The sequence below is a fragment of the Pararhizobium sp. PWRC1-1 genome (assembly GCF_049897905.1).
Classification (GTDB): domain Bacteria; phylum Pseudomonadota; class Alphaproteobacteria; order Rhizobiales; family Rhizobiaceae; genus Pararhizobium.
In genome coordinates this window covers 173,014-228,710 of the sequence record NZ_JAFCXE010000011.1, presented here as the reverse complement: position 1 = coordinate 228,710, position 55,697 = coordinate 173,014, and the positions used below count along the sequence as shown (strand labels likewise).

At 59.9% G+C, this 55,697-nt stretch carries 48 protein-coding genes and 3 pseudogenes (1 of these 51 running past the window's edge); 18 read left to right on the top strand and 33 right to left on the bottom strand.

Features of this window, described 5'->3' with window-relative positions:
- The 4 genes and pseudogenes from ACP7E0_RS18495 to ACP7E0_RS18480 all read right to left on the bottom strand — a co-directional run.
- A pseudogene (locus ACP7E0_RS18495) lies at window positions 1–292 on the bottom strand (carbohydrate ABC transporter permease); the annotation flags it as partial.
- A 13-nt stretch (window positions 293–305) separates the two neighbouring features.
- Window positions 306–1,178, bottom strand: coding sequence for a carbohydrate ABC transporter permease (locus ACP7E0_RS18490; protein WP_426126668.1), 873 nt, complete (start codon window positions 1,176–1,178; stop codon window positions 306–308).
- Between the two features lie 190 nt (window positions 1,179–1,368).
- Window positions 1,369–2,679: an ABC transporter substrate-binding protein gene (locus ACP7E0_RS18485; RefSeq protein ID WP_426126666.1), complete on the bottom strand. Its 1,311-nt coding sequence runs from the start codon at window positions 2,677–2,679 to the stop codon at window positions 1,369–1,371.
- Window positions 2,680–2,832: 153 nt separating this feature from the next.
- Complete coding sequence (locus ACP7E0_RS18480) at window positions 2,833–3,786, bottom strand: sugar-binding transcriptional regulator (RefSeq protein ID WP_426126664.1); 954 nt, start codon at window positions 3,784–3,786, stop codon at window positions 2,833–2,835.
- Between the two features lie 203 nt (window positions 3,787–3,989).
- Here ACP7E0_RS18480 and ACP7E0_RS18475 point away from each other — a divergent pair, with 203 nt between their 5' ends.
- The 4 genes from ACP7E0_RS18475 to ACP7E0_RS18460 all read left to right on the top strand — a co-directional run bounded on the left by ACP7E0_RS18475 (window position 3,990) and on the right by ACP7E0_RS18460 (window position 10,249).
- A complete protein-coding gene (locus ACP7E0_RS18475; protein ID WP_426126662.1) occupies window positions 3,990–5,351 on the top strand; it encodes an NAD(P)-dependent oxidoreductase in 1,362 nt (453 codons plus the stop codon).
- A 15-nt stretch (window positions 5,352–5,366) separates the two neighbouring features.
- Entirely contained in the window at window positions 5,367–6,680 is a 1,314-nt protein-coding gene (gene preA, locus ACP7E0_RS18470; RefSeq protein ID WP_426126660.1) for an NAD-dependent dihydropyrimidine dehydrogenase subunit PreA, read from the top strand.
- A gap of 291 nt (window positions 6,681–6,971) precedes the next feature.
- The gene (locus tag ACP7E0_RS18465; protein WP_426126658.1) at window positions 6,972–8,642 is read left to right on the top strand and encodes an adenylate/guanylate cyclase domain-containing protein; all 1,671 of its coding nucleotides are present in this window, start codon (window positions 6,972–6,974) and stop codon (window positions 8,640–8,642) included.
- Window positions 8,643–8,818: 176 nt separating this feature from the next.
- Complete coding sequence (locus tag ACP7E0_RS18460; RefSeq protein ID WP_426126656.1) at window positions 8,819–10,249, top strand: diguanylate cyclase; 1,431 nt, start codon at window positions 8,819–8,821, stop codon at window positions 10,247–10,249.
- Here ACP7E0_RS18460 and ACP7E0_RS18455 read toward each other — a convergent pair.
- A complete protein-coding gene (locus ACP7E0_RS18455) occupies window positions 10,246–10,908 on the bottom strand; it encodes a TetR family transcriptional regulator C-terminal domain-containing protein (RefSeq protein ID WP_426126654.1) in 663 nt (220 codons plus the stop codon). The genes ACP7E0_RS18460 and ACP7E0_RS18455 overlap by 4 nt on opposite strands.
- A gap of 291 nt (window positions 10,909–11,199) precedes the next feature.
- On the opposite strand from ACP7E0_RS18455, the gene ACP7E0_RS18450 reads away from it, so the two are divergent.
- The 4 genes from ACP7E0_RS18450 (at window position 11,200) to ACP7E0_RS18435 (ending at window position 14,933) form a co-directional block, all read left to right on the top strand.
- On the top strand, window positions 11,200–12,453 hold the full coding sequence (locus ACP7E0_RS18450; protein ID WP_426126652.1) for a Zn-dependent hydrolase: 1,254 nt from the start codon (window positions 11,200–11,202) through the stop codon (window positions 12,451–12,453).
- A 202-nt stretch (window positions 12,454–12,655) separates the two neighbouring features.
- The gene (locus ACP7E0_RS18445; RefSeq protein WP_426126651.1) at window positions 12,656–13,102 is read left to right on the top strand and encodes an endonuclease domain-containing protein; all 447 of its coding nucleotides are present in this window, start codon (window positions 12,656–12,658) and stop codon (window positions 13,100–13,102) included.
- Window positions 13,099–14,553 carry a dihydropyrimidinase gene (gene hydA, locus ACP7E0_RS18440; RefSeq protein WP_426126649.1) on the top strand — a complete coding sequence of 485 codons (1,455 nt, stop codon included), beginning with the start codon at window positions 13,099–13,101 and terminating at the stop codon, window positions 14,551–14,553. Before ACP7E0_RS18445 ends, hydA begins: the two co-directional genes overlap by 4 nt.
- On the top strand, window positions 14,553–14,933 hold the full coding sequence (locus tag ACP7E0_RS18435) for a hypothetical protein (protein ID WP_426126647.1): 381 nt from the start codon (window positions 14,553–14,555) through the stop codon (window positions 14,931–14,933). The genes hydA and ACP7E0_RS18435 overlap by 1 nt, the downstream gene beginning before the upstream one ends.
- Before the next feature lie 83 nt (window positions 14,934–15,016).
- Here the strand turns inward: ACP7E0_RS18435 and ACP7E0_RS18430 are convergent, their stop codons facing one another.
- Window positions 15,017–15,154, bottom strand: a complete 138-nt coding sequence (locus tag ACP7E0_RS18430; protein ID WP_426126645.1) for a hypothetical protein — start codon at window positions 15,152–15,154, stop codon at window positions 15,017–15,019.
- 98 nt (window positions 15,155–15,252) lie between these two features.
- Here ACP7E0_RS18430 and ACP7E0_RS18425 point away from each other — a divergent pair, with 98 nt between their 5' ends.
- The 8 genes from ACP7E0_RS18425 to ACP7E0_RS18390 all read left to right on the top strand — a co-directional run bounded on the left by ACP7E0_RS18425 (window position 15,253) and on the right by ACP7E0_RS18390 (window position 24,536).
- Entirely contained in the window at window positions 15,253–16,044 is a 792-nt protein-coding gene (locus ACP7E0_RS18425; RefSeq protein ID WP_426126643.1) for an ABC transporter ATP-binding protein, read from the top strand.
- The gene (locus ACP7E0_RS18420; protein WP_426126641.1) at window positions 16,034–16,504 is read left to right on the top strand and encodes a GNAT family N-acetyltransferase; all 471 of its coding nucleotides are present in this window, start codon (window positions 16,034–16,036) and stop codon (window positions 16,502–16,504) included. Before ACP7E0_RS18425 ends, ACP7E0_RS18420 begins: the two co-directional genes overlap by 11 nt.
- Window positions 16,501–16,836: a hypothetical protein gene (locus tag ACP7E0_RS18415; protein ID WP_113312674.1), complete on the top strand. Its 336-nt coding sequence runs from the start codon at window positions 16,501–16,503 to the stop codon at window positions 16,834–16,836. The genes ACP7E0_RS18420 and ACP7E0_RS18415 overlap by 4 nt, the downstream gene beginning before the upstream one ends.
- 35 nt (window positions 16,837–16,871) lie before the next feature.
- Window positions 16,872–17,723, top strand: a complete 852-nt coding sequence (locus ACP7E0_RS18410) for an ABC transporter permease (RefSeq protein ID WP_426126697.1) — start codon at window positions 16,872–16,874, stop codon at window positions 17,721–17,723.
- Window positions 17,720–18,592: an ABC transporter permease gene (locus tag ACP7E0_RS18405; protein ID WP_426126639.1), complete on the top strand. Its 873-nt coding sequence runs from the start codon at window positions 17,720–17,722 to the stop codon at window positions 18,590–18,592. The genes ACP7E0_RS18410 and ACP7E0_RS18405 overlap by 4 nt, the downstream gene beginning before the upstream one ends.
- Before the next feature lie 81 nt (window positions 18,593–18,673).
- On the top strand, window positions 18,674–19,666 hold the full coding sequence (locus tag ACP7E0_RS18400) for an ABC transporter substrate-binding protein (protein ID WP_426126637.1): 993 nt from the start codon (window positions 18,674–18,676) through the stop codon (window positions 19,664–19,666).
- A gap of 363 nt (window positions 19,667–20,029) precedes the next feature.
- Complete coding sequence (locus ACP7E0_RS18395) at window positions 20,030–21,220, top strand: efflux RND transporter periplasmic adaptor subunit (protein ID WP_426126635.1); 1,191 nt, start codon at window positions 20,030–20,032, stop codon at window positions 21,218–21,220.
- 13 nt (window positions 21,221–21,233) lie between these two features.
- Complete coding sequence (locus tag ACP7E0_RS18390) at window positions 21,234–24,536, top strand: efflux RND transporter permease subunit (RefSeq protein ID WP_426126633.1); 3,303 nt, start codon at window positions 21,234–21,236, stop codon at window positions 24,534–24,536.
- A gap of 78 nt (window positions 24,537–24,614) precedes the next feature.
- On the opposite strand, the gene ureG is transcribed toward ACP7E0_RS18390, so the two are convergent.
- From ureG to urtA, 16 genes are all read right to left on the bottom strand, one after another.
- Window positions 24,615–25,226: an urease accessory protein UreG gene (gene ureG, locus ACP7E0_RS18385; RefSeq protein ID WP_426126631.1), complete on the bottom strand. Its 612-nt coding sequence runs from the start codon at window positions 25,224–25,226 to the stop codon at window positions 24,615–24,617.
- A gap of 35 nt (window positions 25,227–25,261) precedes the next feature.
- Window positions 25,262–25,933 (bottom strand): urease accessory protein UreF, encoded by a 672-nt coding sequence (locus tag ACP7E0_RS18380; RefSeq protein WP_426126695.1) that lies wholly within the window; start codon window positions 25,931–25,933, stop codon window positions 25,262–25,264.
- The gene (gene ureE, locus ACP7E0_RS18375; RefSeq protein WP_426126629.1) at window positions 25,926–26,408 is read right to left on the bottom strand and encodes an urease accessory protein UreE; all 483 of its coding nucleotides are present in this window, start codon (window positions 26,406–26,408) and stop codon (window positions 25,926–25,928) included. Before ureE ends, ACP7E0_RS18380 begins: the two co-directional genes overlap by 8 nt.
- 105 nt (window positions 26,409–26,513) lie before the next feature.
- Window positions 26,514–27,053, bottom strand: coding sequence for a peroxiredoxin (locus ACP7E0_RS18370; RefSeq protein WP_426126693.1), 540 nt, complete (start codon window positions 27,051–27,053; stop codon window positions 26,514–26,516).
- A gap of 188 nt (window positions 27,054–27,241) precedes the next feature.
- A complete protein-coding gene (locus ACP7E0_RS18365) occupies window positions 27,242–27,916 on the bottom strand; it encodes a TIGR02117 family protein (protein WP_426126691.1) in 675 nt (224 codons plus the stop codon).
- A 34-nt stretch (window positions 27,917–27,950) separates the two neighbouring features.
- Entirely contained in the window at window positions 27,951–29,660 is a 1,710-nt protein-coding gene (gene ureC / locus ACP7E0_RS18360; RefSeq protein WP_426126627.1) for an urease subunit alpha, read from the bottom strand.
- A gap of 38 nt (window positions 29,661–29,698) precedes the next feature.
- Window positions 29,699–30,316 carry a Urease operon accessory protein gene (locus ACP7E0_RS18355; protein WP_426126625.1) on the bottom strand — a complete coding sequence of 206 codons (618 nt, stop codon included), beginning with the start codon at window positions 30,314–30,316 and terminating at the stop codon, window positions 29,699–29,701.
- Between the two features lie 40 nt (window positions 30,317–30,356).
- A complete protein-coding gene (locus ACP7E0_RS18350; RefSeq protein ID WP_426126623.1) occupies window positions 30,357–30,662 on the bottom strand; it encodes an urease subunit beta in 306 nt (101 codons plus the stop codon).
- Window positions 30,663–30,679: 17 nt separating this feature from the next.
- Entirely contained in the window at window positions 30,680–30,934 is a 255-nt protein-coding gene (locus tag ACP7E0_RS18345) for a DUF1272 domain-containing protein (RefSeq protein WP_426126621.1), read from the bottom strand.
- 11 nt (window positions 30,935–30,945) lie between these two features.
- Entirely contained in the window at window positions 30,946–31,248 is a 303-nt protein-coding gene (locus ACP7E0_RS18340) for an urease subunit gamma (protein WP_037099076.1), read from the bottom strand.
- A gap of 26 nt (window positions 31,249–31,274) precedes the next feature.
- The gene (locus ACP7E0_RS18335) at window positions 31,275–32,105 is read right to left on the bottom strand and encodes an urease accessory protein UreD (RefSeq protein WP_426126619.1); all 831 of its coding nucleotides are present in this window, start codon (window positions 32,103–32,105) and stop codon (window positions 31,275–31,277) included.
- A 12-nt stretch (window positions 32,106–32,117) separates the two neighbouring features.
- Window positions 32,118–32,813, bottom strand: coding sequence for an urea ABC transporter ATP-binding subunit UrtE (gene urtE, locus ACP7E0_RS18330; RefSeq protein WP_060639723.1), 696 nt, complete (start codon window positions 32,811–32,813; stop codon window positions 32,118–32,120).
- Window positions 32,814–32,999: 186 nt separating this feature from the next.
- Window positions 33,000–33,752 (bottom strand): urea ABC transporter ATP-binding protein UrtD, encoded by a 753-nt coding sequence (urtD, locus tag ACP7E0_RS18325; RefSeq protein ID WP_426126617.1) that lies wholly within the window; start codon window positions 33,750–33,752, stop codon window positions 33,000–33,002.
- 5 nt (window positions 33,753–33,757) lie between these two features.
- Window positions 33,758–34,939 carry an urea ABC transporter permease subunit UrtC gene (urtC, locus tag ACP7E0_RS18320; protein ID WP_426126689.1) on the bottom strand — a complete coding sequence of 394 codons (1,182 nt, stop codon included), beginning with the start codon at window positions 34,937–34,939 and terminating at the stop codon, window positions 33,758–33,760.
- Window positions 34,940–34,947: 8 nt separating this feature from the next.
- Window positions 34,948–36,555, bottom strand: a complete 1,608-nt coding sequence (urtB, locus tag ACP7E0_RS18315; RefSeq protein ID WP_426126615.1) for an urea ABC transporter permease subunit UrtB — start codon at window positions 36,553–36,555, stop codon at window positions 34,948–34,950.
- A 321-nt stretch (window positions 36,556–36,876) separates the two neighbouring features.
- Window positions 36,877–38,166 carry an urea ABC transporter substrate-binding protein gene (gene urtA, locus ACP7E0_RS18310; protein ID WP_426126614.1) on the bottom strand — a complete coding sequence of 430 codons (1,290 nt, stop codon included), beginning with the start codon at window positions 38,164–38,166 and terminating at the stop codon, window positions 36,877–36,879.
- Window positions 38,167–38,480: 314 nt separating this feature from the next.
- On the opposite strand from urtA, the gene ACP7E0_RS18305 reads away from it, so the two are divergent.
- Both ACP7E0_RS18305 and ACP7E0_RS18300 read left to right on the top strand, forming a co-directional pair.
- A complete protein-coding gene (locus tag ACP7E0_RS18305; protein WP_426126612.1) occupies window positions 38,481–41,870 on the top strand; it encodes a hybrid sensor histidine kinase/response regulator in 3,390 nt (1,129 codons plus the stop codon).
- A complete protein-coding gene (locus ACP7E0_RS18300) occupies window positions 41,818–42,786 on the top strand; it encodes a response regulator (RefSeq protein WP_426126611.1) in 969 nt (322 codons plus the stop codon). Before ACP7E0_RS18305 ends, ACP7E0_RS18300 begins: the two co-directional genes overlap by 53 nt.
- Here ACP7E0_RS18300 and ACP7E0_RS18295 read toward each other — a convergent pair whose 3' ends face one another.
- The 11 genes and pseudogenes from ACP7E0_RS18295 to ACP7E0_RS18245 form a co-directional block, all read right to left on the bottom strand.
- On the bottom strand, window positions 42,787–43,761 hold the full coding sequence (locus ACP7E0_RS18295; protein WP_426126610.1) for a 2-hydroxyacid dehydrogenase: 975 nt from the start codon (window positions 43,759–43,761) through the stop codon (window positions 42,787–42,789).
- Window positions 43,762–43,954: 193 nt separating this feature from the next.
- The gene (locus ACP7E0_RS18290; RefSeq protein ID WP_113312654.1) at window positions 43,955–45,076 is read right to left on the bottom strand and encodes a branched-chain amino acid ABC transporter substrate-binding protein; all 1,122 of its coding nucleotides are present in this window, start codon (window positions 45,074–45,076) and stop codon (window positions 43,955–43,957) included.
- Between the two features lie 123 nt (window positions 45,077–45,199).
- Window positions 45,200–45,544 carry a DUF6867 family protein gene (locus ACP7E0_RS18285; protein ID WP_426126608.1) on the bottom strand — a complete coding sequence of 115 codons (345 nt, stop codon included), beginning with the start codon at window positions 45,542–45,544 and terminating at the stop codon, window positions 45,200–45,202.
- A 118-nt stretch (window positions 45,545–45,662) separates the two neighbouring features.
- The gene (locus ACP7E0_RS18280) at window positions 45,663–46,388 is read right to left on the bottom strand and encodes an ABC transporter ATP-binding protein (RefSeq protein ID WP_426126606.1); all 726 of its coding nucleotides are present in this window, start codon (window positions 46,386–46,388) and stop codon (window positions 45,663–45,665) included.
- Window positions 46,385–47,275, bottom strand: coding sequence for an ABC transporter ATP-binding protein (locus ACP7E0_RS18275; RefSeq protein WP_426126604.1), 891 nt, complete (start codon window positions 47,273–47,275; stop codon window positions 46,385–46,387). The genes ACP7E0_RS18280 and ACP7E0_RS18275 overlap by 4 nt, the downstream gene beginning before the upstream one ends.
- Window positions 47,275–48,354, bottom strand: a pseudogene (gene livM, locus ACP7E0_RS18270) (high-affinity branched-chain amino acid ABC transporter permease LivM); the annotation flags it as partial. The pseudogene livM and the gene ACP7E0_RS18275, both read right to left, overlap by 1 nt.
- Window positions 48,355–48,534: 180 nt before the next feature.
- Window positions 48,535–48,843: pseudogene (locus tag ACP7E0_RS18265) on the bottom strand (DUF3382 domain-containing protein); the annotation flags it as partial.
- Window positions 48,844–48,847: 4 nt separating this feature from the next.
- Entirely contained in the window at window positions 48,848–49,750 is a 903-nt protein-coding gene (locus ACP7E0_RS18260; protein ID WP_426126603.1) for a branched-chain amino acid ABC transporter permease, read from the bottom strand.
- Window positions 49,751–50,058: 308 nt separating this feature from the next.
- The gene (locus tag ACP7E0_RS18255) at window positions 50,059–52,485 is read right to left on the bottom strand and encodes a GcvT family protein (RefSeq protein WP_426126601.1); all 2,427 of its coding nucleotides are present in this window, start codon (window positions 52,483–52,485) and stop codon (window positions 50,059–50,061) included.
- Window positions 52,486–52,666: 181 nt separating this feature from the next.
- Entirely contained in the window at window positions 52,667–53,227 is a 561-nt protein-coding gene (locus ACP7E0_RS18250; protein WP_426126599.1) for a sarcosine oxidase subunit gamma, read from the bottom strand.
- A 13-nt stretch (window positions 53,228–53,240) separates the two neighbouring features.
- On the bottom strand, window positions 53,241–55,697 hold the 3' portion of the coding sequence (locus tag ACP7E0_RS18245) for a sarcosine oxidase subunit alpha family protein (protein WP_426126597.1). The gene runs 501 nt beyond the window's last position; only the last 2,457 of its 2,958 coding nucleotides appear in the window; the start codon falls outside the window, past its right edge; the stop codon is at window positions 53,241–53,243.

The following is a 55,697-nucleotide window of genomic DNA, read 5'->3' as shown; positions in this document are numbered from 1 at the left end:
AAAACGCCATCGACCATGCGGCAGGCACCGAAATCAGCAAGGCAAGCAGCGTCGAGCCAAGCGACAGGATGACCGAGTTCAGGAAGAACTTGAAATAATTGCTCTGCGCCTGCACGGCATCGTAGCTTTCTACCGTGCCCGAGGGAATGAGGTTGAACCCCTGGATTGCCTCGGTTTCTGACTTGAACGAGGTGATGATCGTATAAAGGATCGGGAAGAAGATCACGAGTGCGATGATCCAGGCGACGATAGTGAAGAAGACGGTTCTTCTGGTCGAAACTGCACGGGCCATGGTCTTGCCTCCCTTATTTGTCGAGGTTCTTGCCAACGGCGCGCATCAGGAAGAACGCGACGATATTGGCGAGGATGACTGCGATGATGCCGCCGGCCGAAGCGCCGCCGACGTCGTAACCGAGCAGAGCGGTGCGGTAGATCAGGAACGGCAGGTTGGTCGATGCGTAGCCTGGGCCGCCATTGGTGGTGACGAGGATTTCGGCATAGACGCCCAGAAGGAAGATCGTCTGGATCAAGATGACGACCGTGATCGAGCGGGCCAGATGCGGCACCGTCAGGTAGATGAAGCGGTTGACGAAGCCGGCGCCATCCATTTCGGCTGCTTCCTTCTGCTCGCCATCAAGCGATTGCAGGGCAGTCAAAAGGATCAGCGTTGCAAACGGCAGCCATTGCCAGGCGACGATGATGATGATCGAAAACAGCGGATACTGTCCAAACCAGTCGACCGGCTGCAGCCCGAAGAAACGGGCAATGTCGGCAAACACGCCATATTGCGGATGCATGATCATGTTCTTCCAGACCAGTGCCGCAACCGGCGGCATGACGAAGAACGGCGAGATCACCAGGATGCGGACGAGCCCCTGCCCCCACATAGGCTGGTCGAGCATCAGCGCAATGGCGACGCCGCCGATGACCGTGATAAAAAGCACGCCGCACACGATGAGCAGCGTGTTCCAGATGGACTGGAAAAAGGCAGGATCCGTATAGAAATATTGATAATTGAACAGGCCAGCGAAACTGACATTGCCGGGGTTGAGCAGGTTGTAGTTCTGGAAGGAGAACCACAGCGTCATCGCCAGTGGCACGATCATCCAGATCAGGAGAAGCCCGACAGACGGGGCCATCATCCAGCGCGCAAGCGCCCGCGTATTCTGCGTAGCCATTTCAACACCCTCCCTCTGATGCCGGTACGGACACCCGCCCCGCCGGGAGGGCAGCAAGCCGGCCGCCTTGGTATTCTTTTTTAAAAAGCCTGACGTCAGACACGGTGACAATAGACTTCACGGCGGGTGACGTCAGGTTGAAGTTGGCAACCCGGATGGTAGTCCGGGCTGCCTGTCCTTGGGAAGGAACCTACTTGATGTAGCCGCCGCGGGTCATTTCGCGGGTGGTTACCTGCTGTGCCTGCGCCAGCGCATCATCAACCGTCATCTGACCGGCGAGAGCCGCCGAGAACAGCTGACCGACCGTCGTGCCGAGACCCTGGAATTCCGGGATAGCGACGAACTGGACACCGACGTAAGGAACCGGCTTGACGGAAGGGTTCTTCGGGTCGGCGGCATTGATGCTGTCGAGCGTCATCTTGGCGAACGGAGCCGCCTTCAGATACTCGGCATTCTGGTAGAGCGAGGTGCGCGTGCCTGGAGGAACGTTGGCCCAGCCTTCCTTGGCAGCGACGATGTCGAGATAGTGCTTGCTGGTTGCCCAGGACACGAACTTCTCGGCAGCTTCCGCCTTCTGAGTACCTGCCGGGATGGCAAGGTTCCAGGCCCACAGCCAGTTGCCGCGCTTGCCAAGACCCGCGTCGGGAGCCAGAGCGAAACCGACCTTGTCGGCAACGGTGGAGTCCTTCGGGTTGGTCACGAACGAAGCAGCCACCGTGGCGTCGATCCACATGCCGCACTTGCCCTGCTGGAACAGCGCCAGGTTTTCATTGAAGCCGTTGGACGAGGCGCCCTGCGGGCCGGCATCGTTCATCAGCTTGACATACATGTCGAGCGTCGCCTTCCACTCCGGCTGATCGAACTGGGGCTTCCAGTTCTCGTCAAACCAGCGTGCACCGAAGGCATTGGACGTGGCGGTCAGGAACGCCATATTCTCGCCCCAGCCGGCCTTGCCGCGAAGGCAGATACCATTGATCCCGGCCGCACGGTCGGTCATCTTGCGGGCTGCGTCACCGATGAACTCCCAGGTCGGGGCATCGGGCATTTTCAGGCCGGCCTTTTCGATCAGGTCCTTGCGGTACATGACCATCGAGCTTTCGCCGTAGAACGGTGCTGCATAGAGCTTGTCGTCCATGGTCAGGCCCGAGCGGATGGCCGGAAGCAGGTCATCGACGTCGTAGTCTGCGCCGAGCTTGTCGAGCGGCAGCAGCCAGCCCTGCTTGGCCCAGATCGGAACTTCATAGGTACCGATCGTCAGGACGTCGTACTGACCGCCCTTGGTTGCGATATCCGTGGTGACGCGTTCGCGCAGCACGTTTTCTTCGAGGGTGACCCATTCGAGTTGAATGTCAGGATTGGCCTTGGTGAAATCGTCCGTCAGCGTCTGCATGCGGACCATGTCGCCATTGTTCACCGTGGCAATGGTGAGGGTTTCTGCCTGTGCGAAGCCCGCGATGACGATTGCCAAGCATGTGCCCAGCAGGAAAGTTTTCAAGTTCATATATCTTCCTCCCAGAAGAGTTATGAGCATTTGCCTTGCTCGTGGGCAATTACTCACACACCCGCAAAAAATGTCAATCGGCATTCGTTGCTGCAGTGCAGAAACGTTTGCTGGTTCATTTGATTTTGCTCGGAAAAATTTCTGGTTATTCGCTCAGTTGGCGAGCAAAAACTCAGCAGTCGACTCGTCCGTGATCAAACCATTGATCACCCGCCCCTTGAGGGCGGCCCTCAGCGCGAAGTATTTTCGCTGGCCTTTGGCAATGCCGATCACGGTCGCCGAATCGCGCGACGGCAAGGGCACGCTGGCGACACGCTTGTTGATGCTGCCGGACAGCATCTGTCCGTCACGGTCAAACATCCAGCCGCAGATCTCACCCGCAGCCCCCTCGTCCATCAGCCGCATCATCTCGTCGCGGGCCAGAAAGCCGTCCTCGCACAAGGGAGCGTCCTGGCCGAGTTCACCGACACCCACGAAGGCCACATTGGCTTCCGAGCCCAGCTGCAATGCCGATTTGACCAGCGCCTGATTGTGCAGCAGTGCCCGCTCCTCCGGTGACGACACCAGAACCGGCAGCGGCATCGGAAAATGCCGCGCCTTGACAGCATCCGCCATCGAGAAGATGACGTTGTAATAGGCCGCCGATCCATCAAGACCTATATTGCCGGTCAACGAGACGATGCGATGCTGCGGACATTCCATTGCCGGCAGCTGGTCGATCGCCGCCTTCAACGTTCGCCCCGTGCCGATCGCAAGGATGATCGGCTCAGCCGATTTCAGCCAGCGCTCGATCTCGGCCGCCCCCGCCTCGGCGATGCCGACGGTCGTTGACGATGAACCGGGGTCGCTCGGCACGATATCCACTTGCCGTAGATCGAATTTTTCCTTGAGGCGAAGCCCGAGTTCGAGACACGCGGCGATCGGGTGGTCGAGGCGGACCTTGATCAGACGTTCGGCCATGGCCAGCGAAACCAGTCGCTGCGCCGACTGGCGCGAGATACCCATGCTGGAGGCGATTTCGTCCTGCGTGCGCCCGGCGACATAATAGAGCCAGCCCGCACGTGCGGCGTCATCGAGCCTGTTATTGCCGTCCGGTCTGCGCGCCATTGTCCATACTCCCTGAACGATGTGCTGACACTTTTTCCCGGCTTCTGTCAAACAAAGACCATAACGCCTTCCTTTCCAGAGCCTTTGAAAGCCCTACGGTACTGGGATTCCTGCGATTTTCATTTTAAAATTTTACCGTTTGATAAAAAAATAAAGCGTGTTACCGTTTCAACATCCTGAGGCACGACATTTGGGAGCAAAAAATGGGAACGACTGAAACTGGAATACTGAGCGGGCGCCTGTCTCCCGTCGAATACGAGAAGAATTTTTCCGATCTGCACCCGCCGCTGGACGAGCATGAAGCACTGGTTGCCTCCGACCGCTGTTACTTCTGCTACGACGCGCCCTGCATGACGGCCTGTCCCACCTCCATCGATATCCCGCTGTTCATCCGGCAGATATCGACCGGAAACCCGATCGGGTCGGCAAACACCATCTTCGACCAGAACATCCTCGGCGGCATGTGCGCACGGGTCTGTCCCACCGAAACGCTCTGCGAGCAGGCCTGCGTGCGCAACGAAGCCGAGCACCGGCCCGTCGAGATCGGACGCCTTCAGCGCTATGCAACGGATATCGCCATGCGCGAAAACCGGCAGTTCTATCAGCGCGCCGAACCGACGGGTAAATCCATCGCCGTGATCGGTGCCGGCCCGGCCGGTCTCGCCTGTGCCCACCGCCTGGCCGTAAAGGGCCATGACGTCGTCATCTACGATGCCCGTGAAAAGGCTGGCGGCCTCAACGAATACGGCATCGCCACCTACAAGGCGGTTGATGATTTCGCTCAGGCCGAAGTCGATTACGTGCTGGCCATCGGCGGCATCGAAATCCGCAACCGCATGATGCTCGGGCGCGATTTCTCGCTGAGCGACATGCTGGCCAAGTACGATGCCGTCTTCCTCGGTCTTGGCCTTGCCGGCGTCAATGCGCTGAGGGCCGAAGGCGAAACCGCAGAGGGCGTCGAAGATGCCGTCGATTTCATCGCAGCACTGCGGCAATCGGCAACCAGGGCCGATATCGCCATCGGCCGCCGTGTCGTGGTGCTCGGCGGTGGCATGACGGCGGTGGACGCAGCCGTTCAGGCCAAGCTGCTCGGCGCCGAGGAAGTGACCATCTGTTATCGCCGCGGCAAGGAGAACATGAACGCCTCCGAGTTCGAACAGGATCTCGCCGCCGCCAAGGGCGTCACCATCCGCCACTGGCTGCAGCCCAAACGCATCATCGCCCGCGACGGCAAGGTCGCCGGCATCGAACTCGACTATACGACCATTACCGATGGCCGCCTGACCACCACAGGCGAAACCGGCGTAATCACCGCCGATCATGTGCTGAAAGCCATCGGCCAGACGTTCGAAGCCGATGGTCTCGGCATCATCACCCTGCAGTCCGGCCGCATCGTCGTCGACGGCGAAGGCCGCACCTCGCTCGACCGTGTCTGGGCGGGCGGCGACTGTGTGCTTGGCGGTGAAGACCTGACGGTGTCCGCCGTGGCACAAGGCCGCGACGCCGCCGAATCGATCAACCACGTGCTCGCCGCTGCATCGCAGCCGGCCGTTGCCGTCGCTTGAAGGGGAGAATGAACAATGGCTGATCTGCGCAACAACTTCGTCGGCATCAAGTCTCCGAACCCCTTCTGGCTGGCTTCGGCACCGCCAACCGACAAGGCCTACAATGTCGAGCGCGCCTTCAAGGCAGGCTGGGGCGGCGTTGTCTGGAAGACTTTGGGCGAGGAAGGCCCGCCAGTCGTCAACGTCAATGGCCCGCGCTATGGTGCAATCTGGGGCGCCGACCGCCGTCTGCTGGGCTTGAACAATATCGAACTGATCACCGACCGAGACCTCTACACCAACCTGCGCGAAATGAAGCAGGTGAAGATGAACTGGCCGGACCGCGCCCTGATCGCCTCGATCATGGTGCCCTGCGAGGAAAGCGCCTGGAAATCGATCCTGCCGCTGGTCGAGGAAACCGGTGCTGACGGCATCGAACTCAATTTCGGCTGTCCGCACGGCATGTCGGAACGCGGCATGGGCGCTGCGGTCGGACAGGTGCCGGAATATATCGAAATGGTGGTGCGCTGGTGCAAGCAGTACACCCGCATGCCCGTCATCACCAAGCTGACGCCGAACATTGCCGACATCCGCAAGCCCGCGCGCGCCGCCAAATCCGGCGGCACCGACGCCGTCTCGCTGATCAACACGATCAATTCGATCACGTCGGTCAATCTCGATACCTTCTCGCCGGAGCCTTCGATCAACGGCAAGGGCAGCCATGGCGGCTATTGCGGCCCGGCGGTCAAGCCGATCGCGCTTAACATGGTGGCCGAGATCGCCCGCGATCCGGAAACCTACGGCCTGCCGATCTCCGGCATCGGCGGCATCACCACCTGGCGGGACGCGGCAGAATTCCTCGTCCTTGGCGCCGGCAACGTTCAGGTCTGCACCGCGGCGATGACCTACGGCTTCAAGATCGTCCAGGAGATGGTCACGGGGTTGTCCGACTGGATGGACGCAAAAGGGCATCGCAGCCTCGACGACATCTGCGGCCGCGCCGTGCCCAACGTCTCAGACTGGCAATATCTCAACCTCAACTACATCGCCAAGGCAAAGATCGACCAGGATTCCTGCATCAAGTGCGGCCGCTGCCACATCGCCTGCGAGGATACCTCGCATCAGGCGATCACCCAGTTTGTCGACGGTGTCAGGCACTTCGAGGTGATGGAAGACGAATGCGTCGGCTGCAATCTCTGCGTCAACGTCTGTCCCGTGCAGGATTGCATCACCATGGTGGGTCTGGAGCCCGGTACGCTGGACGAGCGCACCGGCAAGGTGGTCGATGCAAACTACGCCAACTGGACGACCCACCCGAATAACCCGATGGCCCGCCAGGCCGCCGAGTAACCTGGGCATTCGATCATTGTCAGCCGCCTTGCCGAAAAACGCGAGGCGGTTGATCATCATTAAACACCTTAAACGACCCCACAAATCCGTTAAGTGCCAGCTGGCTGAAATCCAGACGTCTGCGGCCTGCTCCGGAAAACTGCGGCGCTTCCGACCAATGAAGCCTGCGATAATCTATTGGACACGAAATCGCGACAAAGCGTCTCCAAAACGTGCGTTGCCCCTTACTGCGAACTCGCCGATAAGAGAGGATAGCAATACGCGGCTTTGCCGCCAACACCGGATGTATGCTTGAAGATCGCCTCCTCACGAACCCGCAAAAGGCTGCATCTCCTGACGGGCGCTTGCCTCGGCCTGTTCCTGCTCACGCATTTTTCCAACCACGCACTTGGTCTCATCTCGGTCGAGACCATGGAGGCCGCGCGCCGGATTTTCAACTTGCTCTGGCGAAGCTGGCCCGGCACGGTGCTGCTCTACGGATCGCTGCTCGTACACTTCGTGCTCGCCCTTGAAAGCCTCTATCGCCGCCAGACCCTGCGCATGCCGGTCCGCGAGGCGCTGAAAATCATCTTCGGCCTAACCTTCCCCTTCCTCATTGTCGGGCATGTGGTCAGCACCCGGGTCGAGTGGATGCTGACCGGCCAAGGTGACGGGTATTACCGGGTGCTGCCGCTGCTCTGGTCGGACTCCATCACCGCCACACGGCAATCACTCGCACTGATCATCGCCTGGGCACACGGCTGCCTCGGTGCATGGTTCTGGATGCGCGGCCGCAATTGGTATCCGCGTTTTTTCCTGTTTTTCTATTCCTTCGCCGTCCTCGTTCCGCTGCTGGCTCTGCTTGGCTTTGCAGCGGGCGCGCGGTCGCTGGAGGTCGGACTGCCATCGACAGCCTGGTTCATGCCAGTGCGCACCCCGCCCGAAAACATGGGGCAAATCACCACGTCCATCGTTGTCGGCCTGCTGGCCATGATCGGCGGAACCTTGATCCTGCGCGCCATTCCCGTGCGGGGAAAGATCCGCATCACATATCCCGACCGGGCCATCTCGGTTGCAAAAGGTTTTAGCGTGCTCGAGGCAAGCCGCGCCGCCGGCATCCCACACCTGTCGATCTGCGGCGGTCGCGGACGCTGTTCGACCTGCCGGGTTCGAGTGACGGAAGGTCTGGAACGGCAGCCACCGCCCAGCGATGCAGAGCGGGCGACGCTGACGCGTATCCGTGCGCCCGACAATGTGCGCCTTGCCTGCCAGCTGCGGCCGAACCACAATCTGTCGATCTCTCCCATCCTCGGCGCCGACAATGTCGGCCTCACGGCAAATCCGACAGAGCAGCAGGCAGCCGGCCGCGAACGCCATATCGCCGTTTTGTTTTGCGATCTGCGCGATTTCACGCTGCTGGCCCAGAAACAGCTGCCGTTCGATACCGTCTTCCTGCTCAACCGTTATTTCGAGACCATCGGCGAGGCGGTGGAAACCTCTGGCGGCGTGATCGACAAGTTCATCGGAGACGGTGCGCTGGCTATCTTCGGCCTCAACAACAGCATCGAGGATGCCTGCGCCCAAGCGCTGACGGCAACAATCCGTATTGCAAGAGGGATCGACGTTCTCAACCGCAATTTCATGAGCGAGCTGGATACCCCCTTGCGCATCGCCATGGGCATGCATGCCGGCCCGGCGATCATCGGCCAGATCGGCTATGGCAAGGCGTCGTCGCTGACGGCCGTTGGCGACACCATCAACGCGGCAAGCCGTCTGGAAGGCTTTGCCAAGGAATATGACGCGCAGCTTGCTGTTTCCGCCGATCTCATCCGGTATGCCGGCCTCAAGGTCGATGACCGGGAAAGCTACAACATCTCCATTCGCGGCCGCGCAGGCACGCTCGAAACATTGATCGTCGAGAACGCAGAGGAGGTGACGGTCATGATGAAGGCCGGCGGAGGCCAGAATACGCCCCCGGCCTAACCGGTTGGTGTAGCCTTGGAGCATGCACCATGTGCATGCCAGCAATCCAAACACGGGAGACGACGTGGATGAAAATTGCGCCTACTTATCAGTAATACTTTTCACATGAACTGACTGTATGCACACCCAATGCGTGCAAAGGATGCTGCAATCATGTCAACGTGCATACCCCTGCCATGCGCCCACTGATCAACCACACTGTAAAGCCCTCGAATGCTGCGCTGGGTATGACATTCTTGTGTGCGGCCATTCTCGCCGGTGTCGTTTTCCTGGCGTCGCTGTTCGGCATCTTCACGCGCCCCAGCGGTCTGCTTGCCCTGTTCTGGCCGGCAAACGCTATCCTGCTCGGCCTGATGGTCCGGCATCCGCGGTTTGCAACGCCCGTTGGCTGGGCCGCTGCCTTCGCTGCTTATGTCACGGCAGACCTGATAATGCACGGCCCCCTGGTCAAGACCTTATGGCTTACCGGCGCCAACATCGCCGGCGTCTTTATCGGCAGCCTTCTCTACAGATTCGTCGGAGCAGATCACCGTCGCCTTCGCGAGCCTCAATCCGTTATCATCATGTTTGTCATCTGTACGGCTGCAGCGCTCGCAAGCGCACTCGTCGGCGGTATCGCAGCCGGGGTGGCCCTGAACGAGGCGTATTTTTCCGGGTTTGAATTCTGGCTCGTAACAGAGCTGGTGAATTTCATCGTCGTTTTACCGGTCGTGCTGATCGCGCCGCCGCTCAGCGAATGGAATGAATTGCTGACACTCGGTAATCGCGAGACGATATCCTGGGAACGCAATGCCCTTCCCGTGGCTGCACTCATCCTGTCGATGTTCATCAGCAGCCTGATCGGTGGACCAGGGGCCTTCGCCTTTCCGGTTCCGGCTCTTCTCTGGTGTGCCACCAGTTTTTCGCTCTTCCCGACGGCGCTGCTGACATTGGTCTTCAGCATCTGGGGAATGATGGTGTTCAGCAGCGCGGGCACAGTGCCGAACACAGATCCACTCTGTTGGGTACAGTCCATTCGGCTCGGCCTTGGCATGATCGCGATGGCGCCGCTTTCCGTCGCGAGCGTGACGACGACGCGCAATTTCCTGCTTCAGCGCCTTCAGGACTCGGTTGACCATGATTTTCTGACGCGCACGCTCGCTCGCGGCACTTTGATGGCAAGGGGAGAGAACATCGTATCGCAAGATAGCAACCCGGATGGATCAGCGGTTCTCGTGCTCGATATCGATCACTTCAAAGCCGTGAACGATCGGTTCGGACATGCGGCCGGTGACAGGGCGCTCGTCGCTTTCGCCAACGTTGTCGCTTCGACGCTGCGAAAGGACGACCTGTTTGGACGCACCGGCGGCGAAGAGTTCTGCGTGGTGCTGCCAAAAACCTCCGCATTATCAGCCCAGGCCGTGGCGGAGCGCATCCGGCGGGCTGTGGAACGCCTGGAGATTGACATCGGCGGCAGAGAGCCCCTCAAGATCACGGTGAGTGGTGGCCTGGCTGTCCGCCATGGTGTTTCAAGATTGTCGTTTGACGATATGCTGACACGCGCCGACATGGCGCTTTACCGGGCAAAGGCCGAAGGCCGCAACCGTATTGTCAGCGAGGCATCCTAGTCACCGGTCAAGGCCCCGCCCTCCCGGATTTCCAGGCCGCTGACAAACAGTTGCTCAAGAAAGCGCGCCGCGTCTTCAAAGCGTCCCTCGCCCGAACGTTCCTCGCCGAGCACCCCGCGCACCTGAACATCGAAATCCGCATAATGCTGCGTCGTCGACCAGATGGCGAAGATCAGGTGATACGGATCGCATTTGGCAATCTTGCCGGCTTTCGCCCAACTGCGGATCACCTCCGCCTTTTCATCGACCAGCGATTTCAAAGGCCCTTTCAGCTCATCCTCGATATGGGGAGCGCCCTGCAGGATCTCGTTGGCGAACAACCGGCTTTCGCGCGGGAAATCGCGCGCCATCTCCAGTTTGCGGCGGATGTAGCTGCGGATTTCCGAAACCGGATTTCCCTCCGCGTCGAACTCGCGCAGCGGGTCAAGCCAGCTGTCGAGCACCCGGTCGATCAGCGCCCGGTGCATCGCATCCTTGGTGCGGAAATAATAGAGCAGGTTGGGCTTCGACATGCCCGCCACATCTGCGATCTGATCGATGGTGCTGCCGCGAAAACCGTGGGTGGCGAACACGTCCAGCGCCGCCTCCAGAATCAGTTCTTCCTTCTCCTCCTGGATGCGGGTTCGCCGTTGCGTTCGGGCTGCCCTCGGAAGTACCATCTTTCCCCCAGTCTTCTCACAAATCGCCGCCGGCGCGCGGCCTGAAAACCTCCAAAAACCGCATGATCCAAAAATTCGGACGGCACTGACGTTTTTTCTGTTTTTCGTCTTGAGTGCGGCAACGGAAGTTGTAATGTTTTACCAACCGGTCAAATTATCAGTCAGTTCAAACGCAAACGCAACGGCTGATCGCAGGGCAATCGAAAAAACCAGATTGCCCCGATTTGACCACGGGAACGACGGGATGCTCAGCCCAATGCGCCTCCCTTAAAAAGAATGAGGAGAACCGTCATGGCTCATGCACCGGGCGAAAACATGCGCGTCAACGCCGACCGTCTGTGGGATTCACTGATGGATATGGCCAAGATCGGCCCCGGCATTGCCGGCGGCAACAATCGCCAGACATTGACCGACGAAGACGGCGAAGGCCGCCACCTGTTTCAGAAGTGGTGCGAAGACGCTGGCATGAGCATGGGCGTCGACAAGATGGGCACGATGTTTGCCACACGCCCCGGCACCGATCCGGACGCCCTGCCCGTCTATGTCGGCAGCCATCTCGACACTCAGCCGACCGGCGGCAAATATGATGGCGTGCTCGGCGTACTCGGTGCGCTCGAAGTCGTGCGCACCATGAACGACCTCGGCATCAAGACAAAACACCCGATCGTCGTCACCAATTGGGCAAACGAGGAAGGTGCACGTTTCGCACCCGCGATGCTGGCCTCCGGCGTCTTTGCCGGTATCCATGAGCTGGACTACGCTTACGGCCGCAAGGACCCCGAAGGCAAGACCTATGGCGACGAGCTGAAACGGATCGGCTGGCAGGGCGACGAAGAGGTCGGCGCGCGAAAAATGCACGCCTATTTCGAGTATCACATCGAACAGGGTCCGATCCTCGAGGCAGAGGAAAAGGCCATCGGCGTGGTGACGCACTGTCAGGGCCTCTGGTGGCTGGAATTTACGCTCACCGGCCGCGAAGCCCATACCGGCTCGACCCCGATGAACCTGCGCGTCAATGCCGGCCTTGCCATGGCGCGGATCGTCGAGATGGTCCAGGGTGTTGCAATGGAAAACCAACCGGGCGCCGTCGGCGGCGTCGGCCAGGTGTTCTTCTCGCCGAACTCCCGCAACGTGCTGCCGGGCAAGGTGGTCTTCACCGTCGATATCCGCTCGCCGGACAAGGCCAAGCTCGACCGCATGCGCGCCAAGATCGAGGCCGAAGCCCCGAAGATCACCGAAGCGCTCGGCGTCGGCTGTTCCATCGAAGCCATCGGCCATTTTGAACCCGTTACCTTCGATCCAACACTGGTCACCGCCGTTCGCACCGCCGCCGAAAAGCTCGGCTACAGCCACATGAACCTCATCTCCGGCGCCGGCCACGACGCCTGCTGGGCCTCCAAGGTCGCCCCCGCCACCATGGTCATGTGCCCGTGCGTCGGTGGTTTGAGCCACAACGAGGCCGAAGAGATATCAAAGGAATGGGCGTCCGCCGGGTGTGATGTGCTGTTCCATGCGGTGGTGGAGACGGCGGGGATCGTGGGGTGAAGACTGTGGCAGTGGCCCCCTCATCCGGCCTTTCAGGCCACCTTCTCCCCGCTGGGGAGAAGAGGGTATCTGCCGCTGGCTCAGAACCGATCATTGTCCCCTCAATCTCGAAACCGCCAGTAAAGCACAAGGCCGCCGAGATCTCCCTCTTCTCCCCAGCGGGGAGAAGGTGGCCCGAAGGGTCGGATGAGGGGGGCTTCCGGTGAACGCTCAGAAAAACAACGGCATCACCAAGCGCCGCAATGGCGCAACTACCAAAGCGCGTCACTTGCGGCAGGACGAGACAGAAGCCGAATACAAGCTCTGGAATGAACTGCGCAATCGCCTGCTGAACGGATACAAGTTCTCAAGACAAGTCCCGCTCGGCCCCTATGTCGCCGACTTCGTCTGTCGCGAAGAAAACCTCGTGATAGAACTTGATGGCGCGCAGCATTCAGGCTCGCTGTCCGACATTGTTCGAACACGTTGGCTGAATGAAAACGGCTATTCCGTCTTGCGGTTCTGGAACGACGAAATTTTGCGGGAACGGCGTGCGGTTCTCGACACTATACTCGCAGTCCTGTCCGGTGAGATTTTCTCTCGCTGCGATGCGATCCGCTTTTCGCCCGCCGGCTCCTTTGCGAACACCAAAGAGGGAATACGATCATGACCACAGTCATCAAAAACGGAACCATCGTCACTGCCGACCTCACCTACAAGGCGGACGTCAAGGTCGATGGCGGCAAGATCGTCGAGATCGGTCCGAACCTCTCGGGCGATGAGACGTTGGACGCGACCGGCTGTTACGTCATGCCCGGTGGCATTGACCCGCATACCCATCTCGAAATGCCGTTCATGGGCACCTACTCCTCCGACGATTTCGAAAGCGGCACGCGCGCGGCCCTGTCCGGCGGCACGACCATGGTCGTCGACTTCGCCCTGCCCGCCCCCGGCCAGTCGCTGCTCGAAGCGCTCACCATGTGGGACAACAAGACGTCGCGGGCCAATTGCGATTTCTCCTTCCACATGGCGATCACCTGGTGGAGTGAGCAGGTCTTCAACGAAATGCAGACCATTGTTCAGGACAAGGGCATCAACACTTTCAAGCATTTCATGGCCTATAAGGGCGCGCTGATGGTGGATGACGACGAGATGTTCCACTCCTTCCAGCGCTGCGCCGAGCTCGGTGCGCTGCCGCTGGTCCATGCCGAAAACGGCGATATCGTTGCCCAGATGCAGGCAAAGCTGCTCGCCGACGGCAATAATGGCCCAGAGGCACACGCCTATTCGCGGCCTGCCGCCGTCGAGGGCGAAGCCACCAACCGCGCCATCATCATCGCCGACATGGCAGGCAGCCCGCTCTACGTGGTGCACACGTCCTGCGAACAGGCACATGAAGCCATCCGCCGCGCCCGTCAAAACGGCATGCGCGTCTATGGCGAACCGCTGATCCAGCACCTGACGCTGGACGAAAGCGAATACGCCAATCCTGACTGGGACCACGCGGCCCGCCGCGTCATGTCGCCGCCGTTCCGCAACAAGCAGCATCAGGACTCGCTTTGGGCCGGTCTGTCTGCCGGTTCCCTGCAGGTGGTTGCGACTGATCACTGTGCCTTCACCACGGCGCAAAAGCGCTTCGGCATCGACGATTTCACCAAGATCCCCAACGGCACCGGCGGGCTTGAAGACCGCATGCCGATGCTCTGGACCAACGGTGTCGCCACCGGCCGGATCACCATGAACGAGTTTGTCGCCGTCACCTCGACCAATATCGCCAAGATCCTCAACATGTACCCAAAGAAGGGCGCGATCCTGGTCGGAGCCGATGCCGATCTCGTTGTCTGGGATCCGAAACGCTCGAAAACCATCTCGGCCGCAAGCCAGCAATCGGCGATCGACTACAACGTCTTCGAAGGCAAGCAGGTCACCGGCCTGCCGCGCTATACGCTGACAGGCGGCGTGGTTGCCATTGAGGAATCGACCGTCAAGACCCGCGAAGGCCAGGGCAAGTTCATCAGTCGCGAACCCTTTACGGCCGTCAACAAGGCTCTGTCGACCTGGAAGGACATCACCGCGCCGCGCAAGGTCCAGCGCACCGGCATCCCGGCAAGCGGGGTGTGATGGTGAGAGCGGCAAACCGCATCGCTTTGTTGCTTGTGACCAGCCTCGCAATGGCCGCACCGGCGGTTGCGAGCCAGGCGTTCCTCGACGGCGACTATGGCAACACGGATGGCTGCGCCTATTCCAAGACCGGCGAATCCACCGGTTCGGACAATTTCTTCCTGTTGACCAATGAAGGCATCACCACGGCAGCGTCCTATTGCAGCTTCAAGGAACCGGTGACGAAGAACGGCACATCCTTTGCCGCGACAGTCTCCTGCAGCGCGGAAGGCGAAAGCGGAGAGGCGGACGACAGTGTCGATATTCTGCGCACCGGCAACGACTACACTATCGCTTTCAATGACGGGACACGCTGGGGGCCTCTGAAGAGATGCAAATGAGCCGCCCTCCATCCAGCACATCACTCTGTCGCCGGCCGGCGGGCAAGAGGCGGCACCACGGGCCAACTTACGCAACACTGAGATTAAACCTTCAGTTCAGGCAACAGGATGACGCTTTCCTGTTTGTTCGGATCGTTGCGGGCGATGACCGCCGAACAGGGCTGGTTTGGCAGCCATTTCCCCATCTCCTCGGCAACGATATCGCCAGCAGCATACCCCATTTAAAAAATATGAAGTACGACTGTCGGAGGCTGGGAGCCGGATGACGTCACACCAATCTTCCAGGCAATGGCATTCAGAGCGGAGCGCATCGGATACAATGATAACAATACCAGCATCCGTCGTTTCGGCGCGCGATCTCGGCCTCACGTTCGAGACCAATGACGGCCCCGTCAACGCCCTGACGGGCGTCAATCTCGACGTCAACAAGGGCGATTTCGTCTCGTTCATCGGCCCCTCCGGCTGTGGTAAGACCACCTTCCTGCGCGTCATCGCCGATTTGGAAAAACCGACCTCCGGATCGATCACCGTAAACGGCACAACGCCGGAGGACGCCCGCAAGAACCGCTCCTACGGTTACGTCTTCCAGGCCGCCGCCCTCTACCCTTGGCGCACCATCGAAAAGAACATCGCCCTGCCACTGGAGATCATGGGCTATAGCACTGCTGACCAGAAGGCCCGGATCGACCGCACGCTGGAGTTGGTCAACCTGACAGGCTTTGGCAAGAAATTTCCCTGGCAACTTTCAGGCGGCATGCAGCAGCGCGCCTCGATCGCCCGGGCTCTCGCCTTCGATGCCGATCTTCTCTTGATGGACGAACCTTTTGGCGCGCTCGATGAAATTGTCCGCGATCACCTGAACGAGCAATTGCTGAAACTCTGGGACCGCACCAACAAGACGATCTGCTTCGTCACCCACTCGATCCCCGAAGCCGTCTATCTCTCCACCAAGATCGTCGTCATGAGCCCCCGCCCCGGCCGCGTCACCGATATCATCGAATCGACCTTGCCCAAGGAACGCCCGCTCGGCATCCGCGAAAGCCCTGAATTTCTCGAAATCGCCAGCCGGGTGCGCGAAGGCCTAAGAGCGGGGCATAGCTATGATGAGTAGGACAACCGTCATCAGGGATGCCGAAAAAACCGACATGTCGGCATGTTCTGCGATCCTCAACGGCTGGATCGACGAAACCGGCTGGATGGCACGCGTCCACGATCACGAGGATGTCGAACGATATTACAGCGACGTCGTCTTTCATGAACGCCAGGTCAAGGTCGCCGACGTCGATGGCAAGGTCTGTGCCTTTATGGCACTGTCCGATGATGCCTACGTCACGGCCCTTTATGTTCGTCCTGATTACCGTCGGGAGAGACTTGGCAAAAGCCTCATCGACCATGCAAAGACACTTTTTCCGGATCAACTGAACCTCTGGACATTCGACGAAAACAAGGGCGCCCAGCGCTTCTATCGTCGTGAAAACTTCATAGAGGTGAAAAGGACCGACGGAGATAATGAGGAGAACTTGCCGGACACTCTGTTCCAATGGGGTTCGTTAGTGGGGATACCGTCATGAACCTCTCCTTCATCCTCTGGCTGTCCGCCTCCATGGCCATCTTCCTCAGTGCCGCAACGGCATCGCGCTATTATGTTTCCAGCAACAATATCCTGATCCTGCTCTTTTCGCTCGGGCTCTATTGCCTGGGCAACCTGATGATGGTGCGGTTGATGCGCGAGGGTGGGCTTGGGCTTGCCATTTCCGCCTCGGCCATCGCCCAGCTGCTTCTGGTCAATTTCATCGCGTTTGCCGTCTTCGGCGAGCGCATGACCGTGCCGCAACTGGCCGGTGTCGCCCTTGGCGTGGTGTCGATGGGGCTGATGCTGATGCCCGCCGGCGGGAAGGCTTGAGCATGGAAAAGCCGAACCTTTTCAAAGACAGGATCATGCCGGTGGGCGGCATCCTTATCTGTGTCCTCGCCATCTGGTATGTGGCGGTGGTCTTCCTCAATGCGCCGTTCGAGCGCGATACGGCCGGCCGCGCCGGAACAGAAATCACCTTCGCCGAGATCCTGCCGAAAACCATGTTCCAGCAGCGGCCGGTTCTGCCAGCCCCGCATCAGGTGATCGCCGAAATCTGGAATACGACATTCCTGATGCCGATCACCTCCAAGCGCAGCCTCGTCTACCATGCCTGGATCACGCTCTCGGCGACGCTGCTGGGCTTTGGCATCGGCACCGTGCTGGGCATCCTGCTCGCCGTCGGCATCGTCCATAACCGCGCCATGGACCGGTCGCTGATGCCCTGGGTCATCGCCAGCCAGACCATCCCCATCCTTGCCATCGCTCCGATGATCATCGTCGTGCTCAATGCCATCGGCATATCCGGATTGCTGCCAAAGGCGCTGATCTCCACCTATCTCAGCTTCTTTCCGATCGTCGTCGGCATGGTGAAGGGACTGCGCAGCCCGGAGCAGATCCAGCTTGACCTGATGCACACCTATTATGCCAGCCCGGCGCAGACCTTCTGGAAGCTGCGCTGGCCGTCGTCCATGCCCTATCTCTTCGCCTCGCTGAAGGTCGCCATCGCCATTTCGCTGGTCGGCGCCATTGTCGGCGAACTGCCGACCGGGGCTGTGTCCGGTCTCGGCGCCCGCCTGCTCGCCGGCTCCTATTATGGCCAGACCGTACAGATATGGTCCGCGCTCTTCATGGCGGCAGCCCTTGCCGCAACCCTGGTGATCATCGTCGGCTTTGCCCATACCGCCGTCCTCAAACGCATGGGGATGAAGCCATGAATTACGGTCTGCTCTTCGGTGCCATCGCCTTTTGGCTCGCGGCCTGGGCAACCAATGAATGGCTGGTGCGCCAGAAACTCAGAAACCTGGCCGCCAACAGAGCCGTTCGCTTGGCGGTACCGTTGCTGTTCGGCGTCAGTATTCTGGTTCTGTGGGAAGGGCTCGTGCGCGGGTTCCATGTTCCCTCGGTCCTCCTGCCGCCACCGTCCATGATCTGGACGCGGCTGATCAACTCCGTGCCGATACTCTGGGCCGATTTCCAGCAGACCTTCCTGAAGGCCGTGATCATCGGCTACACATTGGGCTGCAGTCTCGGCTTTCTCATCGCCATCGCCATCGATCGCTCGCCTTTCCTGCAGAAGGGGCTTTTACCGCTCGGCAATTTCGTCTCCGCCCTGCCCGTCATTGGCGTCGCGCCGATCATGGTCATGTGGTTCGGCTTCGACTGGCAGTCGAAGGTCGCAGTCGTGGTCATCATGACCTTCTTCCCGATGCTGGTGAACACGGTGTCGGGACTTGCTGCGGCAAGTTCGATGGAACGCGACCTCATGCATACCTATGCCGCCAGCTGGTTTCAGACGCTGGTCAAATTGCGTCTGCCGGCAGCATGGCCTTTCATCTTCAATGCGCTCAAGATCAACTCCACGTTGGCGCTAATCGGTGCCATCGTCGCTGAATTCTTTGGCACCCCGATCGTCGGCATGGGGTTTAGGATTTCCACCGAAGTGGGACGTATGAATGTCGATATGGTTTGGGCCGAAATCGCCGTCGCGGCGGTGGCTGGCTCCGTTTTTTACGGGATAGTGGCGCTCATCGAGCGGGCTGTCACGTTCTGGCATCCGTCCGTGCGAAATTCACGGACGGCCTAAGAAAGGCCCGTCCGTGGTGGGCGGGCACAACAAAAAAGCCGCCGGCTCGCGTCGGGCCGGCATAACAAAAAGGGAACTGACATGAAGACGAGACTTGCATCATTGCTGCTGGCAAGCGCTTTTTCGCTGTCCGCATTCCATGCTATGGCTGCCGACAAGGTGGTACTGCAGCTGAAATGGGTCACGCAGGCCCAGTTCGCCGGCTATTACGTCGCCAAGGACAAGGGCTTTTATGAAGCCGAAGGCCTCGATGTCGAGATCAAGCCGGGCGGCCCTGACATTGCTCCTCCGCAGGTCATCGCCGGTGGTGGCGCCGACGTGGTCGTCGACTGGATGCCTTCTGCCCTTGCGACCCGCGAAAAGGGCGTAGCGCTCGTCAACATCGCTCAACCCTTCAAAACATCCGGCATGATGCTGACTTGCCTGAAGGAATCCGGCGTCGCTTCACCTGCCGATTTCAAGGGCAAGACGCTGGGCGTCTGGTTCTTCGGTAACGAATATCCGTTCCTGTCCTGGATGAGCCAGCTGGGCCTCAAGACCGACGGCGGCCCGGATGGCGTTACGGTGCTGAAGCAGGGCTTCAACGTCGACCCGCTGATCCAGAAGCAGGCGGCCTGCATCTCCACCATGACCTATAACGAATACTGGCAGGTTATCGATGCCGGTATTAAGCAGGAGGACCTCGTCGTCTTCAAGTATCAGGACCAGGGCGTTGCAACTCTGGAAGACGGCCTCTACGTCCTAGAAGACAAGCTCAAGGATCCGGCATTCAAGGAAAAGATGGTCAAGTTCATCCGCGCTTCGATGAAGGGCTGGAAATATGCCGAGGAGCATACGGACGAAGCAGCCAGCATCGTTCTTGAAAACGACGCTACCGGTGCTCAGACCGAAGAACACCAGAAGCGCATGATGAGCGAAGTCGCCAAGTTGACGGCGGGCTCGAACGGCGCGCTTGATGACGCCGACTATAAACGCACCGTTGCTTCGCTGCTGAAGGGTGGCTCCGATCCCGTCATCAGCAAGGAGCCGGTCGGCGCCTTCACGCACGAGATTACTGACGCCGCTCTCAAGTAGGCGTTTTTATAATACTTTGAATGAAGAAACGCGCGGGCTGGTCCCGCGCGTTTCTCATTTGCAACACTCGATAATACGTTTGCGCAACAAAAAGACATAAAACAGAAGTTGCATTGATGGCACCCAACAAATAAAATAATGAGGCACCATTCTTTATTTCTATCATCTTGCATAGCCGAAAGGGCCTAACTAAATAAAGCCCGACGGCATTCTGAGGAGGATGCGGGGGAAAATCTACGCGTAACGTAATTGCAATCGACGCGCTGTTTCCTTCCCTTCCAGCACATGACGGCGACAAGCCTTTCCTGCAAGGTTTTAGGCGTCACCGAACTGATTTATCTGGAATTCGAAGAAAGTGAGCCGATGGCCCGTAACAAGACGTTTGCGTTTGGAATTTCCACTGCCCTGCTGCTGACATTGCTGTCTGGTACCGCATTCGCGCAGGAGGCCGCGGCGCCGAAAGCCACGCAGACATTGCCGTCCATCGTCGTGACCCAGGTGGAGAACAAACCGGTCATCGACCGTGTCGTCGCAACCGGCGCCATCAAGGCCGTGGAAGAGACCTATGTCTCGCCGCAGGTTGATGGATTGTCGATCCGCACGCTGAACGCTGATGTTGGCGACCGGGTGGAAGCCGACAGCACGCTGGTCGTTCTCAACGAAGACATGCTGATCCTGCAAAAGAGCCAGTACGCGGCAAGCCTTGCCAAAGCCAACGCCTCGCTCGCGCAATATCAGGCACAACTCGCCGAAGCGCAGGCCAATGCCGAGGAAGCCGTACGGGTCAGCGAGCGGTCGCGCAAGCTGTCCGAAGCGGGATCCATCTCCACCGCCCAGCGCGATCAGGAAAAGGCCGCAGCAACCGCTGCCCTTGCCCGTGTCAATTCGGCCGAACAGTTCATCGCGGTCGCCAAGGCCGATATCAAGGTTGTTGAAGCCCAGATGTCGGATCTGGACCTGCGCCTCGCCCGCACCGAGGTCAAATCACCGGTCAGCGGCATCGTTTCGGCAAAGACCGCCAAGGTCGGTGCCATAGCCAATGGCACCGGCGAACCGCTATTCACGATCATTCGCGACGGCGCGCTGGAAATGCGGGCTGACATCAACGAGGGCGACCTCATCAAGCTTGCGATCGGCCAGAAAGCCGTGGTGACGCTCGCCGACGGCAAGACCAAGATTGACGGCAAGATCCGGTTGATTTCACCGATGGTCGATGCCCAGACCCGCTTGGGCGCCGTCTACATTTCGCTGAATGAGCCCGAAAAAGCCCGGGTCGGCATGTATGCCGATGCCCAGATCATCGTCGAGGAAAAACAGGCCATCGTCTTGCCGCTGACAGCCGTTACCGTTGGAAGCAAAGAGACGATCGTGCGCAGGGTCGAAGATGGCGTTGTTCACCTGACGAAAGTGACGACAGGCATTCAGGATGGTGAATTCATCGAGATCACCACGGGTTTGAAGCCCGGTGACAAGGTGGTTGCCAAGGCCGGCGCCTATGTGCGCGACGGCGACAAGATCAATCCGGTGACATCCGCCGCCACGGCGACCAATTGACGGGAAGAGCGGCATGAATTTTTCAGCTTGGGCAATTCGCAATCCGATTGCGCCGATCCTCGCCTTCGTATTGTTGATGTATCTTGGATATTCATCCTTCAACACGCTGCCGATCACGCGCTTCCCCAACATCGACGTCCCGATCGTCTCGATCAGCGTCGCCCAGAGCGGTGCGGCACCGGCAGAGCTTGAATCGCAGGTTACCAAGGAAATCGAGGATGCCGTTGCCGGTATTTCCGGCGTCGATCACGTCACCTCGACCATCAGCGACGGGGTTTCCAACACCGCCGTGATGTTCATGATGGACGTGCCGACCAATCAGGCCGTTCAGGACACCAAGGACGCGATCGACCGCATTCGCGGTGATCTGCCCGCCTCGGTAGAAGAGCCGATCGTCTCCAAGGTCGATGTCGAAGGCCAGGCGATCCAGACTTTTGCCGTCTCGTCTCCCGGCATGACGCTTGAGGAAATCTCCTGGTTCGTCGATGATACCGTCAAGCGCGCGCTTCACGGCAAGTCCGGCATCGGCCGGATCGACCGTTACGGCGGGGCGGACCGCGAAGTTCGCGTCGAACTCAACGATGCCCGCCTGAACTCCTACGGCATCACCGCCTCGGACGTGAACAATCAGCTGCGCAAGATGAACACCGACCTCGGCTCCGGCCGTGGACAGGTGGGCGGCAGCGAGCAGGCGATCCGCACGCTCGGCGATGCACGCTCGGTCGAAGGTCTGGCCAACACCATGATCGCCATGCCGAATGGCAGGTTCGTCCGGCTTTCCGAACTCGGCAAGGTGACAGACACCTACGAGGAACCGAAGTCGTTTTCGCGCTTCAACAGCACGCCGGTCGTGACCTTCGCCGTTTTCCGCTCCAAGGGAGCAAGCGAGGTTTCCGTCGCCGAAACCGTCGGCAAGACGCTGACGGAACTGCGGGCGAAAAATCCCGACGTATCGATCGAACTGGTCGATGATTCCGTCTACTACACCTACGGCAATTACGAAGCCGCGATCCATACGTTGCTCGAAGGCGCGCTGCTTGCCGTTGCCGTGGTCATGCTGTTCCTGCGCAACTGGCGCGCAACGCTGATCTCAGCCATGGCCCTGCCGCTGTCGGCCATTCCGACCTTCTGGGTCATGGACATGCTCGGCTTCTCGCTGAACCTGGTCAGCTTCCTCGCATTGACGCTGGCGACCGGCATTCTCGTCGATGACGCCATCGTCGAAATCGAGAATATTGCCCGGCATATCAAGATGGGCAAAACGCCCTACAGGGCGGCGATCGAGGCAGCCGACGAAATCGGTCTTGCCGTGATTGCGACGACGTTCACGATCATCGCGGTGTTCGTGCCCGTATCGTTCATGCCTGGCATTCCCGGCCAGTACTTCATCCAGTTCGGCCTGACGGTCGCGGTCTCGGTGTTCTTCTCGCTGATGGTCGCGCGGCTGATCACGCCGCTGATGGCGGCCTATCTCATGAAATCAAGCGACGGCGACGGTCATCACGATGACAGCGACGGCACGATCATGCGCGGCTATACATGGCTGGTCAGCACGACGACCCGGCGCTGGTACATGCGTTATGCAACGATGCTTGCCGCCATCGGTTTTGTTATCGGATCGGTCATGCTTTTGATGACCGTTCCGGGCAGCTTTCTGCCGACTGAAGATGCGTCGCGCATCGTTCTGTCCGTCGAATTGCCGCCGGATGCACGACTGGAGGACACCGACAAGACGACGGAAGAAATCTACGCCCGGATCAAGGATCTCAACGGCGTCGCAGGCATCTTCGTCCTTGGCGGCGCCTCGCCGAAGGGTGACCTCGAACTGCGCCGCGCGACCATCACCGTCATGCTGGCCAAGCTTGACCATTCGCTTCTCAACAAGGTGGTCAACGACGTCTTCGGCCGCCTACCTGTGATCGGTCAGTATCTGCCGAAACTGCCGCCGGCCGGCCGCATCATTCCACAGGCTGAAATCGAAAAGCAGGTCTATGCCGCCGTTCGTTCCATTCCGGACGTCCGCATCCTCAAGCTCAACGACCGGGGCGAACGCGATCTGTCGTTCAATCTTCTCTCGAAGAGCGACGCTGCCCTCAACTCAGCCGTTGCCATGCTGGAAGCCAATCTGCGCAACGAGCCGCTGCTCGCCAATGTCAGCCCGGACGGCGCCTTGCCGCGGCCTGAACTGCAGATCCGTCCGCGTGCCGACCAGATGTCGCGTCTCGGCATCATGACCTCGCAGATTGCCGACGTCGTTCGCGTCGCCACCATCGGCGATATCGATGCGGCCCTGACGAAAATCTCGCTCGACGACCGGCAGATCCCGATCCGTGTCCAGGTGGATACGAATTTCCGCACCGACCTCGCCGCCATCCGCAATCTGAAAGTCCAGACGGCGGCCGGTGCGCTGGTGCCGATTTCGACCGTGGCCGATATCAACTATTCTGAAGGCCCGAGCTCTATCAAGCGCTACGACCGCAACCGCGTCGTCACCATGGGCGCGGACCTGCCGATCGGCGTGGCCCTCAACACGGCTTCGGACCGCTTCAAGGAGATTGCCAAGGAAACCAAGCTGCCCGCCGGCGTCGAGTTCCTCGAAAGCGGTGACGCCGAAGTTCAGGCGGAAATGGAAGCGGGCTTCGGCAACGCCATGCTGCTCGGCCTGATGCTGGTGCTGGTGGTGCTGATCCTTCTGTTCAAGAACATCATCCAGCCCTTCACGATCCTGTTCTCGCTGCCGCTCGCCATTGGCGGCGTGGCAATCGGCTTGATCCTGACCCGGAACGCCATGTCGATGCCGGTGCTGATCGGCATCTTGATGCTGATGGGTATAGTTACGAAAAACGCCATTCTGCTGGTGGATTTCGCCATCGAGATGATGCACCGCGGCATGGAGCGAACGGAGGCGATGATCGAGGCGGGACGCAAGCGCGCACGGCCGATTATCATGACATCGATTGCCATGTCGGCGGGCATGCTGCCCTCGGCACTGGGTGTCGGCGAAGGCGGCTCGTTCCGTGCGCCGATGGCCATCGCGGTGATCGGCGGCATTATCGTCTCGACGGTGATCTCGCTCCTCGTCGTACCGGCCTTCTTCCTGATCATGGACGACCTGTCGCGCCTGCTCGGCAAGATTTTCGGCCGCTTCGTCGGCAAAAAGGATGAAGAGACGGAAGTGCTGGAAAACGCAGCACTCACCGATATCGTCACCGATCAGAGCAAGACGATCAATGAATTGCAGGAGCGCTTGAACAAGCTGGAAGGCCCCAAACGCAGCGGCAACGTCATCAACCATCCGGCGCTCGCAGCCGAATAGACCTTCCGCATCAGGATGAAAAAGCCCGGTCGCATCAAGGATGCGGCCGGGCTTTTTCGTTCTGGAATATTGCGAACTTTACAGCCCGCCTTCGACCCTCAGAAAATCAACGATCGTCTCCACGCCCTCGCCGCGTTTCATGTCCGAAAACACGAACGGCCGTTCGGCGCGCATGCGGTTGGCATCGCGTTCCATGACATCGAGATCGGCACCGACATAGGGCGCCAGATCCTTCTTGTTGATCACCAGCAGATCCGAACGGGTGATCCCCGGCCCGCCCTTGCGCGGGATTTCTTCGCCCTGGCAAACCGAGATGACATAGATGGTGATGTCGGCCAGATCGGGCGAAAAAGTCGCCGCCAGATTGTCGCCGCCGGATTCGATGAAGATGACGTCGAGATCGGGAATGCGGCGGTTGAGATCGGCGATGGCCTGCAGATTGATCGTCGCATCCTCGCGGATCGCCGTGTGCGGGCAGCCGCCGGTCTCGACGCCGACGATCCTGTCCGACGGCAGCGCCTGCATGCGCACCAGCGCCTCGGCATCTTCCTTGGTGTAGATATCGTTGGTGACGACGGCGATCGAATAGTGTTCGCGCATCGCCTTGCAGAGCTTGTCGGTCAGCGCCGTCTTGCCGGAGCCGACCGGACCGCCGATGCCGACACGAAGGGGACCATTGGCAGATTTCATCGCAACATTCCTTTCAAGAAAGCGGGCTCAAACCGTCAGGACCGGAAGAGCCGCGAATGCAAAGTCTCATGGCGCAGCGCCGAAATATCGGCCGTGATGGTGGCAGAGCCGAGATCGTCCAGCGTGCTCTGCGAAGCCTTTACTGCCGTCTCAGCAATGATAGGCTCCAGTTCGGCCAGCACACCGACGCCATGCGTCTGTCCGGTGACTCCGCAGCGGATTGCGACAGACACGAGATTGGACGCGGTCGAATGCAGGTAGGCAGCAACGGCTGGTTCCAGCCCGGTGCGATGCGCGCCCGCAACTGCGCCAACAGCCACGGGGTAAGCAACGGCACCGGTCAGCGTTTCCAGCACCGGATGCGGCCAATGGGCAGCCGCCGTCACAAACGCCTCGCCCTGCAGTATAGTTTCCATATGGCGCTCCCGCGACCCGGCCAGCGCTTCCGCCAGTTCCCGCACCGCCGCCAGTCTTGGCGCATCGCCACAGGCACGATAGCTCTCGGCCAACAGCAGGGCGTCATTCCAGCCCGAGCCATGCTCGATCAGCGCCCGCAGCCACCGGGCAAGCCCCGGCGCGCCGGTGATCAACCCATCGTGAGCCGCCTGCTCGAGCCCGCCGGAATAGGAAAATGCACCGACTGGAAAAGCCGGCGACAACCATGTCACCAACCGCAAAAGCGCCTGCGTACCGGCCAGATCAGTCATGGGCGTGATGATGGCCGCCATGCCTATGCGAATGCCCGCCGGACCCGTGATAGGCGCCGCGCATCGGCTGGAACGGTTCTGTGACCTCCCCCACCGTCGCGCCCAAACCTTCCAGCATCGCCTTGATCACCGGATCGCGCAGGATCAATATCCGCTCCAGCCGGATTTCGGCTGCAAGGTGCCGGTTGCCGAGATGCCAGGAAAGTTCGATCAGGTGGAGCGGATCGCGCGGACGGATGTCATAAAGCGGTTCGGCGACGGCTGCGATGCGCACATGGTCGCCGGTGTCGAGCACAAGAAGATCGCCATCGGCCAGCATGACGGCTTCCTTGAGATCGAGCATCACCACATCGTCATTGTCGAGATGCAGCAGTTTTCGGCGCAGATGCCGCTGGTCATGGGCCAATGCAATCGTGTGAAGCGGCGTTTTGTCTGTCGGGCCGGGAGACAGGGTCTGGGTCGAGCGATAGGGCATTCAGCGCGCCTTTAAATTCATTCATGCCACTGTAACAACAAAAAAATCCGGCGCCAGACCAAACAGGACGGGCGCCGGATTTCACAAAATCACACGTGCCTGAAATCAGGCAGCGATCTTTTCTGACTGCAGCGCGCCGAGAATGTTCTGCGGCGACGAGACGCCATAGGGATCGCTATCGGCATTGTCGCAATAGCCTTCTTCTTCGAACCACTGTTCGATGACGCCATCATTGATGACGGCGGCATAGCGCCAGGAGCGCATGCCGAAGCCTAGGTTATCCTTGGAAACGAGCATGCCCATCTTGCGGGTGAACTCGCCGGAGCCATCCGGGATCAGCTTGACGTTTTCGAGATTCTGCGACTTGCCCCAAGCATTCATGACGAAAGCGTCATTGACGGAGATGCAGTAGATCTCGTCGATGCCCTCGGCACGGAAATCGGCGGTCAGCTTTTCGAAATCGGGAAGCTGGAAGGTCGAGCAGGTCGGCGTGAATGCGCCCGGCAACGAGAACAGGATGACGCGCTTGCCACTGAAATAATCCGCCGACGAAACATCCTGCCAACGGAATGGATTGGCGCCGCCAACGGCCTCGTCGCGAACGCGCGTGCGGAAGGTAACGGACGGCACTTTTCTGCCAATGATCATGATGAAAACTCCTTGAAAGACGAACGCCCTGCGCGGCAGGTCTTGGGAGGAGCCCGGCACAGGAGGTGAACCATTTTCTACAGCAACTCCTGCTGCGATGCAGCACCGAGGGTACGAAAAACACCCGATGCATGGCTGACCTGCGCCTTGCGCATGACTGCACCTGCGACAAAAAGTCAATAATTTCAATTATACAGCGTCAGCGATGTCGACAGTGAAACCGGCAAGGGGTTCCACCAGCCTGTCCGCAAGCCCGCCTCTCGAAGTGCGTTCGCCGTCCAGGTATTGCAGCCGACCACGGCGCTGAACCAGCCATGGGCCTCGAAAAAGCGGTCGTTCAGTCCATAGGCCGTATCCGGGATCGGCTGTACCTGACCATCTGTGCGGGTAAAGCTTGCCTCGATGAAGGATAGCAGCCGTTCGTATTCATCCGGCCCGATGTCGAAGCCCGCAACATGATCCGAAGGCTCGATAACATCGCCAGCGACATCGGCATGGATGACGGAACGATCGAGCGTTAACCCCTTGAACAGCGGCATCGGCTTCAGCTCCGACCAGGCCGGGGTTTCGAGATAGAACGCCCGCCCGCCCCAGCCGAAAACCAGCCAGCGCGCATCCGAATGCGCAACCGGCATACCGCTTTCACCGAGAAACGGAAAGCGGGCCAGGGTTTCGGCATTGATGGGAATGGCAATATCCGTGTGGATGGGGTTGGCCAACACAAGGATGCGATGTCTCTCGCCCGTTGCCGTCTCGGCCTTCGCCGCGGACCACAGAGGACGTGGAACGAATGTCCCGGCCACAACGGCGAAGGCCGCCGCGAAAACGACGGCAGCCAGCCAGCGCAAGGCCCGTTTCAAGGACATCAGCATTCTTTCTCGATCAACAACCGCGCTAGAACATGAAATAGCGCTGCGCCATCGGCAGCACTGTCGCGGGTTCGCAGGTCAGAAGCTCGCCGTCGGCGCGGACCTCGTAGGTTTCCGGATCGACTTCGATATGCGGCGTCAGGCTGTTGTGGATCATCGAGGCCTTGCTGATGCCGCCACGGGTGTTTTTCACCGCGATCAGCTGCTTTTCAACGCCAAGGCGCGCCTGCAGCCCGCCATCAAGCGACGCCTGCGACACGAAGGTGACAGATGAGCTTGTCCTTGCCTTGCCAAAGGCGCCGAACATGGGCCGGTAGTGTACCGGCTGCGGCGTCGGGATGGAGGCATTGGGGTCGCCCATCGGAGCAGCCGCGATCATGCCGCCGAGAATGACCATATCGGGCTTCACCCCAAAGAAGGCGGGGTTCCAGATCACCAGATCGGCACGCTTGCCGGGTTCGATCGAGCCAATTTCATGCGACAGACCCTGCGCGATCGCCGGGTTGATCGTATACTTGGCGATATAGCGCCGGACGCGAAAATTGTCGTTGTCCCCGGCCTCCTGCGCCAAACGGCCCCGCTGCCGCTTCATCTTGTCGGCGGTCTGCCAGGTGCGGATCGCCACCTCGCCGACACGGCCCATGGCCTGGCTGTCGGAGGAAATGATCGAGAAGGCGCCGATGTCATGGAGAATGTCTTCGGCGGCAATGGTCTCCTTGCGGATCCGGCTTTCGGCAAAGGCGATGTCTTCGGGGATGGACGGCGACAGGTGATGGCAGACCATCAGCATGTCGAGATGCTCGGCCAGCGTGTTGATGGTGTATGGCCGGGTCGGATTGGTCGACGACGGAATGACATTCGACTGGCCGCAGATCTTGATGATGTCGGGCGCGTGGCCGCCGCCCGCTCCTTCGGTATGAAAGGCATGGATCGTACGCCCCTTGATGGCATCGATCGTATCTTCGACGAAACCGCTTTCGTTCAGCGTGTCGGTATGGATCATCACCTGCACGTCATAGGCATCGGCGACCGACAGGCAATTGTCGATGGCGGCCGGGGTCGTGCCCCAGTCCTCGTGCAGCTTCAGGCTGGAGGCCCCGGCAAGGATCATTTCCTCCAGCGGCGCGGGAAGCGAGGCATTGCCCTTGCCGGCCAGCGCCAGGTTCATTGGAAAGCCATCAAAGCTCTCTATCATCCGCTCGATATGCCAGGCGCCGGTGCAGGTCGTCGCCAGTGTTCCATGCGCCGGGCCGGAACCACCGCCGAGCATGGTGGTGATCCCCGACATTAGCGCTTCCTCGATCTGCTGTGGGCAGATGAAATGGATATGCGCGTCCATGCCGCCCGCCGTGACGATCTTGCCCTCGCCGGCAATCACCTCGGTGGAGGGACCGACGATGATGGTCACACCGGGCTGGGTATCCGGATTGCCGGCCTTGCCGATCGCAGCGATGCGTCCATTCTTCAGGCCGATATCGGCCTTGACGATGCCTGTGTGATCAACGATCAGAGCATTGGTGATCACGGTATCGACCGCTCCTTGAGCGCGCGTCGCCTGGCTCTGGCCCATGCCGTCGCGGATCACCTTGCCGCCGCCGAATTTTACCTCGTCGCCATAGGTGGTGAAATCCTTCTCCACCTCGATGAACAGTTCGGTATCGGCCAGCCGAACCTTGTCCCCTGTGGTGGGGCCGAACATGCTGGCGTAGGCCGCGCGCGACATTTTGTAGGACATGGTGATCAGGCTCCCTGAGCAAAGGCGGGTAAATTCGTCTAGTCGAGGCGGAGGAGCCGCCCCTTTGAAATCAGGTCATCAACATAGCGGCGCTCGGCCGCGAACGGGTGCCACTCCCAGCCGGCATGGCCGAAACCGGCAAGCACAACACGATCGCCCGGCCGCTGCCAATGTTCCAGCACCTCGGCAATCGCAATCAGGCCGCTGCTCGGCACGACATAGGCGCCCACATCGAACCCTTGCAACGCCGCATCGACACCCTCATGCGTCGATGCCGGAATCGTATGGAAAGCGCGGCCAGTCGCGTTGGCAAAGGTGCGAAAACCATCGGTATAGTCGTCGCAGAGGTCGTCGAGATCCGGATGCGTCACGGCCAACTGCGGCCGCAGCGTCTCGAATTTCCCGGCATCGCGAACGCACCAGATCGCGCTCGCCTGCCGCACCGCCGCATTCGTCTTCCAAGCGCCGCCACCCAGCATCGCCAGCGCCGGGCGTCCGGTGTTGCAGACGGCGACGATATCCGTCTTATCTCCACCCGCGCCGCAGGAGCGGCAGTCGTTGAAGCGCATGACCAGATCGGCCGCATCGATAACCGCAGCAGCACCCCCCTGTACTGGGCCGTTTCCAACGATCATGACGGTTCGGCTCACCGTCACGGGCACCTCGACGTCATCAGCCGCGTGGGAAGCCTCTGCCTCATAATTTTCCCATGACCTTCTGGCGGAAACCATAGACCTCGCGCTTGCCTGCAAACGGAATGAGCGTGACGCTGCGGGTCTGCCCCGGCTCGAAGCGAACGGCCGTGCCGGCCGGAATATCGAGGCGCCTTCCGTGCGCCAAAGCCCGATCGAACAACAGCGCCGCATTGGTCTCGGCAAAATGATAATGGCTGCCAACCTGTACCGGACGGTCGCCGCTATTGGAAACCTCCAGCGAGACTGTGTCCAGCCCGGCATTCAGCTCGATGTCGCCTTTTGCCGCAATGATTTCACCGGGGATCATCGTATCGTCTCTCCTGTTCAGGCAGCCTTGATCGGCGCACAGCCATCGGCCTTCAAAACCCGCTCGGTGGATGCCGGAAACTTGCCGAGCTTGGCGGCTGGACGGACCGGGCGGCGGACGAGTTCACCGCCGCAATTCGGGCATTGTCCGTCCAGAACCTCGGAAACGCATTGCGTGCAGAAGGTGCATTCGAAGCTGCAGATCATCGCTTCGCGGCTGCCGGGCGGCAGGTCCTTGTTGCAGCATTCGCAATTGGGTCTCAGTTGCAGCATGGCGCGCTCCTTTAGCGAATGGGTTCGTGCACGGTGACCAGCTTGGTGCCATCCGGAAAGGTCGCCTCGATCTGGATGTCGTGGATCATCTCCGGGATGCCCTCCATCACCTGGGCACGGGTGATGACGTGGGCGCCGGCCTCCATCAGATCCGGCACCGAGCGGCCGTCGCGGGCGCCCTCGACGACGAAATCGGTGATCAGTGCGATCGCTTCGGGATGATTGAGCTTGACGCCGCGCTCCAGCCGCCGGCGGGCGACCATGGCCGCCATCGAAATCAGCAGTTTGTCTTTTTCACGGGGTGTCAAGTTCATGCGCGGTCACCAGGCTTGCGTGTCGATTACAGGTTCCAGACTTTCGGCACAGAGGCGCCCTTGCGCAAGTGCGAAATGACCGGGATGAGGATTTTTCTCAGAGCGAAACCATCAGGTGCAACGAGACGGGCAATCAGCTTGTCCTCGCCCGCCACCTGATAGCGGCTGACGCCGCCGCCAATGCCGCCGATCAGGCTCCGCAGTGTGTCGACCTGCTGCTCGCAATCAGCGCCCGTATAGAAGAGCGTTGCAAAAGCCACCTGTCCGCCGAGCACCGCCAATTCCTGCGTCAGGCCGGCGATATCGCCGGAGAGCCGGAGGTTTTCAGCATGCAACAGAATTCCGTTCTTGCGGATGCGCCAGCGATCCTGAAACAGGCCTTCGCGCATCGCCTCGCCCATCGCCTTGCGGCCGAGAAGCACGGCCTCGACCGCCAGAAATTCCGCCCCTTCGGCCAGTTCGACCTCCAGCTTGCGCGACAGCGAGGCGCGATCGAACAGGATGGTTTCCTGCGGCAGCCAATGCACCGTGGCACCTACGCCAACCGAAATCTGCGCGGTCACATCAGCGGTGCCGGCGCTTGCCCTGTAGATCTTCTCGCAGGCCTGCGTGGTCAGGGTCAGATGCGTGCCCTCGCCGGCCACAAACGACCATTCCATATGGTCGCCGCCGGTCAGGCCGCCGGAGCTGTTGATCAGCACGGCTTCCATCGTCGCATTGAACGTCTCCGGCAGCCTGATCTTGGCGCAACCTTCCTGATAGAATTCGGCCAGCCGGGTGCGCCCCGCAAACGGCTTTGCCACCAGCCGTCCCTTGCCCCATGCCCTTTGCGGAGCGATACCTGCTGCCTCAGCCATTCCCATCCGCCGTCAAACCGTCAGGTGGCGGCGTGCTTCCGGCGTATCCAGCGTTTCGGCCGGGCCTTCATGCACGATCTCGCCCCGATCCATGATGTAGACATGGTCTGCAAGCTCCCGGCAGAAGTCAAGATATTGTTCCACAAGCAGAATTGCCATCCCGGTGGAATCGCGCAGATACTGGATCGCCCGGCCGATATCCTTGATGATCGAGGGCTGGATGCCTTCGGTCGGCTCGTCCAGAACCAGAATTTTCGGCCGCGTCACCAGCGCCCGGCCAATCGCAAGCTGCTGCTGCTGCCCACCCGACAGATCTCCGCCGCGGCGGCCAAGCATCGAGCGCAGGATCGGAAACAGGTTGAAAATATCCTCGGGAATGTACCGGTCCTTGCGTGCCACCGGCGCATAGCCCGATTCCAGGTTTTCCTTGACCGTCAAAAGCGGAAAGACTTCGCGGCCCTGCGGCACGAACCCGATACCGTGCTTGGCCCGATTATAGGGCGCCATGCCGTTCAGCACCGTGCCGTTGAAGGCGATGGTACCGGCGCTCGGCCCATGCTGGCCGGTAATGGCGCGTAACAGGCTGGTCTTGCCAACGCCGTTGCGGCCGAGCACGCAGGTGATCTTACCCATGGGCGCAGTGATGGAGACGCCACGAAGGGCCTGGGCCGCGCCGTAATGCAGATTGATGTTGTCGACGGTCAGCATGCTCTTCTTCCTTCTGTCCATCCCGGCGATCTGGGGTGGTGGCGTTGTCTCGGTAACACCTCCCCCTTGAGGGAGGAGGTCGCAGCAACGCTGCGGGTGGGGGTGACGCATTGTTTGACGTTGAAAATCACCCCACCCCGTCGCTTCGCGCCGACCCTCCCCCTCAAGGGGAGGGTAAACGCATCCTCACCGCCCCAAATAGTTCTCGATCACTTTCGGATCGTTGCTGACGAAATCGATCGAGCCTTCGGCAAGCACCGAGCCCTCGGCAAGGCAGGTCACCTTGACTCCGAGATCCCGAATGAAGCCCATGTCGTGTTCGACGACGACGACCGAACGGGTCTTGGCGATTTCCTTGAGCAGGATGGCGGTTTCGGCCGTTTCCGCGTCGGTCATGCCGGCCACCGGCTCATCGACCAGCAGCAGTTTCGGCTCCTGCGCCAAAAGCATGCCGATCTCCAGCCACTGTTTCTGCCCATGCGAGAGATTGGCGGCCAGATCGTCCTTGCGCGCCGTCATGCGCACCGTTTCTAGGATGTCCCCGATGCGCGCCTTGTCGGCAGGCGTCAGGCGGTAGAACAGCGTCGAGAACACGCCGCGTTTCCGATTGAGCGCCAGCTCGATATTGTCCCAGACCGTATGGCTTTCAAACACCGTCGGCTTCTGGAATTTGCGGCCGATGCCAAGCTGGGCGATATCCGCCTCGTCCTTTTTGGTGAGATCGATATCACCGTTGAAGAAGACCTGGCCACTATCCGGTCGGGTCTTGCCGGTGATGATGTCCATCATCGTCGTCTTGCCGGCCCCGTTCGGGCCGATGATGGCCCTGAGCTCATCGGGCTCGACCACGAAGGACAGCGAATTCAGCGCCTTGAAGCCATCAAAGGAAACCGACACGCCGTCGAGATAGAGAAGGCTGCGGGAGGTCTTTTCGTCCATCGATCTTACTCCGCAGCCTGGGGTTCGAGCGTCGTCATCTGGCTTTCCGCTTTCGCAGTGGCCTTGTCCTGATAGGCCTGTTCGACAGCATCGGCCTTTTTCTGGTCCTTGCGCCGGGCCATGAACTGCTGGACCGTGCCGACGACGCCCTTGGGCAGGAACAAGGTCGTTGCGACAAACAGAGCGCCGAGCGCGAACAGCCAGAATTCCGGGAAGGCGGCGGTGAAGACGCTCTTGCCGAAATTGACCAGAATGGCGCCGATGATCGGGCCGATCAGCGTGCCGCGGCCGCCGACCGCGGTCCAGATCACCACTTCGATGGAGTTTGCCGGGGCGAATTCGCCGGGATTGATAATGCCGACCTGCGGCACGTAGAGCGCACCGGCCACACCGGCCATCATCGCCGAGATGGTGAAGATGAACAGCTTCATGTTCTCGACACGATAGCCCAAGAACCGGGTCCGGCTTTCGGCATCGCGGACGCCGACCAGCACCTTGCCGTATTTCGAGCGGACAATGGCGGAACTTAAAACCAGGGCCAGCGCCAGCGCGATGGCGGTTGCGGCAAACAATGCTGCCCGCGTACCACCCGCCTGAACGTTGAAGCCGAGGATTTCCTTGAAATCTGTGAGGCCATTATTGCCGCCAAAGCCCATCTCGTTGCGGAAGAAGGCGAGTAGCAGCGCATAGGTCATCGCCTGGGTGATGATCGACAGATAGACGCCGGTGACGCGGGAGCGGAAGGCAAACCAGCCGAAAACGAAGGCAAGCAGACCGGGCATCAGAACAACCATCAGCGCCGCAAAAGCGAAATGGTTGAAACCGTACCAGTACCAGGGCAATTCCTGCCAATTGAGAAAGACCATGAAATCCGGCAGAAGCGGATTGGCATAGACGCCACGATCGCCGATCTGGCGCATCAGATACATGCCCATGGCATAACCGCCGAGCGCAAAGAAAGCGCCATGGCCGAGCGAAAGAATGCCGCAATAGCCCCAGACGAGATCCAGCGCCAGGGCCAGAAGCGCATAGCACAGATACTTGCCAAGCAGCGGCACGAGATAGCCAGGTACGTGGAAAGCACTGCCTTCGGGGATCAAGAGATTGGCGAGTGGCACAAGGGCTGCGGCAAGCAGGATCAGGAACACGGCCCAGAGCGTCTTCTTCTCGTGCCTCATGAAAAGCATTTGCGTGATCATTGTTCGACCGCCCTTCCCTTGAGCGCGAAAAGGCCGCGCGGCCGCCGCTGGATGAAGAGAATGATGAAGATGAGGATGAGGATCTTGCCGAGCACCGCGCCGGCATAGGGCTCAAGGAACTTGTTGGCGATGCCGAGCGTCAGCGCGCCGACCAGCGTGCCCCAGAGATTGCCGACGCCCCCGAACACCACGACCATGAAACTGTCGATGATGTAGTTCTGGCCGAGATTGGGCGAGACATTGTCGATCTGGCTGAGCGCCACGCCCGCCATGCCGGCGATGCCGGAACCGAGACCGAAGGTCAGTGCATCGACCCAGGGTGTGCGAATGCCCATCGAGGATGCCATGCGCCGGTTCTGCGTGACGGCGCGCATCTGCAGGCCGAACTTGGAGCGTTTCAGCAGCAAGAGCAGCGCCACGAAGACACCGAGCGAAAAGACGATGATCCACATACGGTTATAGGTGATGGCAAGGCCGCCAACCTCGAAGACGCCCGACATCCAGCTTGGATTATCGACCTGGCGATTGGTGGGGCCGAAGATGGTGCGGATCGCCTGCTGCAGGATCAGCGAAATGCCCCAGGTGGCAAGCAGCGTTTCGAGCGGCCGGCCGTAGAGCCAGCGAATGACGCTGCGCTCGATGCAGACACCGACCAGGCCGGTAAACAGGAAAGCCGCAGGAACCGCAAAGGCCAGCGAATAATCGGTGATGCCGGGGGCGACGGAAGCGACCGTCTGCTGCACCACATAGGTCGTGTAGGCGCCAAGCATGACCATTTCGCCATGCGCCATGTTGATGATGCCCATGACGCCGAAGGTGATGGCAAGACCGATGGCCGCAAGCAGCAGCACCGATCCGAGCGACAGTCCGTACCAGACATTTTGCGCCACGTCCCACAGGGCAAGGCTGCCTTTGATGGAACTGATGCTTTGCTCGATGGACGGCTTCAATTCGTCCGGGGCATTGTCCATGGCTGCCGTCAGGATCGTCAAGGCATCGCGGTTTCCGCGCGCGGCGATCATATCGATGGCGGCTTTCTTGTCTTCGGCACTGGCATCGGTCTTCAACAGGATGACGGCACGTGCCGCTTCCATCGTCGCCTTGACCTCGGCGTCCTTTTCCTGCGTCAGCGCTGAATTTAACAGGTCGAGATTGTCCGGATTGGCATCCTTGAGCAGATCGTGCGACGCTGCCAGCCGGGCGGCGCGGTCGGGGCTAAGCAGCGTCAGCTGGCTCATGGCCGCGCCTATAGCGCCGCGCAAACCATTGTTCAGCCTGATCTTGGCGAGGTTTCCGGGAACCTCGGTAACCGCAGCCCCCGTCAGCACGTCGAGATAGGCGCCGTCAGACGGGCCTTCGAGAAAAACCGTGCCACCGGTCTTCGGCGCATAAAGCTTGCCGTCGCTGAGATTTTGCAGGATGCCGCCGACTTTCGGATTGCCTGAAGCTGCAAGGGCTTTGACTGCCCCGATCTTCTGCGGGAAGGCCGGTGCACCCAGTGCATCGACTAGCGGCCGGATATCTTCCTGCGCACGCAGGCCCGTTGCAAGGCAACTGACGAGCAGGCAAAGGGCAACAAGGAAGGTCTGAATGGCGCGATACATGAGCTCTTCTTGTTCCGTTGGCTTGGGCAGCCGCGCATTGACGAGGAACGCTTGATGCCGGCGCTGTGCTTAAGTTTTCCGCAATCCGCTCGCCCGGCGATCACATCGAACAGGACCTGTACCCGGAACCGCGTTCCCAGCTGAACCATGCAGAAAACATGCCAGATAAGGGGAGATGAAGGTCCCTCCGTCCAGACGGTGTCTGGACGGAGGGTATTGGCATTTCTATCACGACGTTATGAGAATGGATTTTGGGAAACAGCGATCAGGCCGTTGCCGGAATATGCTGAACTTGATGAAATCAGCGGGTGTTCGTCAAAATCAGGAGCCCTTGCCGCCGCACTTGCCCGTTGCAACGTTGAAGTTGCCGCAGGACATCGGCTTGCGCCAATCGGAGATCAGGTCTTTCGAGTCCGGCAGGAAGTCCGACCATTCGTCGCCGACGACCTGAGGGGTCTGCTGGACGATTTCGAACTGGCCGTCGGCCTGGATTTCACCGATCAGCACCGGCTTGGTGATGTGATGGTTCGGCATGACGGTGGAGTAGCCGCCCGAAAGGTTCGGAACCGAAGTGCCGATGATGGTGTCGAGAACCGCGTCCGTGTCGGTCGTGCCGGCAGCCTCGACGGCCTTCACCCAGGCATTGAAGCCGATATAGGCGGCTTCCATCGGGTCGTTGGTGACGCGCTTGTCGTTCTTGGTAAACGCATGCCACTGCTTGATGAATTCGGCATTGGCCGGTGCATCGACGGACTGGAAATAGTTCCAGGCGGCGAGATGGCCGACCAGCGGCTTGGTGTCGAGACCGGCCAGCTCTTCTTCGCCGACCGAGAAGGCGATGACCGGGATGTCGGTTGCCTTGATGCCCTTGTTGCCGAGTTCCTTGTAGAACGGCACATTGGCATCGCCGTTGATGGTCGAGACGACGGCGGTCTTCTTGCCGGCAGACCCGAATTCCTTGATCTTGGCCACTTCCGTCTGCCAGTCGGAGAAACCGAACGGCGTGTAGTTGATCAGGATGTCTTCTTTCGGAATGCCCTTGGCGATCAGATAGGCTTCGAGGATCTTGTTGGTGGTGCGCGGATAGACGTAATCGGTGCCTTCAAGCACGAAACGCTCGACGCCCTCGGTGTTCATCAGATAGTCGACGGCCGGGATGGCCTGCTGGTTCGGAGCTGCACCGGTATAGAAGATGTTGCGCGAGGATTCTTCACCCTCGTACTGGACCGGATAGAACAGCAGCGAATTCAGCTCTTCGAAAACCGGCAGCACCGACTTGCGCGACGAGGACGTCCAGCAACCGAAGACGGCGGAAACCTTGTCGACGGAGATCAGTTCGCGGGCCTTTTCGGCAAACAGCGGCCAGTCGGATGCGGGATCGACAACGACGGCTTCGAGCTTCTTGCCGAGAAGGCCACCCTTCTTGTTCTGCTCGTCGATGAGCATCAGCATGGCGTCTTTCAACGTCGTCTCGGAGATTGCCATGGTGCCGGAAAGCGAATGCAGGATGCCGACCTTGATCGTGTCTTCGGCGGCCTGCACGCTGGAAAATGCTGTGGTGGCGAGCGCGCCAGCCAGGAACGCGCCCAGGATCTGGGATTTGAATTTCATGATGTGAACCCCTCTCGTTCTTTTGACGACGGCTCTTCCGAGTACCGTTCGTGCGGCAACTATCCGTTGCGGGGTCAGGATTCTGTATACGTCAATTGACGTAGTGACCGGGGCGAACTGTGCACTGCAGCACACATCCGCGCCGCTTTGCTCGGATGCGAGGCCTTTGTCTGCGGGCATGCGGCGCTCAACGCGCTTTTGCAAACAATTCTGACGGTCCCCAGACAATCCGATTCTCGCACTTGCAAAAGATCGCGCGCCGGGGGAGATTGCCTAATCGTTGATCATATCGAAAATGGGAATATAAATTAGGCATGACGGCACGCCAGCGCATCATTCCGGTCCGGCGCGAATACAATCGCTGGGTCGCCAACCAGACGCTGGAAGACTATGCCTTGCGCTTCACCGCCAAGAGCGCCCGGCAATTCTCCTCGCAGCGCATCTCGCAGACGGCGATCGGGGCGATCTCCTTCCTGGCGCTGGAGGCGATCGGTGGCGCCATCACGCTGTCCTACGGCACCACCAACGCCATCATCGCCATTCTCGCCGCAAGCCTCGTCATGCTCGGCGTCGGCCTGCCGATCAGTCGCTATGCCATCCGCCACGGTGTTGATATCGACCTCCTGACGCGCGGCGCAAGCTTCGGCTATATAGGCTCGACCGTCACCTCGCTGATCTATGCCTCGTTCACCTTCATGCTGTTTGCCATCGAGGCCTCGATCATGTCGGCGGCACTGGAGCTGGCGCTCGGCATCCCCGTCTGGATCGGCTATATCATCAGCGCCGTCATGGTCATTCCGCTGGTCACCCATGGCGTGCGGCTGATCAGCAAATTTCAGCTTCTGACCCAGCCGTTCTGGATCATCCTCAACGTCGCGCCCTTCATTTTCATCGCGCTCGCTGACTGGAGCAAGTTCGACCTCTGGCTTGCTTTTCCCGGCACGCACAAGCCGATAGGCGAGCCCGGCTCCTATGCACCATTTTCGCTGCTGGAGTTCGGCGCCGCCTCCGCCGTCATCCTCGCCTTGATGGCGCAGATCGGCGAGCAGGTGGATTTTTTGCGCTTCCTGCCGCCAGAGGGGCAGCGTAAGTTGCACCATCGCTTTGCCGTATTCCTCGCCGGTGCCGGCTGGGTCATCGTCGGCGCACCGAAGCTTTTGGCGGGTTCGTTCCTCGTCGTCCTGTGCCTCAGCGCAGGCGTGCCGGTCGAGCATGCCGCCGATCCCGCCCATATGTACCTGACCGCCTTCGGCTACATGATCCCCTGGCACAACGCAGCCCTCTTGCTGATGGCCGCCTTCGTCGTCGTGTCGCAGCTGAAGATCAACGTCATGAATGCCTATGCCGGCTCGCTCGCCTGGTCGAATTTCTTCTCGCGCCTCACCCACAGCCATCCCGGCCGCGTCGTCTGGCTGATGTTCAACGTGGCGATTGCGCTCCTGTTGATGGAACTTGGCATCTACAAGCTCTTGGAAGAAACACTCGGCATCTTCTCGATCATCGCCATGTCCTGGCTCTGCACCATCTCGGCCGATCTGTTCATCAACAAGCCGCTCGGGCTGGCGCCGCCCAATATCGAGTTCAAGCGCGCCCATCTCTACGATATCAACCCGGTCGGCGTTGGCGCCATGACGGCATCGGCACTGATCGCGCTGACTGCGCATTTCGGCGTCATGGGTGCCATGGCGGCGTCGCTGGCGCCCTATATCGCGCTGATCACCGCGTTCGTCGTCTCCCCCGCCATCGCCTGGGCGACGAAGGGCAAGTATTACCTTGCCCGCAAGCCGCGCCAGAGCTGGAAGAGACTCTCGACCGTCACCTGCTCGATCTGCGAACATCCGTTCGAGCCCGAGGACATGGCCTGGTGCCCGGCCTATTCCGCGCCGATCTGTTCGCTTTGCTGCTCGCTGGATAGCCGCTGCCACGACATGTGCAAGCCGCATGCGAGCTTCAACGCCCAGACAGCGGTGGTGGCCAAGGCCTTGCTGCCGCAAAAGGTGATGGAAACGCTGTCCACCCGTCTCGGCCGCTATGGCATCGCCGTGGTTTTATCCGTCGCCTGCATCGGCATCATCCTGGCGATGATCGCCCACCAGACCGGAACCGCCTCGCCCGAAACGGCTTCCGTGATCAACCGGACGGTCGGGGTCGTCTTCTTCGTCTTTGCTGTGGTGACGGGTGTCGTCTGCTGGTTCTACGTGCTTGCCCATGACAGCCGGCTAGTAGCCGAGGAAGAGTCGTCGCGGCAGAACACCCTGCTCCTGAAGGAAATCGCCGCGCACAAGAAGACCGACGCTGCTCTGCAATATGCCAAGGAAACCGCCGAGGCCGCCAACAGGGCAAAGAGCCGCTATGTGGTCGGCCTCAGCCACGAACTGCGTACGCCGCTCAATGCCGTGCTCGGCTATGCCCAGATCCTCGAGCGCGACGAGACCATCCCCGCACCGCGTCAATCGGCGATCAAGGTCATCAAGCGCAGCGCCGACCATCTTTCCGGCCTGATCGACGGCCTTCTCGACATTTCCAAGATCGAGGCCGGCCGCCTGCAGGTCTATTCCAACGAGATCAATATCCAGGATTTCCTCGACCAGATCACCGACATGTTCCGCCCGCAGGCGCAGGCCAAAGGGCTGTTTTTCGAGCACGAGCGGGCAAGCGCCCTGCCGCAATATGTCCGCACCGATGAAAAACGCCTGCGCCAGATCCTCGTCAATCTGCTCTCCAATGCCATCAAGTTCACCGATACCGGCACCATCCGCTTCGATGTCGCCTATCGCAGCCAGGTGGCGACCTTCACCGTCTCCGACACCGGCCGCGGCATTTCGCAAGCCGACCTGCCGCGGATCTTCGAGCCGTTCCAGCGCGGCGAGGCCGAGCATATCCGGCCGATGCCCGGCCTTGGCCTGGGGCTGACCATCACCCAGCTTCTCACCCAGACGCTCGGCGGCGAGATCGTCGTCGATAGCGAGCGCGACAAGGGCTCCACCTTCCGGGTACGGCTGATGCTGTCGGCGATCAGCCGGCCGACCGCCTCCCTGCCCTCTATCCGCAAGATCGCCGCTTACGCCGGCCCGCGCCGCACCATCGTCGTGGTCGACGACAACGAGGATCATCGCGACCTGATGCGCGAAGTGCTGATGCCGCTCGATTTCGTCGTGCTGACGGCGGCCGGAGGCATGGAATGCCTGACCCTGATCGAGGGGATCAAGCCCGATCTCTTCCTCATCGATATCTCGATGCCCGGCATGAACGGCTGGCAACTGGTGACGCGCCTGCGCGATCACGGCCAGACAGCGCCGGTCATCATGCTGTCGGCTAATATCGGCGACGGAACGGCGGCCGATAGCCATACCGGCCACAATGATACGCTCGCCAAGCCTTTCGATATCCGCCAGTTGCAGGACAAGCTGGCTGTGCACCTCGCACTCGAATGGATTTATAGTGACACGGTACAGCAACCCGTCAAAACAACGATCAAGGCTGCGGTGAAAACCCCGGGCGCCGCCCATGTCGAGGAGCTGATCCGGCTCGGCGAAATCGGCTATGTCCGCGGTATCGAGGCCAAGCTCGCCGATCTCGCCCGCCTTGAGGAAAACCAGCCGTTTACCGACGCGGTCAAGACCTATGTCCAGGCTTTCGACCTTGCCGGCTATGCCGACTTCCTGCAGAACATCAACAAACAGGGGAGACCGGCCGGTGAATGAAGCAGTGCATCCGCGCGACATCGTGCTCATCGTGGACGATTCCCCGGAGACGCTGGGTTTTCTCACCGACGCACTGGAGCAATCCGGCTTCTCCGTCCTGATCGCCACCTCTGGAAACGCCGCCATCAATGTCGTCGATCGCATTACGCCCGACGTCATCCTGATGGATGCCGTCATGCCCGGCATGGATGGCTTCGATACCTGCCGGACGCTGAAGACAAATCCGGCCGTAGCCCAGGTGCCGGTGATCTTCATGACCGGATTGACCGAAACCGAGCATATCGTCCACGCATTGGAATCCGGCGGCGTCGATTATTTGTCGAAGCCGATCAATATCGACGAGTTGCGCGCCCGCATCCGGGTGCATCTCGCCAATGCCCGCTCGGCGCAAAGCGCCCGCGTGGCGCTGGACGCGGCAGGACGGCATCTGCTCGCCGTGCGCAGCAATGGCACCATCCAATGGTCGACACCGCAGGCGACCCGGCTCGTCAATGCCGCGACAGGGCGCGACGACGGGCTGGATACGCTCGCCGTCCATGTCCGCCAATGGCTGCAGGAACGGCAGAAACACGGCGTCTCGAAGGACGGGCCGCTGATGATCCACCAGCATGGCCAGCCGGTGCTGCAACTCGCCTATCTCGGCGCAATCGGCGGCGACGAGTTCCTGTTCCGGCTGACCGGCGTCAGCCAGACCAGCGACGATGAAATTCTCCGCCAAAGCTTTGCCCTGACAGTACGCGAGGGACAGGTTCTGCTCTGGATCGCCAAGGGCAAATCCAACCGCGATATCGGCGAAATCCTCGGCCTCAGCGCCCGCACCGTCAACAAGCACCTGGAACAGATCTACGTCAAACTCGGTGTCGAAAACCGCGCGTCCGCCGCCGTCAAGGCGGCGAACGCGCTGCGGCAGGAATAATCACGCAACCCTGTCGGGCGGCTCGCGGCCTTCGAAGAAGGCGGTCATATTGTCCACCACCTTCATGCCCATGGCCGTGCGCGTTTCCTCGGTCGCGCTGCCCAGATGCGGTAGAAGAACGACATTTTCCAGAGCAAGCAACCGCTCGGGTACATTCGGCTCCGCCTCGAAGACATCCAGCCCGGCACCCCGGATAATGCCCGTTTCCAGAGCCTCGATCAGCGCTGCCTCATCGACGACATCGCCGCGCGCCGTATTGATCAGGTACGCTCCCGGCTTCATCACCGCCAGCCGCTGCGCATTGATCAGATGGCGGTTTTCGCCACCGCCGGGGCAGTGCAGCGAGACGAAATCCGCTGCCTCCAGCACGTCCTCGACGGTCTCCACCTGCCGCGCACCATAGCGGGTGGCTTCCGCCGGATCGATCTTTGACCTGTTGTGAAACACCACGTCCATGTCGAAGCCGAAATGGCAGCGTTTTGCCATCGCTTTACCGATGCGACCGAAGCCGATGATCCCCAGCGTCTTTCCGGTAACCTTGGTGCCGATCATGTGCGTCGGCCGCCAGCCGGTCCATTGTCCGGCACGAACCTGACGCTCGCCCTCGCCTGCCCGGCGCGCCACCGAAAGCAGCAGCGCCATGGCAATATCGGCCGTGCAATCCGTCAAAACGCCCGGCGTGTTTGTGACGGCGATCCCGTAATGTTCGGCCGCCGCGATATCGATGTGATTGTAGCCAACGCCAAAATTTCCAAGGATCCTCGTGCGGATATTGCCGCCTTCGAACAACGACGCCGGCAGGCGATCGGACACCGTCGGGAGCACGGCATCGAAGGACCGCAGCGCACTGGAGAGCGCATCGGCATTCATCGCCACATCCGATGTGTTGAAATGGGCATCGAACCGCTCGGCAAGCACACGCTCGACGGCATCGGGCCAGCGGCGGGTCACAAGGATGCGTGGTTTCTCGGTCATCGTCTGGCTCCGGACAAAGGGGGATTGCGCTGACAATTAGCATAGGAACGGCGTCAATCCAGCCGCCGGTCTTGTTGAAACACCATTCCCGAAACTGAGCGGTTTAAGCGCATCGGCGCGAAATGCAGAAAGGCCCGGCAATGCCGGGCCTTTCGCTGTCCAGATGGACCAATCGGTGCTCAACCGAAAACGATTATTTTTCGTTTTCGAAGTAGCTGAACTTGCCGTCGTCACCCTTCTTCCAGGTGTACATGACATAGTCAGGACGTGTGATATCGCCCTTTTCGTCATAGCCGAACTCGCCGATAACGGTCTTGAACGGACCCTTGCCCTTGATGTTCTCGGCAACAGCCTGCGGATCGTTGCCGCCGGTTGTCTTGGCAGCTTCAGCGATAACCTGCAGAGCCGAGTAGGAGTAGAGTGTGTAGGCTTCCGGCTCAAAGCCGTTTGCACGGAACTTTTCAACCAGTTCCTTTGCAGCCGGGTTCTTGCGCGGATCCGGAGCGAACGTCATCAGAGTGCCGTTCACAGCGTCGCCAGCGATCGAAGCAAGTTCGTTCGAGACGATACCGTCGCCGGACATCAGGGTAGCCTTCAGGCCCTGGTCAGCCATCTGGCGCATGATGAGGCCGGCTTCGGTGTGCAGGCCGCCGTAGTAAACCAGCGAAACGCCGGCTTCCTTCATCTTGGCGATCAGAGCCGAGAAGTCCTTGTCGCCAGCCGTGATACCTTCGTAGACGACTTCCTTGACGCCGGCTTCGTTCATGGCAGCCTTGGTCAGGTCAGCAAGGCCCTGGCCGTAAGGTGTCTTGTCGTGAACCACAGCAACCTTGGCGTCCTTGAAGTTTGCAGCGATGTAGGCACCGGCAACGGCGCCCTGCTGGTCGTCACGTCCGCAGGTACGGAAAGTGTTCCACAGGCCGCGCTCGGTGAAGACCGGGTTGGTAGACGCGGGAGTGATCTGCAAGATGCCGTTTTCAGCGTAGACTTCCGAAGCCGGGATCGAAACGCCGGAATTGAAGTGGCCGATCACGAACTTGACACCGTCGGCCACGAACTTGTTGGCAACGGAAACGCCCTGCTTCGGATCGGAAACGTCGTCGCCGAGCACGATCTTGATCTGTTCGCCATTGATACCGCCGGCAGCATTGATGTCAGCTGCGGCCTGCTCAGCACCCTTCTGGAGCTGTGCGCCGAAAGCTGCGTTCGGACCAGTCAGCGGGCCAGCAACACCAACCAGCAGGTCAGCCCATGCAGTGCCGCTGAAAGCGACCATTGCAGTCAGCGCAACAGCTGACAAAAGTGACTTTTTCATCTTGTTACTCCCAAAAAAAATTGAGCGGGTGCCTTTTTAAGCCAGTCACGATACCCACCATAATCGCGCCGGTATTCTTATCTCCGTGTCAGCATAAAAGGCTCTGACACGGGGTTCCCTCTATCATTTTGACTTCCACGAAAAGGGCGACACCTTCTCGTAAAGCCAGTAGTAATTGTTGGTCATCTGCTTCGTGCGATAGTAGCGATAACCTGCAGTAGCAAACAGCAAAAGAATGATCGTGTCCACGACATAGTACTGTAAAGTCAACATGCTGCCGTTAAAAAGCGCATGATGGATGAAGCGGATCGCCACACCCAGAAGCAGCGTATAGAACACCAGTACCCGGTAGCTGCTCCAGCCTTCGGCAGCACTCTTTCCCGTGCGCCACGCCGTCCATCCGCCCATTACGACGGTGATCAGTAAAAAGTACAGAACCGAGGGTTCTTCGTAGAGAATGCCTTGCATTCCGTTTCTCCCCTTCAAAGCGCCGGCCGGTTTTCAAGCCGCGTGCGAACGCCCCAATATGTCGGATGTGCAAACCGGCCCGGGCCCAAGGACGCCTCTGACATGAGCCGAAGCGCCATCAATGATGACCGCCCTCAAGATAGGCAGCGCGCACTTCCGGATTGGCCAGCAATTCCTTGCCGCTGCCGCTCATCGTCACCTTGCCGTTGACCATGACGTAACCACGGTGCGACAGCTTCAGAGCCGCGAAAGCATTCTGCTCTACGAGGAAAACCGTCAGCCCTTCCTCTTCATTGAGCTTTTTGATCGCAGCAAAAATGCCCTTGACGATCAGCGGTGCAAGACCAAGAGAAGGCTCGTCGAGAAGCAGCAGTTTCGGGCGCGCCATCAGCGCGCGGCCGATTGACAGCATCTGCTGTTCGCCGCCCGAAAGCGTTCCGCCGCGCTGCGACTGGCGCTCCTTCAGGCGAGGAAACAGCGTGAAGATCTTTTCCACGTCCTCGTTGAAATATTTCAGATTGTCGAGGCTCGCGCCCATCTGAAGATTTTCATAGACCGTCATGCGCGGAAAGATCCGGCGGCCTTCGGGCGATTGGGCGATCCGCAACCGGGCAATCTCGTGCGTCGGCATGCGGGTGATATCCTGACCATCGAAGGTCACGGAGCCAGTCCTTGCCTGCGGGCTACCGCAGACCGTCATCATCAGCGTCGACTTGCCGGCACCATTGGCACCGATCATGCAGACGATTTCGCCGCGCTTGACTTCGACTTCGACGCCCCCGAGCGCCCGGATATTGCCGTAATAGGTTTCGACGTCTTTGACATGCAGAAGGTTATCGCTCATTTGGGCGTATCTCCTGGCGCAGCGACGGCGATTTCCTCGATCTGTTCGATCACCTCTTCGACCTCATCATCCTCAACACCGAGATAGGCCGCAATAACCTTCGGATCGTGTTTCACATGGTCCGGATTACCATCCGAAATCTTCTGGCCGTATTCCAGCACGACGACATGGTCGGAGATTTCCATGACCACGGACATGTCGTGCTCGATCAGGAGGATCGAGGTTCCCGTATCCTTGCGGATGCTGCGCAACAATTCATTGAGTACCAGCGACTCGCGTGGATTGAGGCCAGCCGCCGGTTCGTCAAGGCAGAGAAACTCCGGCCCGGTGCACATGGCACGGGCGATTTCCAGACGGCGCTGGGCGCCGTAGGGCAGATCGCCAGCCGGATCGTCGGCCCGGTCGGTCAGGTTTGCCTTGTCCAGCCAGTATTTTGCCTGCTCGATCGACTGCGCTGCCGCCTTCTTGTAGGTCGGAAAACCCAACAGGCCGAGGATGGTATAGCCCGAGGCCAGCATCAGCTTGTTGTGCTGCGCGACCAGAAGGTTTTCCAGCACCGTCAGGCCCGAGAAAAGCCGGATGTTCTGGAAGGTACGGGCCACCTTGGCGTCGCGGTTGACCTCGAAATCCGACATGCGTTCGAGCAGATATTCCTTGCCCGCCTTCTGCCGCATCGTGATCATGCCCATCGTCGGCTTGTAGAAGCCGGTGATGCAGTTGAATACCGTAGTCTTGCCGGCGCCGTTCGGGCCGATCAGTGCGGTGATGTCGCCGCGATAGGCTTCGAACGACAGATCGTTGATGGCCATCAGGCCGCCGAAGCGCATCGACAAATGGTCGACTTTGAGAATGGGATCTTTCGTCATTGTGTCTGTCTCAAGGGCCATCAGCCGTGCCCTTCCTTGGTAAAGCTGCCGGACACACTCTTGCGTTCGCGCAGGAAGGCCGTGGGTTCACGTGTGCCGACGAAACCGCGGGGCTTCCAGACCATGACGATGATCATAGCCAGGCCGAAGATCAGCATGCGATAGAGTTCCGGCGTGAAATCCGGGCCGAAGATTTGCTTCAATATCGTCATTTCGCGCAGCAGTTCGGTACCACCGATCATCACCGTCGCTGCAACCGCGATGCCGACCAGCGAACCCATGCCGCCGAGAACGACGATGGCGAGGATGATGGCCGATTCGAGGAAGACGAAGCTTTCCGGCGATACGAAGCCCTGGCGGACAGCGAAGAAAGAGCCCGCGAAGCCGCCGAACATGGCGCCCGTGGCAAATGCGGTCAACTTGGTCGTCACCGTATTGATGCCCAGCGATCGGCAGGCGATCTCGTCTTCGCGCAAGGCTTCCCAGGCACGGCCGATCGGCATGCGGCGCAGGCGGATGGTGACGAAGGCCGTCAACAGGCAGAGCGCCAGGATCAGATAGAACAGGAAGATCTTGTAGTAGGATGAAGACATCGGCAGGCCGAAGACCTTGGCGAAGTTGTTCGCCGCACTGACATCGAACGACCAGATGCCAAAGACCGAGGCCTTGGCAATACCCGAGATACCAAAGGTACCCTTGGTTACGGCAGTCCAGTTGATCAGAACCAACCGGATGATTTCCCCGAAGGCGAGCGTCACGATCGCCAGGTAGTCGCCCTTGAGGCGCAGGACCGGGAAGCCGAGGACAATGCCCCAGAGGGCGGCAAAGATGCCGGCCATCGGCAGCAGAACCCAGAAGGACAGGCCGAAGTAAGATGACAGCAATGCGTAGGAATAGGCACCAACGGCATAGAAGGCGACATAACCGAGATCGAGCAGGCCAGCCAGCCCGACGACGATGTTCAAGCCCCAGGCCAGCATCACGTAGATCAGGATCTGGATGCCGAAGTTATCGACATACTTCAGCGACCCTTGATAACCGAAGAAGTACACCATGACCGGCGGGTAGAAAATAAGGGCAATGATGGCCAACATGCTGAAATGCGCAGCTATATAGACCCGAAAATAGAAGAAGCCGAACGCCAGCACGTAGATGATCGCCAGCGCACGGATCATCGTGACCCAAGGAGCGAGCACGGCAGGCAAAGCTGCTGTGATCGCGGTCCCAGTGAACATCAACAAAATGGCAATCACTGCCGCCACGACGACTATTGGCATGCGAAAGAAACGCGTGGCAACGCTGTCGGGAAGAAGGCCGGTGACGGCATTCGTTACCTTCTGGCGAGCCAGAAACGGGCGGATATAGGCGACCGCCAGGAAACGGCCGGCTGCGGCGATGACGACGAAGATTGCGAGCAATCCCCAGCGTTGCACGAGGATTAGCTCGTTCAGGATGTTCTGGTCAGTCTTCAGGCCGACGAAGAGCACGAAGAGACCGAGCGCAACGAGGCCAGCATAAAAAGCCTCACGCAGAGCCCGCGCCATCAGGTTGCTGCCGGCGCTCTCAGGTGTGTTGGTAATGTTTGCCATGAAATTATACCTTCTCGACTTCCGGCCGACCCAGAATACCAGACGGCTTGAAAATCAGCACGATGGCGAGGATCGAGAATGTCGCAACATCCTTGTAGTCGATGGTGAAGTAAGCCGACCACAGCGACTCGATCAGACCGATCATCAGGCCACCCAGCACAGCACCCGGCAGAGAGCCGATGCCACCCAGAACAGCAGCCGTGAAAGCCTTGACGCCCGGCGTGAAGCCGTCAGTGAAGACGATGACGCCATAGTACATCAGGTACATGGTGCCGGCGACAGCAGCCAGTGCCGCGCCCATGATGAAAGTGATCGAGATGGTCTTGTCGACATCGATGCCAAGCAGCGCGGCCATCTTGCGGTCTTGCTCGGTTGCCCGCTGAGCGCGGCCAAGCGGCGTATGATTGACGATGTACCAGAAGATCGTCAGCAGAACCGCCGTCACCACCACGATGATGATCTGCTTCAGCGATATCGAGATGCCGAACACATCGTAAACCGACGATACCATGGACGGGATCGGCTTGTTACGCGGGCCTTGCGTCACCTGAATGAAGTTCGACAGTGCGATGGACATGCCGATCGCGGTGATCAGTGGCGCGAGGCGGAACGAGCCGCGCAACGGGCGGTAAGCCATCTTCTCGATGACCCAGTTCCACAACCCGGTCATCACCATTGCGACGATGATCATGATGAACAGGGCCAGTGCGATCGGTATACCGCCGAACAAACCCACAAGAACGAGGTAAACAATGAGTGCTGCGAAACCGCCAAGCATGAAGATATCGCCGTGAGCGAAGTTCACCATGCCGATAATGCCGTAAACCATTGTATAACCAATGGCAATCAAACCGTAAATCGAGCCAAGAGTCAGCCCATTGACGAGCTGCTGGACAAAATACTCCATCAATATCCCCCGGGTCTGATCCTAGTAGGTCAGACCTCTTCTTTTCGTGGCTCTTTCTGAGCCTTTTCGATAGAGGATTCCATAATGCTTTCAGACCAAAAGTGAAGCGTAAAATGATGCTTTCCTGATTTTCTTTCCCATTTTAGTGATATTGACGCTTAAACAGTCGAAAAAACAAAAATAGTGCAGTTTAGGCCCTATTTTTGGGCATCAGACCGTGAATTCTACGGTTAAACATAGCTAAGCCCCGGCGGGCCCGTTCAGCCGCCAACTCGGCCTACGAAAGGTCGCGATCACAATCGAGCCTGTCAGGACCGCATGCGCGAACCGTTGGCATCGAAAAGCGGCTGGGCCTGCAACCGGGCCGACAGCATTTCGCCCAGCAATTCAATTTGCCACCCCTCGGCTTCGTCCGCAACCTCCTTCGGCACATAGCCGATCGCGACCGAAACGCCGGAGGCATGGGCGTAGCCACCTGAGGTCACCCAACCACAGACCTTGCCGTTCAGCGAGATCGGCTCGTCGCCGATAACGTCGGCATCCTTGGCGTCGATGATGAAGGTTCTGAGCCGCAAGGTGCCGCCTTCGGCCTTTTCCTTTGCTGCCGCCTGCTTGCCGATGAAGTCGGCATCCTTCTTCAGCGCAACGAATCGCCCGAGCCCTGCCTCGAACGGACCGTAAAGCGGACGATATTCGCGCGACCAGCTGCCGAACGATTTTTCGACCCGCAGGGCGTTGAGCGCCCGCAGGCCGAACGGCTTGATGGAAAATTCGGCACCGGCCTCCATGATCAGGTCAAAGAGATAGCGCTGATATTCCGGCTTCATCCAGATTTCATAGCCGAGATCGCCCGTGTAGCTGACACGGCCGACGATCGCCGGCGCCATGCCGAGATCCATGCGGCGGATATCCATGAAGGCGAACGCTTCGTCGGACATGTCGAGATGCGTCAGCTTGGAGATCAGTGCACGGGAATTGGGTCCGGCAATCGACAGGCCGACCAGCTGCAGGTTCAACGCTTTCAGCGTCACCGAGCCGTCCTTCGGCAAATGGCTTTCGAACCAGCGCATGTGATAGTCTTCGGCGATCCCTGAGCCGATGAGCAGGAAATCCCCCTCGCCGAGCTTTGCCAAAGTGAAATCGCCGATCAGCTTGCCGTCGTCCTTCAACATTGGCGCCAGCGACATGCGGCCCTTGGCCGGAATGCGGCAGGTCAGCATCCGGTCGAGCCAGGCTTCCGCGCCGCTTCCGGTGATCGTGTATTTGGCAAAGCCGGATGTTTCCATCAGACCGACACTGTCGCGCACTGCCCGGGCTTCGGCGCCGACGACATCGAAGTCGTTGGAGCGGCGCCAGGAGAATTTGTCCTCTTCGCCCTTCGGCGCAAACCACAGCGGTGATTCGAGACCGTAGGAAGCACCGAACACGGCACCGGCGTCCTTCAGCTTATCGTAGATCGGCGTGGTCAGGAACGGGCGTGCACCCGGCAGTTCCTCGTTCGGATAGCGGATAGAGAAGCGGCGGGAATAGTTTTCGCGTACCTTGGCATTGGTAAAGCCGAGCGTGGCGAAATCGCCGTAGCGCGAAACGTCCATGGCAAAGACATCGAAACCCGGATCGCCGTAGATGATCCAGTTGGCAAGGGCGAGACCGACGCCGCCGCCCTGGCTGAAGCCGGCCATAACGGCGCAGGCAGACCAGTAATTGGTCAACCCGCGCACCGGACCGACCAGCGGATTGCCGTCCGGCGAGAAGGTGAAGGGGCCGTTGATGATCTTCTTGATGCCGGCATTGTTGAAGGCCGGGAAGTGGCGGAAGCCGACTTCGAGTTCGGGCGTAATGCGCTCTATATCTTCGGCCAGCAGTTCATGGCCGAAATCCCACGGCGTGGTGATCGGCGACCACGGACGGCAGGCCTTTTCATAGGTGCCCATCAGCATGCCGTTGCGTTCCTGGCGCAGATAGATCTCGCCATCGAAATCGACGCAGTGCATCAGCTCCTTGCCGCGCGTCTGGTTGAATTCGATCACCTCCGGCATATCCTCGGTGATGAGATACATATGCTCCATGGCAAGAACCGGAAGCTCAAGCCCCGTCAACCGCCCGACTTCGCGCGCCCACAGACCGGCGGCGTTAACGACGTGCTCGGCGATGATCTCGCCCTTGTTGGTGATGACCCGCCAGGTGCCGTCTTCCCGCTGGACAAGGTCTTCCACCTTGGTGTGCAGGTAGATATCCGCTCCGTTCTTCTTGGCGGATTTGGCATAGGCATGGGTGGTGCCATAGGGATCGAGATGGCCTTCGACCGGATCGAACACGGCACCGACGAACTGCGTGGGATCGAGAAGCGGCATCAGCTCGTGCGCTTCCTTCGGAGACAGAAGCTCGGCATCCAGGCCCATGTAGCGGCCCTTCGCGAGAATCGACTTCATCCAGTCGAACCGTTCCTTGGTCGCCGCCAGCATCATGCCGGAGGTCATGTGCAGACCAATATCCTGGCCGGAATATTCCTGAATTTCCTTGTAGAGCTCGACCGTATATTTCTGCAGCTTGGCGACGTTCGGATCGCCATTGATCGTGTGCATGCCGCCGGCCGCATGCCAGGTCGAGCCGGAAGTCAGCTCCGAACGCTCCAGAAGAACCACATCGGTCCAGCCGAATTTCGTCAGGTGATAAAGGATCGAACAACCGACGACGCCGCCGCCGATAACGACGACCCTGGCATGGCTTTTCATGGGTATTCTCCGGTTTCGGGACCGCTTGCAAAAAACGTCCCGCTCAATGAAGCGAATTCTTGGCTTTCGAAACCGTACCGGCAAAGTAGCGCCGGTTAAAGATATCCCTGCGAACAGGTCTTGCCCATTCCCGCCATCGGCCACTTCAACCGCGCCATAAAAGCGTCACGCGATGGCGCATTTACCCTGGCGTGGAGAAACCGGCGGACAGATCGAACTCCCGCCCCATCACGCGCAGATCGTCAAAGAGTGCTGCAGCAAAGCTGCGCATGACGATCAATTCGAACTCATTTTCGCCGGTGCGGGCCAGATTGACGCCGATATGGCCGCAAAGAGCATTCGATGACGTGCCGATCTCAAAGGCGGCGGGATACAGATCCGTGGCAATGCCCTTAGCAAGGATGCGCCGGACATTGGGGCCTGACAGCCTGAAAACGACGCGGCCGTCGCTCTGGTCGAAGACATAGGCCGTCTCGGCCAGCAGCAATGACAAGTTGCGGTGCAAGCCCTCCGGCGTTTCCAACTGCGACAGGGCCAGCCATTCGCCGGGTCCGGCAAACCGGACGGATACATCGCCCGATGCGGCCAATCCGGCCGTCACCGATGCCTCCTCGCCGTCCATCGCCATGACAGAGGAGATGGCGACGGCACGCGGAACATCCAGATGGTCGACCGCGCGGATACCGGGCTCCAGCGGCAACAGGCCGTCGAGGGGATGGTGGGAAATGTAGGTTCTGGTCATGTCCGCATCCACATCAGGAGTTCAGCTTTGTGTTGCCGGGATCGACGAAGACCGGGTTGCAGACCTCCGCCACCACTTCGGCACCCGCCAGCTTGTCCCAGACGACGATACGCTCGCCATAGCGCTCGCGGCCCGATTTCAGGAAGGCAAGGGCAATGTCGTGCCCGAGCGTAGGCGAGAAGCAGGCGGAACTAACATAGCCCTGATCGTTCAGCGTCGAGGGTTTTGCGCCCTCACGCAGCAGATGCGCACCGGCGCGCATATGCTGGTCCGCCTCCACCGGCTTCAGCCCGACCATCTGCATGCGGTCGGCGGCGGTGAGCCCGTAGCGGGTCGAAAGCCGCTTGCCGATGAAGTCCGGTTTCTGCGCCGAAACCATGCGCCCGAAGCCCGCATCATCGGGCGTCACGCGGCCATCGAATTCGGCATGGGTGACATGGCCCTTTTCGATGCGCAGCACATTCAGCGCTTCCAGCCCGTAAGCACAAATTCCATATGCCCTGCCCTCTTCCATGATGGCATCGGCAACGGCATCACCAAGCCCCGCAGGCACGGCCAGTTCATAGGCCAGTTCGCCGGAAAACGAGATCCGGAACAGCCGCGCCTTGACGCCGCCCTTCAGCGAGACGATCCCGGCAGCAAGAAACGGGAACGCCGCGTCGGAAATATCGTCCTCGACAAGAGCCTGCATCACCAGCCGGGCTTTGGGTCCGGCAATCGCCATCTGCGCCCACTGATCGGTCGAGGAACAGAAGCGGACCTTGAGCTCTGGCCACAGCACCTGTGCGCAATATTCCATATGGGACATCACCCCACCGGCCAGCGCCGTGGTCGTGGTCAAGACGAAATGTTCAGGCGACAGGCGGCTGGTGGTACCATCGTCATAGACCATGCCGTCCTCGCGCAGCATCAACCCATAACGTGCCTTGCCGACCGGCAGTTTCAGAAATGGATTGCAATAGAGGCGATTGAGGAATTCCGCTGCATCCGGTCCGAAAATCTCGATCTTGCCGAGCGTCGAAACATCACATAGGCCGACATTCTCGCGGACGTTGCGGACTTCGCGATCCGCGCTTTCACGCCAGGTCTTTTCTCCGCCATGCGGAAAATAGGCCGGTCGAAACCAGAGGCCGGAATCGACGAAGATTGCGCCATTTCTCTGCGCCCAACCATGGAGCGGCGATTTGCGCACCGGAGCTGCGTGCTCATCGCGCGATGTGCCGGCCAGAGCCCCGAAGGCAACCGGCGTATAGAATGGCCGGAAGGTGGTGGTGCCGACATCGGCCGGGCTGATGCCCTGCATGGCAGCCAGGAGACCCGTGGCATTGATGCCGGACAGCTTGCCTTGATCAGTCGCCATGCCGTTTGTGGTGTAGCGCTTGGCATGCTCGACATGGCCAAAGCCCTCGCGGAGCGCAAGCCCGATATCCTTGACATGGACATCGTTCTGAAAATCGACAAAGGCCTTTGCCTTCGCGCCCGGTGAATACCACAGGGCCGTAAACGAGGGATCGATTTCGCCTTCCACGGCGGGTGCCGTGTGGGAAACGGCCGAAAACCCGAGATCGGCGGCGATGGCCGCGGCCTTGTCCGCACCGTCCTTGAGACAGCCGGCCAAGGTGTAGCGTCCCGCCGCCGCACCGGCGACAACAAGACTGTTGCCCACATCCGGCGCCAGGAACGTTTGCAACTCCGCCGACCAGAGGGCCTTGGCACCGCGCTGGCAGGCAAGATGAATAACCGGGTTCCAGCCACCAGACATACCAATCGCATCGCAGGCAATCGTCTGCTCGAAGCCCGAGCGTTCGATGACGGCACCGGAGACGCGCTGGCGTCCTTTCGTATCGATCACGGAGGCCGAATGAATGACACGAACACCATCCGGCCCGACATCGGAAACATCCGCGCGGCTGTCGATGATGGCGGCAATGTCCACACCATGCGCGACGAGATCGGCAGCCGTGCGGTAACCGGCGCTGCCATTGGTGAAGATCGCCACCGACTTGCCGGCGGCAACGCCGAAACGATTGGCATAGGTGCGCATCGCACCCGCCATCATCACGCCCGGCCTGTCATTGCCACCAAAAACCAGCGGCCGTTCCTCGGCACCGGTCGCCAGCAGCGCCCGCTTGGCAACGATACGCCAGAGCCGCTCGACCGGAAGTTTCGCCTGCGGCAAGGCCAGATGCTTCTGCACCCGCTCAACCGCGCCAAAGACGTTGTCGTCGTACCAGCCGAAAACGGTGGTGCGCGGCATCATCGTCACGTTCGGCAGGGATCGCAGTTCCGCCAACGCCGTTTCGGCAAAATCCGGTGCGGCGACATCATCGATACGCGCCGTTTCAGCCAGCAGCGAGCCGCCCAGCCTGAAATCCTCGTCTGCAAGGATAACCCGCAAGCCTGCACGGCCGGCCGTCAATGCCGCCATCAGTCCCGTCGGCCCGGAGCCGACAACCAGCACGTCACAATG

Coding starts and splice junctions, on each gene's coding strand:
- ACP7E0_RS18490 (WP_426126668.1), bottom strand. CDS start 1,178: ATGGCTACGCAGAATACGCGGGCGCTTGCGCGCTGGATGATGGCCCCG.
- ACP7E0_RS18485 (WP_426126666.1), bottom strand. CDS start 2,679: ATGAACTTGAAAACTTTCCTGCTGGGCACATGCTTGGCAATCGTCATC.
- ACP7E0_RS18480 (WP_426126664.1), bottom strand. CDS start 3,786: ATGGCGCGCAGACCGGACGGCAATAACAGGCTCGATGACGCCGCACGT.
- ACP7E0_RS18475 (WP_426126662.1), top strand. CDS start 3,990: ATGGGAACGACTGAAACTGGAATACTGAGCGGGCGCCTGTCTCCCGTC.
- preA (WP_426126660.1), top strand. CDS start 5,367: ATGGCTGATCTGCGCAACAACTTCGTCGGCATCAAGTCTCCGAACCCC.
- ACP7E0_RS18460 (WP_426126656.1), top strand. CDS start 8,819: ATGCGCCCACTGATCAACCACACTGTAAAGCCCTCGAATGCTGCGCTG.
- ACP7E0_RS18455 (WP_426126654.1), bottom strand. CDS start 10,908: ATGGTACTTCCGAGGGCAGCCCGAACGCAACGGCGAACCCGCATCCAG.
- ACP7E0_RS18450 (WP_426126652.1), top strand. CDS start 11,200: ATGGCTCATGCACCGGGCGAAAACATGCGCGTCAACGCCGACCGTCTG.
- hydA (WP_426126649.1), top strand. CDS start 13,099: ATGACCACAGTCATCAAAAACGGAACCATCGTCACTGCCGACCTCACC.
- ACP7E0_RS18435 (WP_426126647.1), top strand. CDS start 14,553: ATGGTGAGAGCGGCAAACCGCATCGCTTTGTTGCTTGTGACCAGCCTC.
- ACP7E0_RS18430 (WP_426126645.1), bottom strand. CDS start 15,154: ATGGGGTATGCTGCTGGCGATATCGTTGCCGAGGAGATGGGGAAATGG.
- ACP7E0_RS18425 (WP_426126643.1), top strand. CDS start 15,253: ATGATAACAATACCAGCATCCGTCGTTTCGGCGCGCGATCTCGGCCTC.
- ACP7E0_RS18420 (WP_426126641.1), top strand. CDS start 16,034: ATGATGAGTAGGACAACCGTCATCAGGGATGCCGAAAAAACCGACATG.
- ACP7E0_RS18415 (WP_113312674.1), top strand. CDS start 16,501: ATGAACCTCTCCTTCATCCTCTGGCTGTCCGCCTCCATGGCCATCTTC.
- ACP7E0_RS18410 (WP_426126697.1), top strand. CDS start 16,872: ATGCCGGTGGGCGGCATCCTTATCTGTGTCCTCGCCATCTGGTATGTG.
- ACP7E0_RS18405 (WP_426126639.1), top strand. CDS start 17,720: ATGAATTACGGTCTGCTCTTCGGTGCCATCGCCTTTTGGCTCGCGGCC.
- ACP7E0_RS18400 (WP_426126637.1), top strand. CDS start 18,674: ATGAAGACGAGACTTGCATCATTGCTGCTGGCAAGCGCTTTTTCGCTG.
- ACP7E0_RS18395 (WP_426126635.1), top strand. CDS start 20,030: ATGGCCCGTAACAAGACGTTTGCGTTTGGAATTTCCACTGCCCTGCTG.
- ACP7E0_RS18390 (WP_426126633.1), top strand. CDS start 21,234: ATGAATTTTTCAGCTTGGGCAATTCGCAATCCGATTGCGCCGATCCTC.
- ureG (WP_426126631.1), bottom strand. CDS start 25,226: ATGAAATCTGCCAATGGTCCCCTTCGTGTCGGCATCGGCGGTCCGGTC.
- ACP7E0_RS18380 (WP_426126695.1), bottom strand. CDS start 25,933: ATGACTGATCTGGCCGGTACGCAGGCGCTTTTGCGGTTGGTGACATGG.
- ureE (WP_426126629.1), bottom strand. CDS start 26,408: ATGCCCTATCGCTCGACCCAGACCCTGTCTCCCGGCCCGACAGACAAA.
- ureC (WP_426126627.1), bottom strand. CDS start 29,660: ATGTCCTACAAAATGTCGCGCGCGGCCTACGCCAGCATGTTCGGCCCC.
- ACP7E0_RS18350 (WP_426126623.1), bottom strand. CDS start 30,662: ATGATCCCCGGTGAAATCATTGCGGCAAAAGGCGACATCGAGCTGAAT.
- ACP7E0_RS18345 (WP_426126621.1), bottom strand. CDS start 30,934: ATGCTGCAACTGAGACCCAATTGCGAATGCTGCAACAAGGACCTGCCG.
- ACP7E0_RS18340 (WP_037099076.1), bottom strand. CDS start 31,248: ATGAACTTGACACCCCGTGAAAAAGACAAACTGCTGATTTCGATGGCG.
- ACP7E0_RS18335 (WP_426126619.1), bottom strand. CDS start 32,105: ATGGCTGAGGCAGCAGGTATCGCTCCGCAAAGGGCATGGGGCAAGGGA.
- urtE (WP_060639723.1), bottom strand. CDS start 32,813: ATGCTGACCGTCGACAACATCAATCTGCATTACGGCGCGGCCCAGGCC.
- urtD (WP_426126617.1), bottom strand. CDS start 33,752: ATGGACGAAAAGACCTCCCGCAGCCTTCTCTATCTCGACGGCGTGTCG.
- urtC (WP_426126689.1), bottom strand. CDS start 34,939: ATGCTTTTCATGAGGCACGAGAAGAAGACGCTCTGGGCCGTGTTCCTG.
- urtB (WP_426126615.1), bottom strand. CDS start 36,555: ATGTATCGCGCCATTCAGACCTTCCTTGTTGCCCTTTGCCTGCTCGTC.
- urtA (WP_426126614.1), bottom strand. CDS start 38,166: ATGAAATTCAAATCCCAGATCCTGGGCGCGTTCCTGGCTGGCGCGCTC.
- ACP7E0_RS18305 (WP_426126612.1), top strand. CDS start 38,481: ATGACGGCACGCCAGCGCATCATTCCGGTCCGGCGCGAATACAATCGC.
- ACP7E0_RS18300 (WP_426126611.1), top strand. CDS start 41,818: ATGCCGACTTCCTGCAGAACATCAACAAACAGGGGAGACCGGCCGGTG.
- ACP7E0_RS18295 (WP_426126610.1), bottom strand. CDS start 43,761: ATGACCGAGAAACCACGCATCCTTGTGACCCGCCGCTGGCCCGATGCC.
- ACP7E0_RS18290 (WP_113312654.1), bottom strand. CDS start 45,076: ATGAAAAAGTCACTTTTGTCAGCTGTTGCGCTGACTGCAATGGTCGCT.
- ACP7E0_RS18285 (WP_426126608.1), bottom strand. CDS start 45,544: ATGCAAGGCATTCTCTACGAAGAACCCTCGGTTCTGTACTTTTTACTG.
- ACP7E0_RS18280 (WP_426126606.1), bottom strand. CDS start 46,388: ATGAGCGATAACCTTCTGCATGTCAAAGACGTCGAAACCTATTACGGC.
- ACP7E0_RS18275 (WP_426126604.1), bottom strand. CDS start 47,275: ATGGCCCTTGAGACAGACACAATGACGAAAGATCCCATTCTCAAAGTC.
- ACP7E0_RS18260 (WP_426126603.1), bottom strand. CDS start 49,750: ATGGAGTATTTTGTCCAGCAGCTCGTCAATGGGCTGACTCTTGGCTCG.
- ACP7E0_RS18255 (WP_426126601.1), bottom strand. CDS start 52,485: ATGAAAAGCCATGCCAGGGTCGTCGTTATCGGCGGCGGCGTCGTCGGT.
- ACP7E0_RS18250 (WP_426126599.1), bottom strand. CDS start 53,227: ATGACCAGAACCTACATTTCCCACCATCCCCTCGACGGCCTGTTGCCG.